The sequence below is a fragment of the Herbaspirillum autotrophicum genome (genome assembly GCF_001189915.1).
Taxonomy (GTDB): domain Bacteria; phylum Pseudomonadota; class Gammaproteobacteria; order Burkholderiales; family Burkholderiaceae_D; genus Herbaspirillum; species Herbaspirillum autotrophicum.
Map to the genome: position 1 here is coordinate 173015 of NZ_LFLS01000004.1, position 56827 is coordinate 229841.

Annotated in this window: 56 protein-coding genes and 1 pseudogene (2 of these 57 cut by a window edge); 12 read left to right on the forward strand and 45 right to left on the reverse strand. The window is 57.5% G+C overall.

Annotation, left to right across the window (positions count from 1 at the left end):
• The 14 genes from AKL27_RS04650 to lptM all read right to left on the reverse strand — a co-directional run.
• Positions 1 to 909: the 5' portion of an acetyl-CoA C-acetyltransferase gene (locus AKL27_RS04650; protein WP_050461615.1), read on the reverse strand. 267 nt of this gene lie to the left of the window's left edge; the window shows 909 of its 1176 coding nt (coding positions 1-909); it begins with the start codon at positions 907 to 909; its stop codon lies off the left edge, out of view.
• A gap of 219 nt (positions 910 to 1128) precedes the next feature.
• Positions 1129 to 2565, reverse strand: coding sequence for a catalase (locus AKL27_RS04655; RefSeq protein WP_050461616.1), 1437 nt, complete (start codon positions 2563 to 2565; stop codon positions 1129 to 1131).
• A gap of 293 nt (positions 2566 to 2858) precedes the next feature.
• The gene (locus AKL27_RS04660) at positions 2859 to 4022 is read right to left on the reverse strand and encodes a phospholipase D-like domain-containing protein (protein ID WP_050461617.1); all 1164 of its coding nucleotides are present in this window, start codon (positions 4020 to 4022) and stop codon (positions 2859 to 2861) included.
• 26 nt (positions 4023 to 4048) lie between these two features.
• Complete coding sequence (locus tag AKL27_RS04665; protein ID WP_050461618.1) at positions 4049 to 4843, reverse strand: endonuclease/exonuclease/phosphatase family protein; 795 nt, start codon at positions 4841 to 4843, stop codon at positions 4049 to 4051.
• Positions 4844 to 4871: 28 nt separating this feature from the next.
• Entirely contained in the window at positions 4872 to 5372 is a 501-nt protein-coding gene (nudB, locus tag AKL27_RS04670) for a dihydroneopterin triphosphate diphosphatase (RefSeq protein ID WP_050461727.1), read from the reverse strand.
• Between the two features lie 68 nt (positions 5373 to 5440).
• Positions 5441 to 7246 (reverse strand): aspartate--tRNA ligase, encoded by a 1806-nt coding sequence (gene aspS / locus AKL27_RS04675; RefSeq protein ID WP_050461619.1) that lies wholly within the window; start codon positions 7244 to 7246, stop codon positions 5441 to 5443.
• 96 nt (positions 7247 to 7342) lie between these two features.
• Positions 7343 to 7975 carry a DUF502 domain-containing protein gene (locus tag AKL27_RS04680; protein WP_050461620.1) on the reverse strand — a complete coding sequence of 211 codons (633 nt, stop codon included), beginning with the start codon at positions 7973 to 7975 and terminating at the stop codon, positions 7343 to 7345.
• A gap of 38 nt (positions 7976 to 8013) precedes the next feature.
• Positions 8014 to 8349 (reverse strand): FmdB family zinc ribbon protein, encoded by a 336-nt coding sequence (locus tag AKL27_RS04685; RefSeq protein ID WP_050461621.1) that lies wholly within the window; start codon positions 8347 to 8349, stop codon positions 8014 to 8016.
• A gap of 303 nt (positions 8350 to 8652) precedes the next feature.
• Positions 8653 to 10029, reverse strand: a complete 1377-nt coding sequence (otsA, locus tag AKL27_RS04690) for an alpha,alpha-trehalose-phosphate synthase (UDP-forming) (RefSeq protein WP_050461622.1) — start codon at positions 10027 to 10029, stop codon at positions 8653 to 8655.
• Between the two features lie 63 nt (positions 10030 to 10092).
• The gene (locus AKL27_RS04695) at positions 10093 to 11934 is read right to left on the reverse strand and encodes a glycoside hydrolase family 15 protein (protein WP_050461623.1); all 1842 of its coding nucleotides are present in this window, start codon (positions 11932 to 11934) and stop codon (positions 10093 to 10095) included.
• Positions 11935 to 11998: 64 nt separating this feature from the next.
• Positions 11999 to 12751, reverse strand: coding sequence for a trehalose-phosphatase (otsB, locus tag AKL27_RS04700; protein WP_050461624.1), 753 nt, complete (start codon positions 12749 to 12751; stop codon positions 11999 to 12001).
• Positions 12752 to 13013: 262 nt separating this feature from the next.
• Positions 13014 to 14480, reverse strand: a complete 1467-nt coding sequence (locus tag AKL27_RS04705) for a sodium:solute symporter family protein (protein WP_050461625.1) — start codon at positions 14478 to 14480, stop codon at positions 13014 to 13016.
• Between the two features lie 274 nt (positions 14481 to 14754).
• Entirely contained in the window at positions 14755 to 16038 is a 1284-nt protein-coding gene (lysA, locus tag AKL27_RS04710; protein ID WP_050461626.1) for a diaminopimelate decarboxylase, read from the reverse strand.
• An 11-nt stretch (positions 16039 to 16049) separates the two neighbouring features.
• Entirely contained in the window at positions 16050 to 16277 is a 228-nt protein-coding gene (gene lptM / locus AKL27_RS28780) for an LPS translocon maturation chaperone LptM (protein WP_198155888.1), read from the reverse strand.
• Between the two features lie 41 nt (positions 16278 to 16318).
• Between lptM and cyaY the strand changes: the two genes are divergently transcribed.
• A complete protein-coding gene (cyaY, locus tag AKL27_RS04715; RefSeq protein ID WP_050461627.1) occupies positions 16319 to 16657 on the forward strand; it encodes an iron donor protein CyaY in 339 nt (112 codons plus the stop codon).
• A gap of 65 nt (positions 16658 to 16722) precedes the next feature.
• Here cyaY and AKL27_RS27560 read toward each other — a convergent pair whose 3' ends face one another.
• Positions 16723 to 16947 (reverse strand): hypothetical protein, encoded by a 225-nt coding sequence (locus AKL27_RS27560; protein ID WP_157056799.1) that lies wholly within the window; start codon positions 16945 to 16947, stop codon positions 16723 to 16725.
• 53 nt (positions 16948 to 17000) lie between these two features.
• On the opposite strand from AKL27_RS27560, the gene AKL27_RS04725 reads away from it, so the two are divergent.
• The 3 genes from AKL27_RS04725 (at position 17001) to AKL27_RS04735 (ending at position 21090) form a co-directional block, all read left to right on the forward strand.
• The gene (locus AKL27_RS04725; protein ID WP_050461629.1) at positions 17001 to 17501 is read left to right on the forward strand and encodes a sigma-70 family RNA polymerase sigma factor; all 501 of its coding nucleotides are present in this window, start codon (positions 17001 to 17003) and stop codon (positions 17499 to 17501) included.
• A 5-nt stretch (positions 17502 to 17506) separates the two neighbouring features.
• Positions 17507 to 18475: a FecR domain-containing protein gene (locus AKL27_RS04730; RefSeq protein ID WP_050461630.1), complete on the forward strand. Its 969-nt coding sequence runs from the start codon at positions 17507 to 17509 to the stop codon at positions 18473 to 18475.
• 215 nt (positions 18476 to 18690) lie between these two features.
• Entirely contained in the window at positions 18691 to 21090 is a 2400-nt protein-coding gene (locus AKL27_RS04735; protein ID WP_050461728.1) for a TonB-dependent siderophore receptor, read from the forward strand.
• Between the two features lie 87 nt (positions 21091 to 21177).
• Here AKL27_RS04735 and AKL27_RS04740 read toward each other — a convergent pair whose 3' ends face one another.
• The 3 genes and pseudogenes from AKL27_RS04740 to AKL27_RS04750 all read right to left on the reverse strand — a co-directional run bounded on the left by AKL27_RS04740 (position 21178) and on the right by AKL27_RS04750 (position 22612).
• The gene (locus AKL27_RS04740; RefSeq protein ID WP_050461631.1) at positions 21178 to 21585 is read right to left on the reverse strand and encodes a DUF1801 domain-containing protein; all 408 of its coding nucleotides are present in this window, start codon (positions 21583 to 21585) and stop codon (positions 21178 to 21180) included.
• A 46-nt stretch (positions 21586 to 21631) separates the two neighbouring features.
• A pseudogene (locus AKL27_RS04745) lies at positions 21632 to 21892 on the reverse strand (glutathione S-transferase family protein); the annotation flags it as partial.
• A gap of 120 nt (positions 21893 to 22012) precedes the next feature.
• Complete coding sequence (locus AKL27_RS04750; RefSeq protein WP_050461632.1) at positions 22013 to 22612, reverse strand: LysE family translocator; 600 nt, start codon at positions 22610 to 22612, stop codon at positions 22013 to 22015.
• Positions 22613 to 22873: 261 nt separating this feature from the next.
• On the opposite strand from AKL27_RS04750, the gene AKL27_RS04755 reads away from it, so the two are divergent.
• Positions 22874 to 23356, forward strand: coding sequence for a VOC family protein (locus AKL27_RS04755; RefSeq protein ID WP_050461633.1), 483 nt, complete (start codon positions 22874 to 22876; stop codon positions 23354 to 23356).
• Between the two features lie 315 nt (positions 23357 to 23671).
• Here the strand turns inward: AKL27_RS04755 and AKL27_RS28600 are convergent, their stop codons facing one another.
• The 5 genes from AKL27_RS28600 to glpK form a co-directional block, all read right to left on the reverse strand.
• Positions 23672 to 23848, reverse strand: a complete 177-nt coding sequence (locus tag AKL27_RS28600; protein WP_269749188.1) for a phospholipase D-like domain-containing protein — start codon at positions 23846 to 23848, stop codon at positions 23672 to 23674.
• Positions 23849 to 23886: 38 nt separating this feature from the next.
• Positions 23887 to 24249, reverse strand: coding sequence for a phospholipase D-like domain-containing protein (locus tag AKL27_RS28605; protein WP_050461634.1), 363 nt, complete (start codon positions 24247 to 24249; stop codon positions 23887 to 23889).
• A 99-nt stretch (positions 24250 to 24348) separates the two neighbouring features.
• Positions 24349 to 25581: an HD-GYP domain-containing protein gene (locus AKL27_RS04765; protein WP_050461635.1), complete on the reverse strand. Its 1233-nt coding sequence runs from the start codon at positions 25579 to 25581 to the stop codon at positions 24349 to 24351.
• 194 nt (positions 25582 to 25775) lie between these two features.
• Positions 25776 to 26288 carry an AAA family ATPase gene (locus AKL27_RS04770; RefSeq protein ID WP_050461636.1) on the reverse strand — a complete coding sequence of 171 codons (513 nt, stop codon included), beginning with the start codon at positions 26286 to 26288 and terminating at the stop codon, positions 25776 to 25778.
• 263 nt (positions 26289 to 26551) lie between these two features.
• Entirely contained in the window at positions 26552 to 28051 is a 1500-nt protein-coding gene (gene glpK / locus AKL27_RS04775; protein ID WP_050461637.1) for a glycerol kinase GlpK, read from the reverse strand.
• A gap of 193 nt (positions 28052 to 28244) precedes the next feature.
• Here glpK and gspG point away from each other — a divergent pair, with 193 nt between their 5' ends.
• Positions 28245 to 28715, forward strand: coding sequence for a type II secretion system major pseudopilin GspG (gspG, locus tag AKL27_RS04780; RefSeq protein ID WP_050461638.1), 471 nt, complete (start codon positions 28245 to 28247; stop codon positions 28713 to 28715).
• Between the two features lie 38 nt (positions 28716 to 28753).
• Here gspG and AKL27_RS04785 read toward each other — a convergent pair whose 3' ends face one another.
• The 11 genes from AKL27_RS04785 to AKL27_RS04835 all read right to left on the reverse strand — a co-directional run bounded on the left by AKL27_RS04785 (position 28754) and on the right by AKL27_RS04835 (position 42167).
• Positions 28754 to 28945, reverse strand: coding sequence for a hypothetical protein (locus tag AKL27_RS04785; protein WP_050461639.1), 192 nt, complete (start codon positions 28943 to 28945; stop codon positions 28754 to 28756).
• Between the two features lie 28 nt (positions 28946 to 28973).
• Positions 28974 to 30320: an ATP-dependent protease ATPase subunit HslU gene (gene hslU / locus AKL27_RS04790; protein ID WP_050461640.1), complete on the reverse strand. Its 1347-nt coding sequence runs from the start codon at positions 30318 to 30320 to the stop codon at positions 28974 to 28976.
• A gap of 27 nt (positions 30321 to 30347) precedes the next feature.
• Positions 30348 to 30884 (reverse strand): ATP-dependent protease subunit HslV, encoded by a 537-nt coding sequence (hslV, locus tag AKL27_RS04795; RefSeq protein ID WP_050461641.1) that lies wholly within the window; start codon positions 30882 to 30884, stop codon positions 30348 to 30350.
• A 278-nt stretch (positions 30885 to 31162) separates the two neighbouring features.
• On the reverse strand, positions 31163 to 34819 hold the full coding sequence (gene putA, locus AKL27_RS04800) for a trifunctional transcriptional regulator/proline dehydrogenase/L-glutamate gamma-semialdehyde dehydrogenase (protein ID WP_050461642.1): 3657 nt from the start codon (positions 34817 to 34819) through the stop codon (positions 31163 to 31165).
• A 232-nt stretch (positions 34820 to 35051) separates the two neighbouring features.
• Positions 35052 to 35777: an ABC transporter ATP-binding protein gene (locus tag AKL27_RS04805; protein WP_050461643.1), complete on the reverse strand. Its 726-nt coding sequence runs from the start codon at positions 35775 to 35777 to the stop codon at positions 35052 to 35054.
• 31 nt (positions 35778 to 35808) lie between these two features.
• Positions 35809 to 36579 (reverse strand): ABC transporter ATP-binding protein, encoded by a 771-nt coding sequence (locus AKL27_RS04810; protein ID WP_050461644.1) that lies wholly within the window; start codon positions 36577 to 36579, stop codon positions 35809 to 35811.
• An 18-nt stretch (positions 36580 to 36597) separates the two neighbouring features.
• A complete protein-coding gene (locus AKL27_RS04815; RefSeq protein WP_050461645.1) occupies positions 36598 to 37815 on the reverse strand; it encodes an ABC transporter permease subunit in 1218 nt (405 codons plus the stop codon).
• Between the two features lie 30 nt (positions 37816 to 37845).
• The gene (locus AKL27_RS04820; protein ID WP_050461646.1) at positions 37846 to 38775 is read right to left on the reverse strand and encodes a branched-chain amino acid ABC transporter permease; all 930 of its coding nucleotides are present in this window, start codon (positions 38773 to 38775) and stop codon (positions 37846 to 37848) included.
• An 89-nt stretch (positions 38776 to 38864) separates the two neighbouring features.
• A complete protein-coding gene (locus AKL27_RS04825; RefSeq protein WP_050461647.1) occupies positions 38865 to 39788 on the reverse strand; it encodes a delta(1)-pyrroline-2-carboxylate reductase family protein in 924 nt (307 codons plus the stop codon).
• Between the two features lie 4 nt (positions 39789 to 39792).
• Positions 39793 to 40803, reverse strand: a complete 1011-nt coding sequence (lhpH, locus tag AKL27_RS04830) for a trans-3-hydroxy-L-proline dehydratase (protein WP_050461648.1) — start codon at positions 40801 to 40803, stop codon at positions 39793 to 39795.
• A 236-nt stretch (positions 40804 to 41039) separates the two neighbouring features.
• A complete protein-coding gene (locus AKL27_RS04835; RefSeq protein ID WP_050461649.1) occupies positions 41040 to 42167 on the reverse strand; it encodes a branched-chain amino acid ABC transporter substrate-binding protein in 1128 nt (375 codons plus the stop codon).
• Positions 42168 to 42456: 289 nt separating this feature from the next.
• On the opposite strand from AKL27_RS04835, the gene AKL27_RS04840 reads away from it, so the two are divergent.
• A complete protein-coding gene (locus AKL27_RS04840; RefSeq protein WP_050461650.1) occupies positions 42457 to 42921 on the forward strand; it encodes an Lrp/AsnC ligand binding domain-containing protein in 465 nt (154 codons plus the stop codon).
• An 18-nt stretch (positions 42922 to 42939) separates the two neighbouring features.
• Here AKL27_RS04840 and AKL27_RS04845 read toward each other — a convergent pair whose 3' ends face one another.
• From AKL27_RS04845 to gpmA, 8 genes are all read right to left on the reverse strand, one after another.
• Positions 42940 to 44049: a branched-chain amino acid ABC transporter substrate-binding protein gene (locus tag AKL27_RS04845; protein ID WP_232310901.1), complete on the reverse strand. Its 1110-nt coding sequence runs from the start codon at positions 44047 to 44049 to the stop codon at positions 42940 to 42942.
• A 227-nt stretch (positions 44050 to 44276) separates the two neighbouring features.
• On the reverse strand, positions 44277 to 46271 hold the full coding sequence (locus tag AKL27_RS04850) for a TonB-dependent receptor (RefSeq protein WP_050461651.1): 1995 nt from the start codon (positions 46269 to 46271) through the stop codon (positions 44277 to 44279).
• Positions 46272 to 46444: 173 nt separating this feature from the next.
• Positions 46445 to 46825: a hypothetical protein gene (locus AKL27_RS04860; protein ID WP_050461653.1), complete on the reverse strand. Its 381-nt coding sequence runs from the start codon at positions 46823 to 46825 to the stop codon at positions 46445 to 46447.
• A 79-nt stretch (positions 46826 to 46904) separates the two neighbouring features.
• Complete coding sequence (dksA, locus tag AKL27_RS28745; protein WP_198155891.1) at positions 46905 to 47393, reverse strand: RNA polymerase-binding protein DksA; 489 nt, start codon at positions 47391 to 47393, stop codon at positions 46905 to 46907.
• 546 nt (positions 47394 to 47939) lie between these two features.
• Positions 47940 to 48698 (reverse strand): HesA/MoeB/ThiF family protein, encoded by a 759-nt coding sequence (locus AKL27_RS04870; protein WP_050461655.1) that lies wholly within the window; start codon positions 48696 to 48698, stop codon positions 47940 to 47942.
• Between the two features lie 81 nt (positions 48699 to 48779).
• Positions 48780 to 50273, reverse strand: coding sequence for a S41 family peptidase (locus AKL27_RS04875; protein ID WP_050461656.1), 1494 nt, complete (start codon positions 50271 to 50273; stop codon positions 48780 to 48782).
• A 3-nt stretch (positions 50274 to 50276) separates the two neighbouring features.
• Positions 50277 to 51650, reverse strand: a complete 1374-nt coding sequence (locus tag AKL27_RS04880) for a murein hydrolase activator EnvC family protein (RefSeq protein WP_083438879.1) — start codon at positions 51648 to 51650, stop codon at positions 50277 to 50279.
• A 56-nt stretch (positions 51651 to 51706) separates the two neighbouring features.
• On the reverse strand, positions 51707 to 52453 hold the full coding sequence (gpmA, locus tag AKL27_RS04885; protein WP_050461658.1) for a 2,3-diphosphoglycerate-dependent phosphoglycerate mutase: 747 nt from the start codon (positions 52451 to 52453) through the stop codon (positions 51707 to 51709).
• Between the two features lie 108 nt (positions 52454 to 52561).
• Here gpmA and AKL27_RS04890 point away from each other — a divergent pair, with 108 nt between their 5' ends.
• The 5 genes from AKL27_RS04890 to AKL27_RS04910 all read left to right on the forward strand — a co-directional run bounded on the left by AKL27_RS04890 (position 52562) and on the right by AKL27_RS04910 (position 55410).
• Positions 52562 to 52978, forward strand: a complete 417-nt coding sequence (locus AKL27_RS04890; protein WP_050461659.1) for a rhodanese-like domain-containing protein — start codon at positions 52562 to 52564, stop codon at positions 52976 to 52978.
• Positions 52975 to 53235: a glutaredoxin 3 gene (grxC, locus tag AKL27_RS04895; RefSeq protein ID WP_050461660.1), complete on the forward strand. Its 261-nt coding sequence runs from the start codon at positions 52975 to 52977 to the stop codon at positions 53233 to 53235. Before AKL27_RS04890 ends, grxC begins: the two co-directional genes overlap by 4 nt.
• 62 nt (positions 53236 to 53297) lie before the next feature.
• Positions 53298 to 53789 (forward strand): protein-export chaperone SecB, encoded by a 492-nt coding sequence (gene secB, locus AKL27_RS04900; RefSeq protein WP_050461661.1) that lies wholly within the window; start codon positions 53298 to 53300, stop codon positions 53787 to 53789.
• 128 nt (positions 53790 to 53917) lie between these two features.
• Positions 53918 to 54370, forward strand: coding sequence for an SH3 domain-containing protein (locus tag AKL27_RS04905; RefSeq protein WP_050461662.1), 453 nt, complete (start codon positions 53918 to 53920; stop codon positions 54368 to 54370).
• Between the two features lie 41 nt (positions 54371 to 54411).
• On the forward strand, positions 54412 to 55410 hold the full coding sequence (locus AKL27_RS04910; protein ID WP_050461663.1) for an NAD(P)H-dependent glycerol-3-phosphate dehydrogenase: 999 nt from the start codon (positions 54412 to 54414) through the stop codon (positions 55408 to 55410).
• A 1-nt stretch (position 55411) separates the two neighbouring features.
• On the opposite strand, the gene AKL27_RS04915 is transcribed toward AKL27_RS04910, so the two are convergent.
• The 3 genes from AKL27_RS04915 to msrP all read right to left on the reverse strand — a co-directional run.
• Positions 55412 to 55633, reverse strand: a complete 222-nt coding sequence (locus tag AKL27_RS04915) for a hypothetical protein (protein WP_050461664.1) — start codon at positions 55631 to 55633, stop codon at positions 55412 to 55414.
• Positions 55634 to 55861: 228 nt separating this feature from the next.
• On the reverse strand, positions 55862 to 56476 hold the full coding sequence (locus AKL27_RS04920; RefSeq protein WP_050461730.1) for a protein-methionine-sulfoxide reductase heme-binding subunit MsrQ: 615 nt from the start codon (positions 56474 to 56476) through the stop codon (positions 55862 to 55864).
• Positions 56477 to 56496: 20 nt separating this feature from the next.
• Positions 56497 to 56827, reverse strand: the 3' end of a protein-coding gene (msrP, locus tag AKL27_RS04925; protein WP_050461665.1) for a protein-methionine-sulfoxide reductase catalytic subunit MsrP. Its footprint extends 650 nt past the window's final position; the window shows 331 of its 981 coding nt (coding positions 651-981); its start codon lies off the right edge, out of view; the stop codon is at positions 56497 to 56499.

Sequence of the window (56827 nt, forward strand, 5' to 3'; positions counted from 1 at the left end):
GGCCTTTTGCAGGCACAGCTGGGACGCCGGCACCGGACCCATGCCCATGATGCTCGGATCGAGACCGGCCGACGAATACGACTTGATCTTGGCCAGTACCGGCAGACCGAGTTCCTTGGCCAGACGCGCCGACGTCACGATCACCGCAGCAGCGCCGTCGTTGATGCCGGACGCATTGCCCGCCGTCACGGTGCCGTCTTTGGCGAACGCCGGACGCAAGCCGGCCATTCCTTCGAGCGTGGCGCCATGCTTGATGAATTCATCGCTGTCGACCACGGTCGTGCCCTTCTTGGTCACGATTTCATACGGCAGGATTTCATCCTTGAACTTGCCGGCCTTTTGCGCGGCTTCTGCCTTGTTTTGCGAAGCGACCGCGAATTCGTCCTGCTCGGCGCGTGAAATTTCGTATTTCTTGGCGACGTTCTCAGCCGTGATGCCCATGTGGTACTGGTTGTAGACATCCCACAGGCCGTCGACGATCATGGTGTCCGTCAGTTTGGCATCGCCCATGCGGAAGCCGTCGCGCGAATGGTTCAATACGTGTGGCGAGGCGCTCATGTTTTCCTGGCCGCCGGCGATCACGATCTGGGCGTCGCCACACTTGATGGCTTGTGCGGCCAGATGGATTGCCTTGAGACCGCTGCCACAGACCTTGCCGACCACGAAGGCTGGCACCATGTCCGGCAAACCGGAACGGATCACGGCCTGACGCGCGGGATTCTGGCCGACGCCGGCAGTCAGCACCTGGCCCAGAATGACTTCACTGATCTGTTCCGGCTTGATGCCGGTTTTGGCCAGCAGGCCCTTGATGACATGTGCGCCGAGGTCCGATGCTGCGATTTTCGACAATGCGCCGCCAAACTTACCGACCGCTGTTCTTTGTGCTGCGACAATAACGACATCATCCATTACATGCTCCTCTGTAATCTGTAATCCGCGAATCGGGACTGCAATCTTATCACTTCATTTCGCTTTTGCCTGCACGTAGAAATGCTAGCGCAGAGCGCAAAACGAGAGTTGCGGCAGGTCAATTTTCTTCGAGGAAATCGCCTTCTGAAGCGACCGGCAAAAAGCCCCGCTCACATGCATGAGCGGGGCTTTTCGTGTTGCGCGATGTTGCCGGATTGCCTACTTCAGTGCGGCAATCGCCTTCGCCACACCGGCGCCATACGCCGGATCAGCCTTGCTGCAGTTGTCGATATGACGCTGCTTGATGGCATCGGCGGCACCGGAGATGGCGCGCGCCGTATTTTCAAACAAGACCTGCTGCTGCGCCGGCGTCATCAGACGGAACAGCGCTGCCGGTTGCGAGTAATAATCTTCGTCAACGCGGTGATTCCAGTGGTCGGCAGCACCTTCAATCGACAGCGGCGGCTCGCGGAAATCCGGCTGCTCTTGCCATTGACCATAACTGTTCGGCTCGTAACCCAGGGTTCCGCCATGGTTGCCATCAACCCGCATGGCACCGTCACGATGCGAGGTATTGACCGGGCAGCGGGCAGCATTGACCGGAATCTGGAACGAATTCACGCCGAGACGATAGCGGTGCGCATCGCCATACGAGAACAAGCGGCCTTGCAGCATCTTGTCCGGCGAGAAACTGATACCCGGCACCACGTTGGCTGGCGAAAAGGCCGCCTGCTCAACTTCGGCGAAGTAGTTTTCCGGATTGCGGTTGAGTTCCAGCACGCCGACTTCGATTTCCGGATAGTCGCCATGCGGCCAGACCTTCGTCAGATCGAATGGATTGAGGTGGTAAGTGCCGGCTTCTTTTTCCGGCATGATCTGCACGAACAGCTTCCAGCGCGGGAAGTCCTTTTTCTCGATGCTGTCGAACAGGTCGCGCTGCGAGCTTTCGCGATCACGGCCCACCAGTTCTTCGGCTTCGGCATCGGTCAGATTCTGGATGCCCTGTTGGGTCTTGAAGGCGAACTTGACCCAGAAGCGCTCGTTGTCGGCATTCAGGAAACTGAACGTGTGGCTGCCGAAACCGTGCATGTGGCGATACGAACGCGGCAGACCGCGATCACTCATGACCACCGTGACTTGATGCAGGGCTTCCGGCAACAGGGTCCAGTAATCCCAGTTATTGTTGGCGCTGCGCAGATTGGTTTTCGGATCGCGTTTGACGGCGCGATTCAGATCAGGAAATTTGTGCGGGTCACGCATGAAGAACACCGGTGTATTGTTGCCCACCAGATCCCAGTTGCCCTGCTCGGTATAGAACTTGATGGCGAAACCGCGAATATCGCGCTCGGCATCGGCTGCGCCGCGCTCGCCGGCAACGGTCGAGAAGCGCAGGAACAAATCGGTTTTCTTGCCGATTTCAGAAAATATCCTGGCCTTGGTGTAACGGGTGATATCGTGAGTGACGGTGAAAGTGCCATACGCCGCCGAGCCCTTGGCGTGCATGCGCCGTTCAGGAATCACTTCGCGGTCGAAGTGGGCCAGTTTTTCCAGGAACCAGACATCTTGCAACAAGGCGGGACCGCGCGGACCGGCCGTCTGGATGTTTTGATTATCGGCAACCGGAGCGCCGGCAGAGGTAGTTAATTTGTTGCTCATGTCAAATCCCTTTAAGAACCTAGGTTAGTCATCCCGCTTCCAGCAGAGGCGGCACTGCATGAACTTTAAACAAAACTATCAATATTGGACAATTGATTATCTTTATCAATCAGATAGCTTTTGCAGCGCTACCTTTTTCTTTTCCCATCCTGAGCGACGCTTATTTGACGACAAGTACCTCCGCTTGTCCAGATGCAGATCGGCAATGAGGGGGAAGTTACAGCGAATAATGACGATATTTCCATGCTATCAGCTGGCAATGACATCGCAACGACACCTTACATCAGGCAACATCAGGCATCTTTACCCAGCGTAATAATGTGGATCACGCCCCGATATAACAGGAAGGCCGTGCCGTACCAGAGCTTTTTATACCAGGGTGAACTGGCGAACTCTTGCAGATTGACCGGTGTGCCATCGGCAATGCCGGCTTCGATTTCGGTACGCAGGTAACTGGCAAAGGCGGCATCGCTGATGACCACATTGGCTTCCTGATTGACGAACAGGCTCAGGCCATCATAGTTGCTGGAACCGACGGTCGCCCATTCATCATCCACGACTGCTACCTTGGCATGCAACTGGGTCTTGTCGTATTCGACGATGCGGACCCCGGCCTCCAGCAGCTTGGGATAGAAGGAATGGGCAACTGCGTCCTGCATCATGAATTGCCCGACCCCGAGCAACAAGGTCACGCGCACGCCACGCGCCGCCGCCGCTTCCAGCGCGCGCCGCAACTTGCGGCCGGGGGCGAAATAGGGATTGGTCAGATAAGCACTCTCCCGCGCCCGCCCGAGCGCTTGCAGATAAGCGCGCTGAATCGTGCGCCGGTTGCGCCAGTTGTCGCGCACCACCAGACCGGCCAATGCAGCGCCGTAGACCTGAAAATGCCGAGAGGCACGCATTTTCTTGAAGTTTTCCCAGCGTGCGCGCAATTTCATTTGCCCGATGCGCACCCATTGATCCTGCATTTCTTCGTGAATCACTGGCACCAGCGGACCGCTGATGGCAACTGCAAAATCCCAGCGCGGCGCTGGCAAGGGCGTACGACGGGAATCGTCGGAATACAGATCGTCAATGATGTTCAAACCGCCCACGAACGCAACATAGCGATCAATCACGCACAGCTTGCGGTGACTGCGCGCCACGCCGCGCTTGAACCAGGGATTGAAAGAACGGTGATGGACGCCGGCCGCATGCAAGGTGGTTCTGAGCAGGCGGCTATGCTTGATACCGGTGCCGAGCCAGTCGGAAATGACACTGACCACGACCCCTCTGGCCGCTGCGCGCTGCAGCGCATCGCGCACCAGCACGCCGGTTTCGTCGAGACTGAAAATATAGGTTTCGAGATAGATTTCGACGCGCGCCGCATCAATGGCGGCAATCAATGCAGGGAAAAAAGCGGCGCCGTTATGCAACAGCACAATATTGTTGTCGGCACAGAAATTTACCGAACGCATGAAAACTCTGTCATGAGGGTAAATTCCTATTTCAGGCGCAAGGTACTGATGATCGGTGCGTGGTCGGAGAGCTTGCTCCACAACCCGCCATGCAACACCTGGGCTGATTCCACCTCAAAGCCGCGCAGGTAAATCCGGTCCAGTCGCAACACCGGCATGGCTGCCGGAAAAGTGCGCGCCGGCTGGATTCGGGCCGACATGCCACCGAGACGGCGCAGATAACTGAGCACGCCGCGCGAGGTCACCTGTTGTTCGAAGACTTCGGTCACACCCAGACGGATACGCAGAAATTCACTGAGCTGATCGCCCCAGTCATTGAAGTCGCCGGCAATGATGACCGGCGAACCGGGCGGCGCCGAGGCCCGCACCGCCTCAATCAATGCCGCAGTCTGACGCCGGCGGCCACCGGCGAACAGGCCCAGATGCACCACGTAGCAATGCACGTCGGCGCCATCGATCTGAATCACGCAATGCAAAATGCCGCGCGATTCGTAGGCATGATCAGAGACATCCTGATTGCGCGACGAGGCAATGGCAAACCGCGACAGCAGCGCATTGCCGTGGTGCCCGTGATCGTACACGGCGTTCATGCCATACGCGGAATGATGCGAATCGCCGGCCAGGAATTCGTGCTGCCCCTGTTCCGGCCAGTGCGCGGCATGCCGCAAGGCATTCAGATCGTGCCGCCCCTGCACTTCCTGCAGGAACATGACGTCGGCATTCAACTGCACCAGTGCTTGCTTGAGAGCATGAATGCGCGGCCGGCCGCCAAAGGAGGTCACTCCCTTGTGTATGTTGTAGGTGGCGATGCGTAGCTTCATGCGGTGTGCGGCTCTCCGAAAATGGGTACTACCCTGATAGTGAACGGTAATGCGGCAATTGCAAGATCGCTTCGGCGTTGGATGGCGAGAAACACTGATCGGCCGCCTCGCGATATGGCAACCAGCGATACCGGACATGTTCACGCGGCGCCAGCACGATCGGTATCTCGCGTGGCACCAGCAAGCCGAATACATGCTCCGTATTGCGGGTTACCCCCGGTGCATAGCGATGCCGCCACACCGGGTAGATTTCATAGACATTCGACAATTGCCAGTCGTGCAGATGATGACATGGAACCGTGCCCGGCGCTGTCGGCGGAACACTGATTTCATCACTGACAATGATGCCGGTTTCTTCCTGCACTTCACGTTGCGCGGTTTGCCAGAACGGTTCATCCAGGCTGTCGCGGGAACCGGTCACCGACTGCCAGTAACCAGCCTTGTCGGCGCGTTCGATCAGCAAGACGTCAAGCGCCGCCGTATGAATGACCACCAGAACCGATTCGGGAATCTTGTAAGACTGAGACATTGCGGTAATTGAGTCGTAAAAAAAGGGCGCGAAATTCGCGCCCTTCATTATGCCTTCTATTTCAACAATCAGGCTTTGACTGCCGGTTCGGCATTGCGCAAGCGGATGTGCAGTTCGCGCAGTTGCTTTTCGTCGACCACCGATGGTGCTTGTGTCAGCAGACACTGGGCACGCTGGGTTTTCGGGAAAGCGATGACGTCACGGATCGATTCGGCACCGGCCATCATGGTCACCAGACGGTCGAGACCGAACGCGATACCGCCATGCGGAGGCGCACCGTATTGCAATGCGTCCAGCAAGAAGCCGAATTTCAGTTGCGCTTCTTCGTCACCGATCTTCAACGCACGGAATACCTTGCTTTGAATGTCGGCGCGGTGGATACGGATCGAACCGCCGCCCAGTTCCCAACCATTGAGGACCAGATCGTAGGCTTTGGCGATGGCGTGGCCGGGGTTGGTCGAAATGAAATCTTCGTGACCGTCCTTCGGCGAGGTGAACGGATGATGCAAGGCCACCCAACGCTGGTTTTCTTCGTCGTATTCGAACATCGGGAAGTCCACCACCCACAGCGGACGCCAGGCGTCGTCGAACAGACCGCCCTTCTTGCCGAAATCGCTGTGACCGATCTTCACGCGCAGCGCGCCGATGGCGTCGTTGACGACCTTGGCCTTGTCGGCGCCGAAGAAAATCAGATCGCCATCCTGGGCGCCGGTCTTCTCGATGATTTGCGCCAGTGCCGCGTCATGCAGATTCTTGACGATCGGCGATTGCAAGCCGTCACGGCCTTTGTCTTTTTCATTGACCTTGATGTACGCCAGACCCTTGGCGCCATAGATCGCCACGAACTGGGTGTAGGCGTCGATTTCCGAACGCGGCATGCCGGCACCGCCCGGTACGCGCAGACCGACCACACGGCCGCCTTCGCTGTTGGCAGCGGCGGAGAACACCTTGAAGTCGACATCTTTCATGACGTCGGTCAGTTCGGTGAATTCCAGCTTGACGCGCATGTCCGGCTTGTCCGAACCATACATGCCCATGGCAGTGGCGAAGTCCATCACCGGGAACGGGTTCGGCAGATCGATATCGAGCGCGTTCTTGAACACCAGACGAATCATGCCTTCGAACAGATCGCGGATTTCCTGTTCGTTGAGGAACGAGGTTTCGCAATCGATCTGGGTAAATTCAGGCTGACGGTCAGCGCGCAAGTCTTCGTCGCGGAAGCACTTGGTGATCTGATAGTAACGGTCGAAGTTGGCCACCATCAGCAATTGCTTGAACAATTGCGGCGATTGCGGCAACGCGAAGAACTCGCCGGCATTGACGCGCGATGGCACCAGATAATCGCGGGCGCCTTCCGGGGTCGACTTGGTCAGCATCGGTGTTTCGATATCGATGAAGCCCTGGGCATCGAGGAACTTGCGCACTTCCATCGCCACCTTGTAACGCAGGCGCAGGTTGTTTTGCATTTGCGGACGACGCAGGTCCAGCACGCGATGGGTCAGGCGTGTGGTTTCCGACAGGTTGTCGTCATCCAGCTGGAACGGTGGCGTCACCGACGGGTTCAACACTTCCAGCTGATGCGCCAGCACTTCAATCTTGCCGGAGCCGAGGTTGGCGTTGCTGGTACCTTCAGGACGCAGACGCACGATACCGGTGATGCGCAGACAGAATTCGTTGCGCACGGCTTCGGCGTTCTTGAAAACATCGGCACGATCCGGATCGCAGACCACTTGCACCAGACCTTCACGGTCGCGCAAGTCGATAAAGATCACGCCGCCGTGGTCGCGACGACGATGCACCCAGCCGCACAGGCTGACGGTTTGACCGAGAAGCGCCTCAGTGGTGAGGCCGCAGTAATGAGTTCGCATGGACATATTCAGGTTCCGGTTACAGTTTTGTGTGATTCAGTTGTTTGGTATTGGCGGGATGAAGGCGGGGCAGAACAGCGCACCATGGCACTGAACGCCCCGTCAATTATGCGTGGCCGCCGGGGTGATGATTTTCTTGTCGGCTGCCATTTCAGGCGCTACCACACCCATCGAGACAATATATTTGAGTGCCTCGTCAACGCTCATATCGAGCTCGATGGTATCGGCACGCGGCACCATCAGGAAAAATCCCGAGGTCGGATTCGGCGTCGTCGGTACATACAGGCTGATGTAATCGCCTTGCAGATGATTCCGGACTTCGCCGCCGGGCACGCCGGTCAGGAAAGCGATGGTCCACGAACCCTGACGCGGATACTGCACCAGCACCGCCTTGCGAAACGCATTGCCGGAGGAGGAAAACAGCGTGTCGGATACTTGCTTGACGCTGGAGTAGATGGATTTGACGACCGGAATCCGGGTCAGCAAACCTTCCCACAGCGACACTACCTGACGGCCGATGAAGTTGCGTGTCGCCAGTCCGGTCAGAAAAATGATCAGCAGCGTCAGGATCGTACCCAGACCCGGAATATGGAAGCCGACCAGCGCTTCCGGCCGCCAGCTTTCAGGCAGCAGCAGCAGCGACTGATCCATGGTGCCGATGATCAGATTGAGTACCCATACCGTGATTGCCAACGGGACAAGAATCAATAAGCCGGTGATGAAGTATTTGCGCATGATCTTTTTCTGGTGAACGACGAGCTCCGGACCGGGGGTCAGGAACCGCTCGGCGTAGTGGGCGTTGCCGGTGCAGCAGGGGTCGCGGCAGATGCAGCAGCCGGCGCCGGCGCGGCAGTACCGGCAGCAGGTGCCGGGTCACTGGCAACCGGTGGCGCGCTGGTCGCAGGCGCGGCGGCAGCGCCGTTGGCACCACCACGGAAATCGGTCACATACCAGCCGGTGCCCTTGAGCTGGAAGCCGGCGGCCGTCAATTGTTTCTTGAATGTGTCTTTGCTGCAAGATGGACAAACGGTCAATGCGTCGTCAGACATCTTTTGCAGCACATCCTTGGCAAAACCACACGCTTCGCAGCGATACGCGTAAATCGGCATGAAACACTCCGCAAAAATCGTCCAAAACCCTGAATTATAAAGGTTTTTCAGGCGCGTTTACGATTCGGCTGCAAGCCCGACCCGGGAACGATGCCGGTAACGATAGCACAAGGCAGCAGAACTACCTTGATTGCGCGCAGGCGCAGAGCGTGGCTCCTGTGGAATGCCCGGCCGGACGCGGCAGCGCGCCGCAACCGACTGCCACGCAGGGCCTCCGGTGCAGGAACGACGCCGCTCCCAACATTTCACCCAGGAAACCATTCTGTATTGTGCGGCGTTGTATTTTATGCAAAAGCAGACAGGTCAGCGCGTATGCTCCAGTTTCTGCAAAAAGCTCTTGCACCACCAGTGCACGTCAAATTCCTTCACCTTGGCCAGCAAGGCGACATGGCGCTCCTGGCGTTCGGCCAGCGACATTTGCAACGCCTGCTGGATCGTCTGCGCGGTGCCGCTGATGTCGTAGGGATTGACCAGCAAGGCTTCCCGCAATTGCTCGGCAGCACCGGCGAAGCGCGACAAGACCAGTACCCCGGGATCTTCTTCATCCTGCGCAGCGACGAATTCCTTGGCCACCAGATTCATGCCGTCGCGCAACGGCGTCACCAGCGCCACGGCGCAGGCGCGGTACAAGCCCGGCAAGCGCTTGCGCGCAATCGTGCGGTGAATGTAACGGATCGGCATCCAGTCGAAATCACCATAGTCGCCATTGATGGCGCCGCACAGGCTTTCCAGTTCATGTTGAATGTCGGCATAGGCATCGACATCTTCGCGGCTCGGCGAAGCTACCTGCAACAAGGTCGCGCTGTGTCGATTTTCGGGATAGCGCTGCAACAATTCGCGGAAGGCCTTGATCCGCTGCGGCAGTCCCTTCGAGTAATCGAGGCGGTCGACCCCGATCAGCAAGCGCCGTCGCGAATATTCCTTGCGCGTGCTTTCGAAGGTTTCAAGCGCTTCGCGCGCCCGCCCCAGACGCTGGAAATCATCGACATCGATACCAATCGGAAATGCTTCGGCCTGCACGGTACTGTTGAAGGCCCGGAACTGATTGGCGCCGACGGTTTCCGCGGTGGCTTCGGCTTTGACGTAATGGGCGAAATGCAACAGGTCGGCTTCGGTCTGGAAACCGACCAGGTCATAGGCAAACAAGGCACGCATCAACCATTCATGCGACGGGATCGCAGCCAGAATCTGTTGCGGCGGCAACGGGATATGCAGAAAGAAACCGATACGGTTTTCGCAACCGATGGCGCGCAATTCCGCGGCCAGCGGAATCAGGTGATAGTCGTGAATCCAGATCAGGTCATCGGGCTTGAGCAATGCTTTCAGCTTGCGCGCAAACAATTGATTGACGCGCCGGTATCCGCTCAGATGTCCCGATTCGAAATGCGCCAGATCCAGCCGATAGTGGAATATCGGCCACAACACGCCATTGGCATAGCCGCGATAGTAGGCGTCATGATCTTCCTGACACAAATCCAGTTCCGCCAGCGTCACGCTGCCGGCCTGATGCACATGCAATTCACCTTCGCCGGCAGCGCCGTTTTCGACCACCTTGCCACTCCAGCCGAACCACAGACCGCCGGTTCGTTTCAGGGTTTCCCCCAACGCTACTGCAAGACCGCCGGCGGCGGACTTGCGCGGATCAGCCAGACGGTTCGATACCACAACCAGGCGCGACATAAGCAAACTCCTTTGTTATTTTTGTGATCAATATCAACATGCAAAACAGTGCCGGCAATACGATCAGATAACGCTCTCCCATGAGGCCGACAGCCGCATGGCGCAATTGATGATGCCGACCATCGAATAGGTTTGCGGGAAATTGCCCCACATCTTGCCGGTCACCGGATGCGTATCTTCCGACAACAAACCGAGATGATTGCGGGCATCCAGCATGGCCTGGAAAATTTCACGCGCCTGTTCCTTGCGACCGATGCGTGCCAGTGCATCGATGCGCCAGAAGGTACAGATGTTGAACGCGGTTTCGGGCCGGCCGAAATCATCCGGGGCTTCGTAGCGCCGCATGTACGGACCGTCGCACAAATGTTTTTCGAGTGCATCCACGGTGGCGATGAAGCGCGGATCGGTGGGTGCAATCAAACCCACTTCGACCATCAGCAAGACGCTGGCATCGAGGTCGCGGCCGCCGAAACTTTCGGCATAGGTTTGGCGCTCTTCATTCCAGGCTTCGGTCAGGATGCGCTCGCCGATCAGGGTGGCGCGTTCGCTCCAGTAAGTGGCGCGCTCCGGCAATGCCAGCCGCACCGCAATCTTGGCCAGACGATCGCAGGCAGCCCAGCTCATCAGGGCTGAGGAGGTATGGATCCGCGAGCGGGTGCGCAATTCCCACATGCCGGCATCAGGTTGATCGTAGACGCTGAAAGCGCGTTCACCGACCGCTTCCAGATGCTGGAAGTGTTCGATGCCGGCACGGTGCAGCAAGCGGTTATCGTGAAACGCTTGCGCCGCACCGAGCACGATATTGCCGTAGACGTCATGCTGGAAATGTTCGTAAGCCTGATTGCCGACCCGCACCGGACCGTAATTCAGATAGCCCGGCAAGTGATCCAGTATTTGTTCGGGCAGCGCCTCTTCGAGACCGATGCCATACAGCGGTTGCACATGACCGCCGGCAGAACGCACCACGACATTGGTGAGCCAGCGCAGATAGTCTTCCATGGTACCGAGTTCAGACAAGCTGTTGAGTGCGCGCACCACGAAGAAGGCATCGCGCAACCAGCAATAGCGATAGTCCCAGTTGCGCGAACTGCCGGGCGCTTCCGGCACGCTGGTGGTCATGGCAGCGATGATAGCGCCGGTATCTTCATAAACCGACAGCTTGAGCGTGATGGCGGCACGAATCACTGCCGGCTGCCATTCCAGCGGCGTGGCCAGACGCCGGGTCCAGTTGCGCCAGTAGCTCAAGGTTTCCTGTTCGAATTCGCGGGCGGTATCGCTGATGCCGCCGCTCAGCGTTTCATCCGGTCCCAGAATGAAATCGAATGGCCGGCTGACCACGAACGGCATTTCATCCAGCAGATAGCTGATCGGCGCATCGCTGTTAAGGCGCAAGGTTTGCGCTGAGCCGACATAGCGCACATGATTGCTGCCGCGCGTCACCACCGGCATTTCGCGGCCCCAGTCGAAACGCGGCTGCAACACGATCCGCATGCGCGGCGAACCGGCCAGCGGAAGTACCCGCCGCACGATCGTCAATGGCCGGAAGAAACGACCGCGACTGGGAAAGCGCGGCGCGAAATCGGTGATCTCGATGCTCTGCCCCAGCGTGTCGTGCAAGCGCGTATGCAATACCGCCGTATTCGGTTCGTACCACTGCTCGCTGTGCGAAAAATTGTCGAGTTCAAAACTCCAGATGCTGCCGCTTTCACTCGGATCGAGCAGCGCATTGAACACCGGATCGCCGTCAAAGCGCGGCAGACAACACCAGACCATGCGGCCACGTTTATCGATCAGGGCACTGAAGGCACAATTGCCGATCACGCCCAGATCAAGTGTTGAGGTCGATGGCACGACGCTGTCGTGGTCAGTGCCGATGCTGTGGGTATCGATGCGTGGTTGCGTCATTGTTTCCCTCGCTGAAGTTTTTTTGTTGTGGCGCGCGGCCGGTCTGTGGTTCCTGTCTGCCTGCTCAGGAAATGCTTGTGGATTTGGTGGGGAGTGCCTGAAACAGGAATTCGCGCAATGCGGACGGATCTGCAAGCCTTGCATTGGCACGCGTATCGCCGGCGCCAATCTTGATGCCGATGCCATCCAGTTCCGCCAGTTGCACCTGCGCGAATCCGGCCTCGTCGGTCAGATCATCGCCGGCAAATACCGGACGCCGGCCGGCGAACGGTGCTTCCCGCATGAAGGCGGCAATCGCTTCGCCTTTATTGGTGACGGCGGCCTTGGCCTCGATCACCATTTTTCCATGCAGTAGCGCAAAGCCTGATTCCTGCTCCAGCGCTTCCGCCATGATCTGGACGCAGGCGGCTTCGAGCTGCGGCGCATTGCGGTAATGCAATGCCAGCGCACCATGTTTGAGTTCCAGCAGCAGTCCCGGATGTTGTTTGGCAAACGGTTCGATGTACGGCAGCAAGCGCTTGCTGTCAGGCACCGGCAGTTGTATCAGCGTGCCATCGGCACGGCGCCGTTCGACCCCATGCACGCCGGCCGCCGGCAAACGCAACGGCGCCAAAAACTGATCCAGTTGCTGCAGCGGCCGGCCGCTGACAATCGCCAGCGCACCGCCGGTGGCGGTGTAGAGCAATTCGAGGATGACGATCAGTTGCGGCGGTACCAGCACGCTTTCAGGGCGCGGCGCAAGATCGACCAGGGTGCCATCGAAATCCAGAAACAAGGCATCGCTGCCGCAATCACAATCGATATTAATCAGAGACATGAATCGACATTTTTCGAGTACATAAGCATGTCTGGTTGATTTGAGACTGTTTAGTTCCAATTGCCGAAACGACAACAGACCCCATTGCCGATGCTTGCCGTCGGCGGGCAAGCAATGGCAATGAGGCAAAGACAGAAAGAGAAAAGTACGCGGGGAAATGCGAGGCAGCGGTGATCACCGCTGCCGGAGAATTCAGAACGGCAAGCTGTTGCTGTACATCATGCCGTTCTTGTCGCAGTGACGAATGCGAGCGGCCTGACCATCAGGCGTTGCCGGCACCGTCCATGACGCCATCGACCGCGGTCGGATGTTGCACGATCGGGGCCACAAATTGTGGCAGCAATGAGCCCACCACCATCCCGCCCAGACTCATGATCACACCGACCAGTTGCGGCGGCCACAATCCTTCCGGTGCCAGCAATTCAAATCCGATCCACGAGCTCAGGCCGAGGATGATTGCCGCCAGCGCACCCTGCCGCGTGGCGCGCTTCCAGTAGACGCCGAACGCCAGCGGTACAAATGCCGCGACCAGCGTGACCTTATAGGCGTTTTCCACCATTTGATAAATGCTGGATTCAGTATGCAGCGCCAATGCCGTCACGATGCAGGTAAAGATGAACACCACGATGCGCATCGAGAACAGGAATTCCTTGTCGGTTTTCCAGGGCCGGATTTCTTTCAGGATGTTTTCGGTAAAGGTCACCGACGGCGCCAGCAAGGTCGCGCTGGCGCAACTCTTGATGGCCGACAGCAAGGCCCCGAAGAACATCACTTGGGCAAACACCGGCATCTTGTCCATGATCAGCGTCGGCAAGATCAGTTGCGGATCTTTGTCGATCAGGTCAGCCACCATCTTGGGATCGATCAGCGTCGCGGAATACGCCAGGAAAATCGGAATGAAGACAAAGCAAAAGTAGATGCAGCCGCCGAGGATGGACGCGCGTACCGCCACCTTTTCACTCTTGGAGGACATCACGCGCTGAAACACGTCTTGCTGCGGAATCGAACCGAGCATCATGGTGATCCAGGCGGCAAAGAACCATAGCATTTCCTTGGCCGTCGGTGACGGCCAGAAGGCAAACTTGCCGGATTGCGAGGCATGTGAAATCACCACGCCGGCGCCGCCCACCATGTCCGACACTTCCCAGCCGATGTAGAGCATGCCGACCACCACGATGATCATTTGCAGGAAGTCGGTGATCGCCACCGCCCACATGCCGCCCATCAGCGTATAGACCAGCACGCTGGCGGCACCGATGATCATGCCGGCCTGCATCGAGATGTAGCCGCCGGAAACCACGTTGAACACCAGCCCGAGCGCTTTCATTTGCGCCGCCACCCAGCCCAGATAAGAAATCACGATACACAACGTGACCAGCATTTCCACCGCACGGCCGAAGCGTTTCTTGTAATAGTCGCCGATGGTCAGCAGATTCATGCGGTACAGCGGCTTGGCAAAGAACACGCCGACCAGAATCAGACACAGCGAAGAACCAAACGGATCGGCGACGATACCGCCCAACCCTTCCTTGAGGAAAGTTGACGAAACGCCAAGCACTGCTTCGGAACCGAACCAGGTCGCAAATACCGTGGCCGTCACCACCGCCATGGGCAACGAACGGCCGGCAACTGCGTAGTCACGGGAATTCTTGACGTATTTGGTGGCATACAAACCGATAGCGACAGAAACTACCCAGTAGAGAATGACGAACCAGATCAGGGCATTCATGCATGTTCCTTGCGTACAGAGGCGAAAAAGGAAATCGGACGGATTTGGAAAATGCGCAATTATAGCGGCAGAAAGTGTCGCCATTCGCGGCCGGTTCCAGATTTGCCGGTGATCCGTAATCACATGCAAGTTTCACGCCGGGAACCGTGGCGACAGGTAGCGGCGCGCGCATTTGAGACTGGTTTCATGCAACATTCGCCCGCGCCAGCAAAAAGGCCATTTCCGTTGCAGGGAAATGGCCTTGGGCGTGCGGCTGTGACTCAACGATGTCGCGTCAGGAGACGATGCTCTCCAGTGCAAACAATTCAGCCGGCGTTTCGCGACGACGAATCAGATGCACCCGATCACCGTCGACCAGCACTTCGGCAGCGCGACCGCGGGTGTTGTAGTTGGAGGCCATGGTCATGCCATAGGCACCGGCCGACATCAGCGCCAGCAAAGCGCCCGGTTCGATGGCCAGTGAACGCGAACGCGCCAGCCAGTCGCCCGATTCGCATACCGGACCGACCACGTCATACACTTGCGCGGTGCCGCTCTGTTCGCGCACTGTCTTGACGCCATGCCAGGCTTCATACAGCGCCGGACGCATCAAATCGTTCATGGCCGCATCCACTACGGCGAAGTTCTTGGTTTCGCCATGCTTCAGATATTGCACTTCGGTAATCAGCACGCCGGCATTGCCGACAATCGAGCGGCCCGGTTCGAACATTACCTTGATCGCCTTGCCCGCGTATTTTTCCTTGCGCCAGGCATCAACCCGGGCGAACAGACGGCCCAGATAGTCGCCCACCGGCACCGGCTTTTCATCGTCATAGGTAATCCCGATGCCGCCGCCGATATCGAGATGATGCAAATGAATGTTTTCCGCCGCCAGTTGGTCGATCAGTTCGATCACCTTGTCCAGCGCTTCCAGCAATGGGGCGTCGTCCAGCAATTGCGAACCGATATGGCAATCGATGCCCACCACTTCGATGTGCGGCAAGGACGCGGCGGTGCGATAGCAATCCAGCGCATCTTCGTAAGCCACGCCGAATTTGTTTTCCTTGAGACCGGTAGAAATATACGGATGGGTCTTGGCATCAACGTTGGGATTGACCCGCAACGACACGCGCGCCCGCTTGCCGACTTCGCCAGCGACTTCATTGAGACGATGCAATTCGGGAATCGATTCGACATTGAAGCAAAGAATGTCATGCTCCAGCGCCAGCCGCATTTCGTCGCGACCTTTGCCGACGCCGGAGAAGATCACCCGGCGCGGATCGCCGCCGGCCGCAATCACGCGCAGCAATTCGCCGCCGGACACGATATCGAAGCCGGAACCGAGCTTGCCGAGCAGATTCAATACCGCCAGATTGGAATTCGATTTGACCGAGTAGCAGACCAGCGCGGTGCTGTCATCGCGGCCACTCTGTTTGCAGGCATTGGCATAGGCCGAGAAATTTTCAACCAGTGCGGCCTTGGAATAGACATACAAAGGCGTGCCGTATTGCCGGGCCAGAGAGTCGAGCGAAACGCTCTCGGCATGCAGGCTGCCGTTGCGGTAGGAAAAATGAGACATCGAAAATAATATTATTTGGAGGCAGGAAGCGAAATTGCCGGATCATCGGCCTTGAGCGGGGTCGACGCCGGGGCTGGCGTGGATGCCGGGGCATCAGCCGCAGTCCGCTCCGGTGGCGGCTTGCCCAGATACAGCGGACCTTTTTGGCCACAGCCGGCCAACAGCAGCGCGAGAGCGACAAGGCCCAGGCCGCAAAACGACCGAACCAGGGGACCAGCGGAATGAAAAGTAGACTTCACGATAAAATCACAGTGTTTACATCAATGTCTCGGAGTGTAGCATGACAGAATCAGAATTCCTGGTCCTCGCGGATTCAAGCCTGAACGCCATTGAGCGCGCGTTGGAGCAGGCCTGCGACGACACCGACCTCGACGTTGAGTGCAGTCGCAGCGGCAATGTGCTGGAAATCGAGTGTATCGCCAGCAACTCCAAAATCATCGTCAACAGCCAGGCGCCGATGCAGGAATTGTGGGTGGCGGCCAAATCGGGCGGTTATCACTATAAATACGACGGCGCACGCTGGGTCAGCACCCGCGACGGCTCGGAATTGCTGAGCACCTTGTCGCAAGCGGTCAGCGATCAGGCCGGCGTGGCGGTGACGTTGCCGCAACCGGGCTGAGTCTGCGCTGCCCGCTCCGGCCCTCACAGCAGGACCGGATCTCCAACCGCAAGCCGTTGAAAAGCTCATCGTCTGATGCGCTTTTTTTTCGGGCCGCGCGAAGATCCGGGTGCACTGCGCATGACGAAGGCATACGCGATATTTCCCGGTAAAAATGGAATGATCGCAAGTGCAGAGCTGTATTTATCATTCTCTTCGCCACGACGGCTGATGGCTGACACTGCGCCCACAAAGGCGCGCGCTGCATTGCACGGCAAAATGAAATCGTTTATAGTGATAATCATTCTCATTTAAAAACAATCAAATCCGGGGCCGGCGTTCACTGCCTTTTCCACATTTCCCTATGGCAGACCTGCATCTCCAGCGCGTGGACGAACTCTATTGTGAACATCATGGATGGTTGCAGGGATGGTTGCGCGGCAGACTTGGCAGCGCTGCCGATGCCGGCGATCTGGCCCACGACACCTTCTTGCGCATCCTGTCAGCACGCAATGCCGTAACAATCCTGCGTCCCCGTGAGTATCTGGCAACGATTGCCCGCGGACTGGTGGCGGACAAATTCCGGCGCCAGGCGGTTGAGCAGGCTTACCTCGAAACGCTGGCATTGCGCCCCGAGTCGTATGCAGTCAGCCCGGAAACCCGCGCCATTATTCTGGAAACACTCATCGCCGTGGACCGCATGCTGGATGAGCAAGGCGTGCGTGCGCGGGAGATTTTCCTGCTGGCGCAATTTGAATCACTGACCTACGCGCAGATCAGTGAACGTCTCGGCATCTCGGTGACGACCGTCAAAAAACATCTGGTTCGGGTCCTGACACGCTGCCTCCAACTGACAGCGGAATAATGCGAATGTCGTTGCTATCGTCAGAGCAGACGCCAGATTTGCCGCTGGAAATCTTGCAGGCCGCAGTGCACTGGTACGTGCAGCTCAATGACGACATGGTCAGTGCCAAGGAGCGCCGCGCGTGGGAGGCTTGGCTGCAAGCCGATATCCGGCACCGGCAGGCATGGGCGCAGATGCAGGCATTGAAGCAAAGCCTTGACCAGATCCCAGCCGCAGTGGCTTTACCGACCTTGGGCGGTGCACGCCAGCGCAGACGTCGCGTGGTCGGCGCATTGATGGTGTTGCTGGCGACCGGCGGCGCTGGCGTGGTGTCTTATGAAGTCGCTCCATGGCGCGACTGGATGGCAGGCTACCGCACACGCACCGGCGAACGGCGTCATGTCGCACTGGCCGACGGCGGCACGCTGAATATCAATACCGCATCGGCACTCGATATCGATTACGGTCCGCGGCTGCGGCTGCTGCGCTTGCATGCCGGGGAAATCATGGTGCGCACCGCGCACGACCCGGCCGCACGTCCGTTCGAAGTGCACACCAATCAAGGCAGCATCCGCGCGTTGGGTACCCGTTTCATGGTGCGCGCCATGGGCAAACAAACCCTGGTCGCGGTATTCGAGGGGGCCGTGGCAATTCAGCCGGCAAACCCGGAAGTTCTTCCACTGCATTTACCAGCAGGACAGCAAGCCGTGTTTTCCGGCGAACTGATCGATGCTCTGCAGCCGGTTGATTCCTCGCTGGCAGCATGGGTTGACGGCAAGCTGGTGGTGACCGAGATCCGGCTCGGCGATTTCATCCGCGATTTGACGCGCTACCGGCCCGGCTATCTGTCCTGTGATGCAGCGGTCGCTGACCTGCGTATTTCCGGCGTGTTCCGTCTCGACGACACTGATGCCGTACTTGCCAATCTGGCAGCCTCGATGCCCGTGCGCTTGCGCTACACCACACCCTATTGGGTGCGGATCGAGGCCCAATGAGGTCCCCGGCTACATACTGAAAATATTTTCTTACATCAGGGGTTGCTCTTTTTTCGTCTCATACGGCCTCCACGATGAAGCAGCGTATCCAAGTCGCTGCCCCATCTTGTTCAACGTGCCGTTAAGAGGAATTTGTCATGCAGCCGTATCAGATCTCAACCAGTGTCCTTCGCGATTCCGTCACCACCAGAAAATTGCGACCACTGGTGCATTCCATGCGCGTAGCCCTTACCAGTCTGGCGCTGGCAGGCCCCGCGCTGACCTGCATACAGCAGGCACAAGCGCAAAACACGCCGGTTGCAGAGAAAACCTATGCGATTTCGGCCGGGCCCTTGAGTGCCGCACTCAAGGCCTTTGCCATGGCTGCAGATATCACCCTCTCGTTCAATCCAGATCAGACGCGCGCCCAATACAGCCGGGAATTGCAGGGGACTTATACGGTCGACGCCGGACTGGCGCGTCTGTTGACCGGCAGCGGCCTGGAAGCTGTGCGTCAGACCAATGGCAGCTATACCCTGAGACCGGCAAGCGCTGCGCTTTCCACTCCGCAATCCCAGGCGCTCCCGGTCGTCACCGTCAATGCGGCAAACGAGCGGGCTACCGAAGGCAGCGGTTCGTATACGGCGCAATCCATGGGCACTGCCACCAAATTCAATTTATCGCAACGTGAAACGCCGCAATCGATCAGCGTCGTCACCCGCCAGCAACTGGATGACCGCGGGTTTCAATCGCTGGAAGAAGTGGCGCAAGATGCTACCGGACTGACTACCCGCCAGATCGGTGGTGCCGAGCGCACGCAATTTTTTTCCCGCGGCTTCGAGATCCGGACTTTCCTCGCTGACGGTGTACCGCTGACTTTCGACTACGATACCCAAGGTCTGGCGACAATTGCCATGTATGACCGCATCGAAATCATTCGTGGTGCCGCCGGCATCGTGACCGGCACCGGTAACCCGTCAGGCGCCATCAACATGATTCGCAAACGCCCGACCAGGGACGTACAGGTCTCGCTGACCGGCAGTGGCGGCAGCTGGAACAATTATCGCAGCGAACTCGATGCCGCCGGTCCTTTGAATGCCGCCGGCACATTGCGCGGCCGGCTGGTGGTCGCAGCGCAGGACAGCGATACGTTTCAGAAAGCCTACAGCCATCACCGGCAATTGATTTATGGCACCGTGGAGATGGATCTGGGACGCGACACACTGTTGAGCGTCGGCGGCTACTACAACAAGGAAGATAATCCGGGCGCGAACTGGAACGGCTTGCCGACCCGACGCGATGGCAGCTTCTATCCTTTCGACCGTTCGACCCGCATGTCGCCGGACTGGGCATATTGGAACAAGGAAAACAGCAGCGTGTTTACCGAGCTGGAACACCGTTTTGAAAATGGCTGGAAAGGCGTCTTCACCGTGCGCGGCCTGCAAACAAAAATGGATATGTTGGGCACCTATCTGTATCTGAAACCGACCGGCGAAGACTTTGGTCAGGGGGCGGGGAAATATGCCTACCAGAAGACGCAATACAGTATCGACGGTTATCTCAGCGGCCCGTTTTCCTTGCTCGGCAGAAAACATGAACTGGTGGTCGGCGGCAGCTACCGCGAAGCGAAGGACAATGACGGCCCCGGCGGCTGGCCGTCCAACTACGACGAATATGTCGATCCCAATACCTGGAATTCGAGCACCATTCCCCAACCAGCTATCGATTATCTGTGGTCGCGCCGCGGCACCGAAAAACAATCCGCGATCTATGGCACCGTCAGACTGAATCTGGCCGATCCGCTGACGCTGATGCTGGGTGCGCGTATCGATTCCTATGAGTACAACATGCACCTGAGTTCTGGCAGTTGGCAAGATGACACCCGGTACAAGGTGGATAACAAGTTCACCCCCTACGCCGGCGTACTCTATAACCTTGATGACAATCACACCTTGTACACCAGCTGGACCAGCGTGTTCCAGCCGCAGAGCAACCAGGCCATCAATGGCAGCGTGCTGGCGCCAGTGACCGGCAGCAATCTTGAGGCCGGTGTGAAGGCCGAATATTTTGGCGGCAGGCTCAATGCCAGCGCAGCGGTGTTCCAGATCCGGCAAAACAATCTTCCGCTCTCCCTCGATTCATCGCTGTGCCAAAATGTTGCGGCCTCTTGCTACAGTGCATCAGGAGAGGTGCAGAGCCGGGGTGTGGAATTCGAGATGGCAGGCGCCATTACGCCGGGCTGGCAAGTCATGGCTGGGTATACCTATTATTCGGCGACGTATCTGAGCGATGCGGATGCCGGCAAGGCAGGCAGCAGATTCGACACACAGACGCCACGTCATTTGCTGAAAGTCTCCACCAGCTATCAATTGCCCGGTGCTCTGCAGCAATGGAAAATCGGCGGTGCACTGCGAACGCGCAGCGAAACTACCAAACCGGAATACAACATCCGGCAAGGCGGTTATACCTTGCTCGATCTCATGGCGTCCTATCAGGTCAACAAGAATCTGGATATCCGCTTGAATTTGTACAACGTGTTCGACAAATACTATTACCAGACCATCGGCAGTACGCAGGACAACAATCACTTCGGTGCGCCACGCAACTTCTTGCTGACTGCAAAATATACGTTCTGAGTTGTCCGCAGCGCGCGCCAACCTGGCCGGGCTGAGACGTCACCGGATGCAACCGTGATTGCATCCGGTGAGCGGGTCGGGCGAATGTCAGGTTGCCCCGGTGTTGAGCGTCACGGCGGCGCGAATCAATGCCTGCAACGCCTTTTCATCAATCTTGTCGCCCTCGTGAATATCGATGGCACGCCGGGTATTGCCTTCGAGGCTGGCATTGAACAGTCCTGACGGATCGTCCAGTGCGGCACCCTTGGCGAAGGTCATCTTCACTACCTTCTGGTAAGTTTCGCCGGTGCAGATGATACCGGCGTGCGACCAGACCGGAACCCCGCGCCATTTCACTTCCTCGGTTACCGCCGGATCGGCTTTCCTGATGAGCGCCCGGATCTGCGCGAGCGTCGCGCCGCGCCAGTCATCGAGTGATTTGATTTTGGCATCAATCAGTTGCGAAGGAGAGTCTGCGCCGGTGGTTTCCTGCGGACCGCTCTTGTCACTCTTCATGTTTACTCCCTGTCTGACGACACCGCGTCTTGTGTTTAAGGCGCACATCGGCCGGCAACAACGGCACTGGCCCCGGGTATCTGAGTTGCAGATACTCGATGATGATACTGCTCTCGCTGACATTGCGGTCCCCATCCACCAGCAAGGGAAATTTGTGCAGCGGCCAACGCCGCAGCCACTCCGTCGTATGTTGCGGCGTTTCCGGGCCAATGCAGCGAAATTCGTAAGCCGTGCCGTTTTCATACAAGGCGACCAGCACTTTTTGTGTGTAGGACGAGAAAGGATGACCGTAGAGAATGAGTGCCATCGTTTCAACCACTTGTAGTTTGCAAGTGCTCGAAGCATATTCTTGTCGTTTGCCGGTTGCAAGTCCCCGGCCCGGGCGTACCACGATATCGCAGACAACCCGGTCGACTGCCACCAATGGCTAGCGGAATGCCGCCCAGGCAATGAATGCCGAGAACATGCCCAAAGCGACCGCACTCACCTGCTGGATCTTGCGCGGATTGATGAACCGCAGGTGCCGGTTGTTCAAGGCATGGCCAAGGCCGATCCAGAGCGCGCCAACCGGTACCAGCAGACAGGCAAAAGCAGCCATCGTCAGCGCGTAACTCTGCAACACCTCGAAGGTATGCGGCGGGAAAATCACCAAGGCAAACAACAATCCCTTGGGATTCAGCAACGTTGCCACAAACAATACTTTGGGCGTGATGGTTCGTTGTTGTGGCGTTTGCAATAACTTCGCATCGCGCCAGACCTTGACCGCCGTCCAGGCAAGGTAGCAACTGCCGGCGACTTTGACCAGCGTGGCGATCCATGGGAATTGCAATTGGACTGGCGCCAGCAGCAAACCCCACGACGAAATCGAGATGAGGTATCCGGCCAGCTCGAAAGCCAGCAGCGGCAAGGCCCGGCGCAGTCCCAATCCGAGACCGGCCAGCGCCAGCAAGGTATTGGTCGGCCCCGGCGTCAACAGGATCAGCGCGACGCTGAGCAGGAATACAAAAGAATGTAAGTCAGGAGACATGAGGGTCGGACCATTGGACGTGAGCGGAGGAAGACTACCTCATGTCTGGTGTCAGGTGTGCTGTTGGCATCAAATATGATCTTGAGATTGAACAACTTCATGCAATCCGGAATCCTGACGAAAAGTGATCAGAAAGCATCAGGAATTTCTTTGGCACTATTTGCAGTAAACCACGTCGGAGCTAAATGCGGCAAGCCAACGCAGCACACTGCTGTGGCCGGGTTGCACCTTTGTTATCTGTCTGCATTCAGGAGAACCGACATGATGCGCAAAAACACGATTTGCCTCTGGTACGACGGTGCCGCGCTGGAGGCCGCAACGTTCTACGCCGCAACATTTCCGGATAGTGCCGTGACCGCCGTGCATCGTGCGCCGGGCGACTATCCTGCCGGCAAACAGGGAGATGTCCTGACGGTCGAGTTCACCGTAATGGGTATTCCCTGCCTCGGACTGAACGGCGGCCGGGGACCGGCACACACCGATGCGTTCTCATTCCAGGTGGCAACCGACGATCAGGCCGAAACCGACCGCCTGTGGCAGGCGATCATCGGCAACGGTGGCCAGGAAAGCGCATGTGGCTGGTGCAAGGATAAATGGGGATTGTCGTGGCAGATCACGCCGCGGGTCCTGATGGCTGCAATCACCGATCCCGACCAGGCTGCGGCCAAGCGCGCGTTCGAAGCCATGATGACCATGAGAAAAATCGATATCGCTGCCATCGAGGCAGCCCGGCAATCACCATGACGAACAAGCCGGAAGCATCGGATATTGCCGGCATACCGGAATCATCGCCGACATTGATACCGATGCACGATCAGGGATGAATCCTTTCTTTTGCATGCACGTTTGAACCCGCGCGGTGACCCCGATACTGGCCGGCAATCCCGGGCCGGGCGGATTCGGATAGCCGCATTGATACATCGCAACAAGAGTTGGCTGTTGATTGGCAATACACTCACTGAAATGTTGAGAAGAATTGACTGGCCGCCAGCCGGCCAGATCGCGTGGCGTGCTGTCGGATACTGACCGGATCGGCCGCTTGGCCGGCGCGGCACCGTTTCAGTCCGTTGATGTAAAGCCGGAACCCTGATTCCATCTGGATTGCCAGTGCTTCAAAAAGGAAGCCGCCAGATCAGTATCGTTCCATATCACAAGCACGTTTTCGCTATTGGCTTTGGCAGCACCGGCTGTGTAGTTGAAACTTCCGTTTTGTACGTGTCGGCTGTCGACGACAATGTACTTGTCGTGATGGAGGGCATATGCGGCATTGGTTCTTACGGGATGCCAGCGTTCACCATGAGGTTAAGTGGAGCAATACTGGACTTGCCATGATTTCTCTTGTCGTCGACCATTACCCGGACGTCAATGCCGCGCTTCTGTGCGGAGACGAGCGCCTTTGCAATCGTGAGTGAGGAGAAGGAATAAGCCGCCAGCCGTATTTCTTTTTGCGCGGAATCGATGGCCTTCAGTACCAGTTTTTCACCTCCTGCTTCAGGTGAAAATGCGATTTCGATTCGAGGTTGCTGTGCGGTTGCCTGCGGCCCCGGCTCTTGAGTCCCGGTGGCTGCCGACACCCGCGCACCGATGGTCGCAATGAACAAAAGAACCAACGCTGTTCGTTTGATGTTTGGATGCATGAATATTTTCTCCACTGATGGCAGCTCCGGTCCGATTGCGGAGCAATGCAACGATTAAACGCAGTTGAATCAGTGGCCGCAGCCAACAGCCTTACATGGTCATGGCGAGGTGCGCTGCATCCAGTATTTGTCCAGACCATTGTATTTGAGCCACTCTTCACCGCCGCGCTGCTGAATGCGGTCGGTCGGATCGGGAGCGGACAAATCGATGACTTCGGAATCGACAATGTCGCCGTTGCCATCGTAACGGAAGGCTTTGACAACCGGTTTGGTCAGCGCGCCGGTACTTTGTCTGAGCACCAGGCCCAGCCGCCCGGACTCCATCTTCAGCAACGAACCGATCGGATAGATACCCAGCGTCTTGACGAAGGCCGAGAGGATGCTCTTGTCGAAGAAACCGCTCCAGGATGCCATGGCGGTGAGCGACTCGGCAGGATCCCAGGCTTCCTTGTAAGGCCGGTCCGAAGTCACTGCGTCATAGACATCGCAAATCGCGGCCATGCGTGCCAGCAGAGGGATGCGGGCGCCGACCAGGCCATCCGGATAACCGCTGCCGTCTATCTTTTCATGGTGATGCATGCACACTTCGGTGGCATACGCCGGGATGTGTACATTCTTGACCAGATGCTCGTAACCGAGAACCGGATGACGGCGCGCGATTTCAAGTTCGGCCGGCGTCAGTCGCCCCGGCTTGTGCAGGATTTCTACCGGGATGAAGGCCTTGCCGACATCGTGCAGCAACCCTGCCAGTCCGGCTTCTTTGCAACCGGTCTCGTCCATGCCCAGAGTGCGTCCGAGTGCCACCATCAGGGTGCAGACGGCGACCGAATGCATGTAGGTGTAGTCATCGACGATCTTGAGACGCACGATGCTGGTCATGGCCGTGCTGTTGCGCAATATCGATGCCGTGATCTGATCGACCAGATCAACGCAACGGTCCATGTCAATGACTTTGCCGAGGCGCACATCGTTGAACATGGCCTTGGTGGTGTCTTGTGCGCGCTCGCACAACATGCGCGCCTGTTCGATCTCTTCGAAGAACGGATCGGCAACGGCCGCAGCCATCTCCGGCGCGGCGCTGACCGCAGGCACGGACGGCACCGCTTCAGACGATGCGATCTCTGCCGGCACGACTTCTTCGATGTCCTTGCCGAGTTCGATGTCAATCCAGCAATGCGCGATCCCGCTGGCGCGAGCCTGCTGCAAATCGGCGACATCTTTCAGCAAGAAGCGTTTTTTCCAGAAGGGATGATCGATCCAGGCAGCTTCAAAGCCGCAAAAATACATTCCCAGTTGGAGCTCTTCGACTTGTATTTTCTTCAGGTGACTCATGTTTCAGTATGTTGACTAGGCTACCGGTGAAATTATCACGTTATTTATATGCCCGGCCCACATAGTATTGGAAACATGCAAAACATGATTTATTTTTTTGTTACCAATTTCCATCTGCAATCGCCGGCAACAATTGCGCCTCTTGTCGAAAATGAAACAAGGATGGAATCACTCCTTTCCGCAGCGACCGATCGCTACGCCTCAATCACATTGAATCCCTCGCTGGCAGCAGGCGCAACAAAGTACTGCGTGATCAGATCGAACTCCGCATCGCTGGTCTTGAATTGGTGTGCGTCATCTTGATTGCGGTGTTGCAGGCGGCGTTTGCATTCGGTGTCGCTGGCGTTCAGATAATGCAGGCAATGGGCGACACCGGCGTGCTCAAAGATTTCCCGCATCCATTGGCGGGTACCCAACGTGTTCGCGGGAAAATCAAGCACCACCGAGTTGCCGGCGCGCAGTAATTGTTCGACGTGCTTGCCCATGACAAGGCGCAAGTTGGCCGCGCAGCGGACATAGTCGGCCACGGTGTTGATGGCGCCCGGATAAAGCTGGCTCAGCCATGCATCTTCGCTGATCAGCAGCGTCCGGGGCTGGTCCGCCAACCGGCTGGCCAGGGTCGATTTGCCGGAGGCGATTTTGCCGCAGATCATGTGCAGCGTCGGAGTGCCGGTATCAGTTGAATGCTCTTGTGTATCCGGTTTCATTTCATGTTTCCTTTTTGGCTTGGGGTGATCCCCGGAAGCAGTCGAAAAAAAACCGCCTCAAGGGCGGGTTGTCAGCGACTGTTCTGCGAACGCTATCCCACCATGGTGTGCATGGTGCGAATAATCGCGGCAATGTGTGCGCAGAAAAAATGCATGGCTTTCAGATCGTGATGCCATCGAGTCCGTCAGTCAGCAACTGATTGCAGCCTCTCAGGTCGGGTAACTGTAGCAGAATACCGGCAGCGGCGTGGATCATTGTCACATCAACCGTTATCGGCCCATGCTTTCGCGGCATTCACCGCACGCTGCCAGCCGCGTATCAATTGCGCCACCTGCTCGGGTGTCTGCTGCGCGCTGAAGCGGGCATCCTGTTGCCATTGCTGTTGTATCTCGTCCAGTCCGGACCAGAAACCGCAGCCGAGACCGGCCAGATAAGCGGCGCCCAGTGCCGTGGTTTCGGTAATCCTGGGACGGATCACGTCGACCCCGAGCAGGTCGGCCTGGAACTGCATCAGCAAGTCGTTACCGGTGGCGCCACCATCTACCCGCAGTTCGGCAATATCGATACCGGCATCGGCCTGCATCGCCTTGAGTACATCCATGGTTTGATACGCAATGCTGTCCAGCGCGGCACGCGCCAGATGGGCTGCCTTGGTACCCCGGGTCGCGCCGAACAGGCTGCCGCGCGCATGCGGGTTCCAGTGCGGCGCGCCGAGACCGGCAAAGGCGGGCACCAGATAGACGCCGTCACTGTCGCTGACGCTGCGCGCCAAGGCTTCGACATCGCGCGACTTGCGGATCAGTCCCAGACCATCGCGCAGCCATTGCACCACTGCCCCGCCGATGAAAATACTACCTTCCAGTGCATAGTTCACCTGACCGTCAATCTGCCAGGCGATGGTGGTCAGCAAATGGTTACTGGAAACAATCGGCACGGTACCGGTATTCATCATCATGAAACAACCGGTGCCATAGGTATTCTTGACCATGCCGGGGCGCGTGCACATCTGGCCGAACAAGGCGGCCTGCTGATCGCCGGCGATACCCGCAATCGGGATTTTGGAAGCGAAGACCGTGGTTTTGGTATGGCCATAGATTTCGCTGGAGGATCGCACTTGCGGCAGCATGCTGCGCGCAATGCCGAACAAGGCCAGCAATTGTTCGTCCCAGTCCAGCGTATGGATATTGAACAGCAAGGAACGCGAAGCGTTGCTGACGTCGGTGACATGCAATTCGCCGCGCGTGAAATTCCAGATCAGCCAGCAGTCAACCGTCCCGAATGCCAGATGACCGGCGCGCGCGAGGTCGGCGGCGCCGGCGACGTTATCCAGAATCCATTTGATTTTTGTCGCGGAAAAATACGAATCCACCAGCAAACCGGTTTTTTCGCGAATCATCGCCTCATGGCCGGCGGCTTTGAGTTCGTCGCAATAACCGGCGGTTCGCCGGTCTTGCCAGACGATGGCGTTGTACAACGGGCGGCCGTCGCGACGATCCCAGACAATCGTGGTTTCACGCTGGTTGGTGATGCCGATGGCGGCAATCGATGCGCCGTTCACACCGGCGCGGGTAGTGGCTTCGGCTGCCACCCCGGCCTGGGTTGACCAGATTTCCAGCGGATCATGCTCGACCCAGCCCGGATGCGGATAAATCTGCGCGAATTCTTTCTGTGCCGTGCTGACCACCTGGCCGGCCCGGTTGAACAGGATCGCGCGCGAACTGGTCGTGCCCTGATCCAGCGCCAGGATATATTGTTCTGTCATCAGTCTGTCTCCGGAAATGCAACGTCGTCGTTATTGCCGGCAGCAAGACGGCGATGGCAGAAGCCGACCCGCCCGCTGTGGCCGTGCAACCGCAATCGTCATTTTTGCCATACTGCGGGCAACGCCGCCGCAGCACTCTGCCTTATACTCTCGCATCTTGTCATATTCATCGCCCTACTGGAAAGTACGTTCAATGCGCAGCACTCTTCGGCAACCCGGCCCCCGTTCGGTTTCCACCTTTTCTCAGCAAGGCCGGGCGCGGTTACTCATCGTGATCGTGCTGGCGGTACTGGCACTGCTCGCCGCCTGGGGCGTACCGAAACTGATTGATGCCATCAATCATGCGCACAGCCCGGAAGTCGTGACGACAGAAAAAGATCTCGCCGCCATCGAACAGGCACTGCAACTTTATCAAAAAGACAATAGTCGTTATCCGAGCGCCGAGCAAGGTTTGCTGGCGCTGATCATCAAACCGGTGAAACCGCCGGTACCGAAAAACTGGAAAACCGGTGGTTATATCGACCGTCTCACACGTGATCCGTGGGGCAATCCGTACCAATATCGGGCTACCGAAGATGGCGACGAGTTTGCGGTATTTTCATTTGGCACCGCCGGACCGGATGGCGGCGATGAGAGCGAGACCATCATTCATGGCCGCCACTGAAGCCGCCGCTGCAATGACATCGCTGGGATAAGACGACGTTAGCGGGAACTGCCGTCCAGCGTCTTTTTCAAGGCTTGCTTTTCAGACTGCCGTACCGCCGACGCATTTTTACGATGCGGGCCGGCGGCGCGCTGCCTGGCAGCAACGGCCACCGGGTTGCGGGGTCTGGCTTGCGATGGCTCTACCCGAAAACTCAGCTTTTGCCGGGTGGCGAGTGCTTTGTTGGCCATGTCAGATCCCCCGTTTTCCCGCTGTCGCTTACAACACGTAACGCGACATGTCTTCGTTCACGGCCAGTTCGCTCAGACGTGCGTTGACGTATGCATCATCGATGGCAATCGTCTGCTCGCCTGACTCGCCGGCCGAGAACGAAATTTCTTCCAGCAATTTTTCCATCACCGTGTAGAGGCGACGGGCACCGATGTTTTCGGTTTTTTCATTGACTGAAAATGCAATTTCGGCCAGTTGCTTGATGCCGCTTTGCTGAAATTCGATCTTGACGCCTTCGGTTGCCAGCAGCGCTTCATACTGCTTGGTCAGACAGGCGTCGGTACCGGTCAGGATGCGTTCGAAGTCGGCAATCGACAGCGAATCGAGTTCGACCCGGATCGGGAAACGCCCCTGCAATTCGGGAATCAGATCCGATGGCTTGGCCAGGTGAAATGCGCCTGAGGCAATGAACAGGATGTGATCGGTCTTGATCATGCCGTACTTGGTATTGACGGTGGTGCCTTCGACCAGCGGCAGCAGATCGCGTTGCACGCCGGCACGCGAGACGTCGGCGCCGGATTGCGAGCGGGTGGCGATCTTGTCGATTTCATCGAGGAACACGATACCGTTCTGCTCGACATTATGAATCGCCTTCTGCTTCAACTCATCTTCGTTGACCAGCTTGCCGGCTTCCTCATCGATCAGCAATTTCATCGCTTCGCGAATCTTGATCTTGCGGGTCTTCTTGCGATTATTGCCGAGACCGGAAAACATGCCCTTGATCTGCTCGGTCATTTCTTCCATGCCGGGCGGCGCCATGATTTCCATTTGCGGTGCCGCTTCGGCCAACTCGATTTCGATTTCGCGGTCATCGAGCGCACCCTCGCGCAAACGCTTGCGGAAAGTCTGACGAGTGGTAGTGTCCTTGTCTTCGCCGGCGGAACTGCTGCTGCCGTGTTCCGGCGTGAAACCGAAGTCACGTGCCGGCGGTACCAGGATATCGATCACGCGATCTTCTGCGGCATCTTCGGCGCGCGCGCGTACTTTGCCGACTTCCGCTTCGCGGGTCTGCTTGATGCCGATGTCGATCAGGTCGCGAATGATGGTATCGACATCGCGTCCGACGTAACCGACTTCAGTGAACTTGGTGGCTTCGATCTTGATGAACGGTGCGCCTGCCAGTTTGGCCAGACGCCGCGCGATTTCAGTCTTGCCGACGCCGGTAGGACCAATCATCAAAATGTTCTTGGGCGTGATTTCGTGACGCAGCGGTTCGTCAATCTGCTGACGCCGCCAGCGATTGCGCAAGGCGATGGCAACCGAACGCTTGGCGCGGCCCTGACCTACTACGTGTTTGTCGAGTTCGGAAACGATCTCTTTGGGAGTCATGTTCATGATGATGTTCTTTGCGTGACTGGCGTATTAATCCAGAGTTTCAATGATGTGCGACAAATTGGTGTAAATGCACAATTCGCCGGCGATCACGAGCGACTTCTTGACGATCTCGGCCGGAGTCAGATCAGTATTTTCCTGCAAGGCCTTGGCAGCCGATTGCGCAAACGTGCCGCCCGAACCGATGGCGCCGACGCCGTCGGTCGGTTCCAATACATCGCCGTTGCCGGTGATCACCAGTGTGGTATCGCGGTCGGCGGCCAGCAACATGGCTTCCAGCCGGCGCAACATGCGGTCGGTGCGCCAGTCCTTGGCCAGTTCCACCGAGGCGCGCATCAGATTGCCCTGATGCTTTTCCAGTTTTGCTTCAAACAGATCAAGCAGCGTAAATGCATCTGCGGTGCCGCCGGCGAAGCCGACCAGTACCTTGCCCTGATAGAGCTTGCGCACTTTGCGCGCGGTGCCCTTCATGACGACATTGCCAAGCGTTACCTGTCCGTCACCGCCGAGGGCGACGGTATTGCCGCGTCGCACGGTGAGTATGGTCGTGCCGTGAAATTGTTCCATCCTGTGTCCCGGGTAAAAATTTTGCTGAGTTCTGATGAAATGGGGACTGCCCTGCAGATTGCAAGACGTCGCATTTCTGACGCAGAGAAGCTCCATTTTACGACGCATGGGGAGCGGCGGCTGATTTGCCGTGCCGGGCGGACGCCAAGTGGCCTGGCGGCGTCACTGAAAATCACGCGCAAAGCACCGGCACACGCAAAAACGGCGATGTCATTTCGACATCGCCGTTGCACCCACGAAAGACAGCCAGCCTCAGTTATTTCCGGCAGGAATGAACATCAGACTTCCAGTGTCATCAGGCTGGCATTGCCGCCGGCAGCGGTCGTATTGATACACAAGGCACGTTCCGCCACCAGACGCCACAAGGCAATCGGCGCGTCGTCGGTGGTGACGATCAGCGGCACCAGCGCGCCGTCACGCGCGGCCAGTTGCGCCCGCCATTGCACACAGGCCGGTGCATCCACCAATGCCAGATGCAACGCCAGTGTCCCCGGTTGATCACTGACGATCACCTGTTGTCGCACCATCTCCGGCAAGCCGGCCGGCAGGTATTGTGCGGTGGCAGCATCGACCACTGCCGTATTGCCGGTGGCCAGCACTGCTGCCAGTTGGTTGAGCAAAGCCGGCACGCTGGTGGCGATACACAGCATCTTGCCGCGTGCCGCAAACGACAAGGTATTGCGCTCACCGGTCGGACCCGGCAACGCCAGCGTGGTGTCGAGCAAACTCTCTGCCACGTAGGAATTGCCGAGCGTCGCCAGTTTGGCATGACCATGGGTCGCTGCCCATTCAAGCAATACCGCCAGTGTCGTCGATGGCGCGGCTTCAGCGACAGTGGGCGTCAGCGGTTGCGGTTGACGTTGCAAGCGCTTCAGATACAGCGGACCGCCCGCCTTGGGGCCGGTGCCGGATTTGCCTTCACCCCCGAACGGCTGCACCCCGACCACGGCGCCGACGATATTGCGGTTGACGTAAATATTGCCGACATGAGCACGGCCGGCGACGAAATTGATGGTTTCATCGATACGCGAATGCACGCCCAGTGTCAGACCGTAACCGGTGGCGTTGATGGCGTCGATCAGTTGCGGCAATTCATCGCGCCGGTAACGCAATACGTGCAGCACCGGGCCGAACACTTCACGTTGCAATTGCGCCAGCGAATCGATTTCAATCACGGTCGGCGGCACGAAGGTGCCGTAACCGGTTTGTTCATCGAGCGGCAATTGATATACCTTGCAGCCCTGGCCGCGCATCTGTTCGATATGTGCCAGCAACTGGTCGCGCGCTTCGGCGTCGATCACTGGTCCGATATCGGTCACCAGACGGTCGGGACGACCGATGCGCAATTCTTCCATTGCGCCCTTGAGCATGGTCATGGTCTTGTCGGCGATATCGTGTTGCAGACACAGCACGCGCAAGGCCGAGCAACGTTGACCGGCACTGTCGAAAGCCGACGACAGCACATCCTGCACCACTTGTTCAGGCAAGGCGCTGGAATCCACGATCAGTGCATTCTGACCGCCGGTTTCGGCAATCAGCGGCAAGTCGCCGTGTTCATCTTTGACGCGCTTGGCCAAGGTACGGTTGATCAGTTGCGCCACTTCGGTCGACCCGGTAAAGATCACGCCCTTGACGCGCTCATCCGAGGTCAGACGAGCGCCGACAGTCTCGCCGCGTCCCGGCAGAAATTGCAATGCCGCCAGCGGAATACCGGCAGCGTGCAGCAGTTGCACTGCGCGATGGGCGATCAGCGGTGTCTGTTCAGCAGGCTTGGCCAGCACCACATTACCGGCGGCCAATGCGGCGCTGATTTCACCAACGAAAATCGCCAGCGGGAAATTCCACGGGCTGATGCACACCACCGGCCCCCACGCCAGCACATTGCCGTCACGCTGCGATTGCACCGCGTAATAGCGCAGGAAGTCGACTGCTTCGCGCACTTCGGCAATGGCATTCGGCAACGATTTTCCGGCTTCACGCACTGCCAGCGCCATCAATTCGACCCGATGCTGTTCCAGCAAATCGGCGGCACGTTCCAGCATCTGCGCCCGCTCGGTTGCCGGCAATGCTTGCCATTGCGGCGCATAGTCAGTAGCGGCCGCCAGTGCGGTTTCAACATCGTCGCCATTGGCTTCGGCCACGCGGCCAACCCGGTCGCGGTGGTCGGCCGGATTGAGGATGTCCAGATCGGGCGTGGCAGTAACCCGGCCCTGCAGCAACGGTCCGGCTTGCCATTCATGGCCGGCCAGTTGCGCAAACTCACGCCCCAGATCGCGCAAGCTGTCTTCATTGCTCAGATCGATGCCACCCGAATTCTTGCGCTCTTCACCATACAGATCACGCGGCAGCGGAATCTGCGCATGCGCCGCACCGCCGGTCTGACGCACGGCCTCGACCGGATCGGCGATCAGCGTATCGATGGCAACGGCTTCGTCGACGATCTGATTGACGAACGACGAGTTGGCACCGTTTTCCAGCAAGCGACGCACCAGATACGCCAGCAAGGTCTGATGCGAGCCGACCGGCGCGTAAATGCGGCAAGCCTTGCCCAGCTTGTCGTCGCCAACCACCTGATCGTACAAGGTCTCGCCCATGCCATGCAGACACTGGAATTCGTAATCGGTGATCTGATGTTGTTGCGCCCAGGTGTAAATCGCCGCCAGTGTGTGCGCATTGTGGGTCGCGAATTGCGGATAGATGACAGCGGTCGATGCCAGCAGTTTTTGGGCACACACCAGATAAGACAAATCGGTATGCACCTTGCGGGTGTAGACCGGATAACCGCTCAGGCCATCGACCTGGGCGCGTTTGATTTCGCTGTCCCAGTACGCGCCCTTGACCAGTCGCACCATCAGCTTGCGGCCGCTGCGACGCGCCAGATCCACCAGATAATCGATCACGAACGGGCAGCGCTTCTGATAGGCCTGCACCACGAAACCGATCCCTTCAAAACCGTCCAGATCGGGATCGAACGCCAGGACTTCCATCAGGTTCAGCGACAATTCCAGACGGTCGGCTTCTTCGGCATCGATATTGAGGCCGATGTTGTATGACTTGGCCAGCACCAGCAATTGTTTCAGGCGCGGCAGCAATTCACCCATGACGCGCGCGTGTTGCGCGCGCGAATAACGCGGATGCAGCGCCGACAGTTTGACCGAAATGCCCGGGCCATCCTTGATGCCGCGCCCGTTGGAGGCGCGGCCGATGGCATGAATCGCTTCTTCGTAACAGCGATAGTAATAGTCGGCATCATGTCCGGTCAGCGCCGCTTCGCCCAGCATGTCGTAGGAATAGCGATAGCCGCGTTTTTCATTCTCGCGGCTGTTGCTCAAGGCTTCAGCGATGGTCTGACCGGTGACGAATTGATTGCCCAGCATGCGCATGGCCAAATCCACGCCTTTTCTGATCAGCGGTTCACCACCTTTATTGATCAGACGCGTCAGCGCGGAAGTCAGGCTGTTTTCGCTGTTGGTGCTGACCAGCTTGCCGGTAATCAGCAACCCCCAGGTGGCGGCGTTGACGAACAACGACGGCGATTCGCCCAGATGACGACGCCAGTCACCCTTGCTGATCTTGTCGGCAATCAGACGATCGGCAGTCTGATGATCGGGAATGCGCAACAAGGCTTCGGCCAGACACATCAGTGCCACGCCCTCTTCCGATGACAGCGAAAATTCGTGCATCAGGGCATCGACGCCGGAGGCGCGGGTACGTTTGGTCCGTACCGCTTGCACCAGCGTATGCGCCAGCGTGTGGGTGGCGTCGGTCCATTGGTCGTTGCTTTGAATCTGCGTCAGCAGCCACTGCACGGCCGCCGTTTCATCGCGGCGATAAACCGAGGTGATCGCGGCTTGCAACGGCGTCGGCGCCGGCAACAATGCTTGCTGGAATGCCTCGAATGCAGGCGAGGGAGAGATCTGGCTGGTAGCGGTCATAGTGGCATTCTCGAAGAAACGGTCTAAACACAATTTTTTACTTTGCGCGATTTTATTCGTGAACTGCCAATATTAATTCTGTATTTTCACCATCTATCATGAATTTAATTTCGCATAAGTCACATCGACAAAATTAAATATCAAACATATTTTTCATATCTGCCGCTGTTCCAGCAGGCGCGGCACTTACTGCCGGGCAGCGCCTGCGGATCGCAGCCAGCGTCAACGACGCTTATTCTTCACCCAGATAAGCCGCCTTGACGCGCGGATCATTGAGCATCTCGCTGGCCTTGCCGCTCATGGTGATCAATCCCGATTCCATCACATAACCGCGGTGGGCTGCTTCCAGCGCCAGACGGGCATTCTGTTCCACCAGCAGGATCGTGATGCCTTGCGCCGATACATTGCGGATCACCTCGAAGATCTTTTCCACCATGATCGGCGACAAACCCATCGAGGGCTCATCAAGCAACAGCAGTTTCGGATGACTCATCAGCGCCCGCGCCATGGCCAGCATCTGCTGCTCGCCGCCCGACAGCGTGCCGGCCATCTGGGCCGCACGCTCCTTGAGACGCGGAAACACGCCGAACCATTTTTCGATGTCGGCCGCGATGCCGGCCTTGTCGTTGCGCGTGTAGGCACCCATCATCAGATTTTCCTGGATGCTCATGCGGGTAAACACGCCCCGCCCTTCCGGCACCATCGCCAGCTTTTGCTGCACCAGGTGGAATGAACTCTGTCCTTTGAGGGCTTGCCCCAGATATTCGATATGGCCGGCCACCTTGCAATCGGGCAGCGTGCCGGTGATCGCCTTGAGCGTGGTGGTCTTGCCGGCGCCGTTGGCGCCGATCAGCGTCACCAGTTCGCCTTCGCTGACTTCCAGCGATACGCCCTTGACCGCCTTGATGCCGCCGTAAGCAACGCTCAGCTCTTTGATGTTCAGTAATGTGCTCGTCATCTGTCTCTCGTCTTCTGCTGGTTCAATGGGGTCAGTGCTGACCGGCGCCCAGATAGGCTTCAATCACCGCCGGGTTGGTTTTGACTTCGACCGGCGTGCCTTCGGCAATCGGCTTGCCATAGTCCAGCACCGTCAGACGGTCACACAGACCCATCATCAGTTTGACGTCATGTTCGATCAGCAGGATGGTCTTGCCTTCGGCCCGGATCTTGACCAGCAATTCGCGCAAGCCCAGTTTTTCGGTGGCGTTCATGCCGGCCGCCGGTTCATCGAGTGCCAGCAGTTGCGGATCCGTCGCCAGCGCCCGTGCAATTTCGAGACGGCGCTGATCGCCATACGACAGATGGCGCGCGGTACGCGAGGCGAATTTGCCGATGCCGACGAAGTCCAGCAATTGCTGCGACTTGCTGCGAATGCCTGCTTCTTCATCGCGCGCGGCCTTGTGCCGGAACACTGCGCCAAACACATTCTGCTTGGTGCGCACGTGACAACCGACCATCACGTTTTCCAGCACGGTCATGTCGCCGAACAGGCGAATGTTCTGGAAGGTACGGGCAATCCCGGCCTTGGCCACTTCATGCGGCGCCGACGGCGAATAGGGCTTGCCGGCCAGTTCGAAGGTGCCGGTGTCCGGCTGATACAGACCGGTGATGACATTGAAGAAGGTGGTCTTGCCGGCGCCGTTGGGACCGATCAGACCGTAGATCTGGCCCTGATCGATCTTCAGGCTCACGCCCGAGAGGGCTTGCAGGCCGCCGAAGCGTTTGCTGACATCGGCTATTTTTAAAATTGTTGCGCTCATATCGTCTGTTCCTCTGGCTTATGCTTTGACTACGCCGACTGCCGCATCATCATGCGGGTGGTCTGCTTCAGGACGGTCTTCATGCCGTGGCGAAGGCCACAAGCCAGCCGGACGATTGAGCATGATCACCACCATGGCCAGTCCGTACAGCAACTGACGCAACACTTCGGCATCGATCCAGACCCTGCCGAAGATCATCATCTGCAGCGGTTCCACCACATGGCGCAATATTTCCGGCAAGGCCGCCAGAATCACGCCGCCGAGTACCACGCCCGGGATGTGTCCAATACCGCCGAGCACCACCATTGCCAACACCGCAATCGATTCGGTCAGCGAGAATGACTCCGGCGAGACGAAACCCTGGAAGGAGGCGAACATGGCGCCGGCCACGCCGCCGAACGATGCGCCCATGGCAAACGCCAGCAGTTTGATGTTGCGGGTATTGATGCCCATTGCCTTGGCGGCGATTTCATCTTCTCGAATCGCTACCCAGGCGCGGCCCAGTCGCGAATCCTGCAAGCGGATCGAGAAGAAGATCACCGCGATACACAGCAGCAGGAACAGGAAGTAATAGGCATTGACCGACGGCATCGACATGCCGAGGAACTTGACGATGGAACCCGAACCCGGTTCACCGCCAAGCGACACGCCGAACACGCGGATCGGATCGATCAGGTTGATCCCTTGCGGACCGTTGGTGATGTTGACCGGTGCATTCAGATTGTTCATGAAAATGCGGATGATTTCACCGAAGCCCAGCGTCACGATGGCCAGATAGTCACCGCGCAGTTTCAGCGTCGGCGCACCGAGCAAGGCACCGAACAATGCTGCCACCATCGCCGACAGCGGCACGATCACCCACAACGATAAGTGAATGCCGTTTTGCACGATCTCGGGGCCGCAGATCATGATCAGGAAATTGCCCACCATCGGATAGGTATTGACGAACGATTCGATGACCGCCGCAAACTGCGGTGAGGCCAGCAAACCGGCGGTATAGGCACCGATGGCGTAGAACGCGATGTAGCCCAGATCGAGCAGGCCGGCGAAGCCGACCACGACGTTGAGGCCAAGCGCCAGCATGATGTACAACAGGGCGACGTCCATGATGCGGACCCATGAATTGCCGAACTGGCTGGCAATGAACGGGAACACGATCATGATCGCCAGCAGGACCAGCAGGCTGGCTTTGGCCTGGCGCGGGTTGCGCTTCTTGTCGAAGGTGATGAATGCCATGGTTATCTCTCTTATGCGTTATCTGGTGGCTTATGCGCGGTCAGCGACGCGTTCACCCATGATGCCGGAGGGGCGCAAGGTCAGCACGATGATCAGCACGATGAAAGCGAAGATGTCCTGATAATTGCTGCCCAGGAAATCGCCGGTCAGGTCACCGATATAACCGGCGCCGAGGCTTTCGATCAGACCCAGCAAGATACCGCCCAGCATGGCGCCGTAAATATTGCCGATACCACCGAGCACCGCCGCCGAGAATGCCTTCAGACCCGGCACGAAGCCCATCGCGAATTGCGCGGTCGAGTAGTTGGCGGCCCACATCACACCGGCAATCGCTGCCAGTGCCGCACCGATGGCGAAGGTCACCACCACCACGCGATTGGCATCCACGCCCATCAATCCGGCAATGCGCGGATTCTCGGCAGTGGCGCGCATGGCGCGACCCATTTTGGTTTTTTCCACCATCAGTACCAGTGCAATCATCGCTGCCAGTGCCAGCAACAACAGCATGATCTGCGTTGGTGAAATCAGCGCGCCGGCGATATGAATCGGATCGGACGGCATGATTTGCGGAAATGGCACCGGGCTGCGGCCCCAGATCATCATCGCCAGTGTCTGCAACAGGATCGATACACCGATTGCCGTGATCAACGGTGCCAGACGCGGTGCATTGCGCAACGGACGATAAGCTACCCGTTCAATGATCAGGCTGATGATCACGCACACCGGAATGGCGCCGACAATCGCGATGATCAGTTTGACGATACCCGGCAATTCCGGCGCCAGATGCTGCACCAGTTTCAAGATGCTCAAGCCCGCCATGGCACCGATCATCAACACATCGCCATGGGCAAAGTTGATCAGATTCAAGACCCCGTACACCATCGTGTAGCCCAGGGCGATCAACGCGTACATGCTGCCGAGTACCAGACCGTTGATGATTTGCTGGATGAAAATGTCCATAGTGTTCTGCTTTCCCTCTATGTCGGCTGACGCCGGCTATTGTGAAGTTGCTTGTGATTACAGCGGGTTGAGGTGCGGATAATACAAAATCAAAGTTGCAGCAAATCGCGTGCCACGCGTGCGGCAGCAAGATCCCATGAAGCCTGACCGACCGTCTTGAATACCGGCAAGGTCATCAGCGGTTCGCAGGTACCAGCCAGCAGGTCACCGATGGCGCGTACCTTGCTCCAGTCGACCTCGGCCTGAATCAGATCGCCGGCTTCATGCCTGGCGCCTGCCAGATCATCGACCACGATGGTGCGGGTATGCAGCAATTCGGACGGGAATTCCACCATGTCCGGCTTGAAGGCGCCGACACCGATGGCCAGCGTGGTCGGTGCAATGCGTGCCGGAATCACGGCCGTGCGTGACGTCGTCAGCGCGATCAGCACATCCGTTTGTGGTGCATCATTTTGCAGCGCCTGCACCGCCAGCGGGCTGGCCACGACATTCGGATGACGTTGCGACAGTTCACTGCAAAAAGCCTGAGTCTTGGCCGCATCGCGTGCGGCAATCCAGAACTGCGTAACGCCAAAGAATTCCACCAGGGCATCAGCGTGAGCCGCGGCCTGTACGCCGGTGCCGATCAGCAATGCCGATTTCGGCCGTACCGGCGCCAGCGTCTGGATACCCAGCAAGGTCATGGCAGCGGTACGACGGGCAGTGGTAGTGGGACCATCGAGAATGGCCAGACGACGACCGGTGGCGGTGTCGAACACCACCACTTCACCCTGAATCACGGGCAAGCCGTGACGGGCGTTGCCGGCATGTACGGTGATCAGTTTGGTCACGCTCAGATCAGCGCTGATGGCCGGCATGCTCAGCAATACACTGGCAGCATCGATCGGCACCACCTGACGTTCCGGGGAACGGATGGCGCCGCTTGAAAATTCGCGCGCGGCTTGCGCCAGCGCCGGGACCAATTTGGCGTAGGGCAAGGCCTGCGCAGTTTGAACAGCGTCAAGTATTTGCATGGGGTTATCTCAGGAAGAAGCCGACAGGGAATGGATCAGATGCTTCCAGCACCCATTGATTGGTACTCATGATATGCGCGCTGCCGGTCACTTCCGTGAACACCGCATTGAGCTCGCCGACTTCGGTGGTGCCGGTAACCTTGACACTGAAATTGCTGCCGACGATGCTGCCGTTGACGTAGTTCTGATTCAGGGCCAGTCGGTCGCGCAAGAATAATTGTGCCGCCCGGCCGGAGGTGCCGGTGCCGGTCGGTGAGCGATCCACTTCGCGGTCGGCAAAAATGCAGACGTTGGATTGATCGGCACCGGGGAAATTGGGTGCGCTGTCGATCACGGTGCCATACAAGGTATTCAAACCCGGTTCCAGCGGATGTTCGATCTTGACCTTGGCTTTGACCGCGGCCTTGGTTTCCGCGCCCAGCTGAATCAGCTGCCGCACCTGTTCCGGCTTGACCGTCAGGCCGGCCTGATCGGCATTGATGTAGTAATAGAAGGCGCCGCCGAACACGATGTCGCCGGTAATCTTGCCGAAGCTCGGCGTGTCGACTTCAACGTCGCGCTGATAAATAAAAGCCGGCACGTTCTTGAAGGTAACGTTGCCGGCTTGTTGGCCGTCCCACTCGACACTGGCTTCGATGAAGCCCGCCGGCGCATCGAAGGCGATGCGGGTAACCGGCGCGGTGCGCTCGACGTAACCCATCTCGACCAATACCTTGCCCAGTGCAATGATGCCGTGCCCGCACATGTCGCTGTAACCTTCGTTATGAATGAAGATCACGCCGAAGTCAGCGTTTGGTGTCACCGGCGGAAACAGATAGGCGCCGTACATGTCGGCATGACCGCGCGGCTCGTTCATCAGGAACTGGCGCAGGTCGTCACGATTTTCCTTCAACCAGGAACGTTTTTCCAGAATGGTCTGACCGGGCACCTGCGGCAGACCGGAGACCAGAATGCGCAGTGGTTCACCACCGGTATGCGCATCAATAGTCTGAACGGTACGGGTATAGCTGAGCATGAAACTTCCTTCAATAAATCTGAAAACAACATCACACCGGATGCGGCAACGCCTGCCGCTGCACCGGCTTCACTTACTGTCTGGTACTTGACGAAAATCAGGAGACGGACAACCTCTGCCCGAATGCTTCACTCCGGTCGCTGCGGGCAGCGACCGGGGCGGTTACACATTCCTGATGGCGGTCAAACCGGCCATTCCTTGCATGCTGACAGGAGCGGCCGGATGATGCAAGAGCATCAATAGCTGGTCAGAGGGACCGGCAAACCGTCTTTGAAGCGGAACACCGTCACTGGTGATTGCTTCATATCGTGCACTGCATCAAATTCATACTGACCGGCGACACCTTTGTATTTGATTTTTGCCAGTGCCGGGCTGTATTGCTTGGGTTCGACCGAATTGGCCGCCTTCATTGCCTGCGCGATCAGCATCATGCCGTCATAGAATGACACCGCATAGACTTCAGGCGGACGGTTGAATTTCTTCTGGTAGTCATCGGCGAAGACTTTGCCTTCCTTGGCCTTCTCCAGCATGGTGCCGCCTTGCGTACAGTAGACGCTGTCACCGATGGCGTCGCCACCGAGACGACCCATTTCCGGCGAGCAGATACCGTCACCGCCCAGCAGTACGGCATTGATGCCGAGTTGTTTCATCTGGCGCTTGATCGGACCGCCTTGTGGCGCGTAGCCGCCGATGAACACGGCGTCAGGCTTCTTGCCCTTGATCGAGGTCAGGATGGCAGTGAAATCGGTTGCCTTGTCGTTGGTGAAGTCTTTGCTGACGACATTGATGCCATTGGCCTTGGCCACTTTGCTGAACTCATCCGCCAGACCCTGGCCGTATGCGGTACGGTCATCGATCACCGACACGTTCTTGATCTTCAGTTCCTTGGCAGCGTACAGCGCCATCTTGCCGCCGAGCTGGCTGTCGCTGGCCGCGACGCGGTACAGGTAAGTGAAACCTTGCTGCGTGATCTTCGGATTGGAAGCCACGGTTGCGGTCACGATGCCGGCTTCGTTATAGACCCGCGAGGCCGGGATGGTCACGCCCGAGTTGTAAGGACCGACGATGGCCTTGACGCCCTGGTCCACCAGTTTTTGCGCTGCACCAACACCGGAACGCGGATCCGCCTGGTCATCTTCAGCAATGATTTCAAACTTGATTTTCTTGCCGCCAATCACCAGACCCTGTGTGTTCAGACGCTCTACCGCCAGTTGCAGACCGCCCTGGTTATCCTTGCCTGCCGAAGCCTGCGGTCCGGTAAGCGGACTGCTGAAACCGATCTTGACGGTTTGTACTTCTTGCGCAAATGCAATTGCCGGGATAACAGCAATTGAAGCTGCAATGATACGCATGCGGTTATACATGTTGATTCCTCTCTCGTTTGAAGTCAGGTTGGGTAAAACGTCAGGTCAGATCAGCCGGGAACGGTGATTGAACGCATTGTCAGCGGATAACAGATACAGCAGATAACGGCATAGGACTTAGTCTCTCGAATATATTCGATGAAAGTTCGCATATTGCTGCAAACTGTACAACGCTTTTTATGGTGCTCGAATTCTATTTTCTCTTTCGTGATATTAGTCCCGATAATTAACCATATAATCAGAATTAAATTTTCCATAAACCATTTTTTCAAAACAAAATTCAGTCTCTATGGCTACGCTTGATAAAATCAGCAAAAAAATTCTTGGCGAACTGCAAATTGATGGCCGCATCAGCAATGTCGACCTTGCAGCCCGCGTCAATCTGTCACCGGCAGCCTGCCTGGAGCGCGTCCGCAAACTGCAGGAAGCCGGCTACATCCTCGGCTACGTGGCCCAACTCAATCCTGAACTGCTCGATGTTTCACTGATGGTGTTCATCGAAGTCGTACTCGACCGCACCACGCCCGATGTCTTTGAAGCCTTCAAGAAAAGCGTGCAAAGCATCCCGGAAATCATGGAATGCCACATGGTCGCCGGCGGCTTCGACTATCTGGTGAAATCGCGCGTCAAAGACATGAATGCCTATCGCGAATTCCTCGGCAAATCGCTGCTGCAACTCAAGGGCGTGCGCGAAACACATACCTATGCCGTGATGGAAGAAGTCAAAAACACGATCCGGCTGCCGATCAAATAATCACTGCGCCCGCTGTCATCAGAAACTCGACAGCGGCGTCAGGCCATCGGCTTTCAGGCGCAAAATAGTCACTGTCGATTCCTTGAGATCATGCTTGCCATCGAATTCGTAGAGTGCCGCCACACCTTTGTAACGCAGCTTCGCCAGCACCGGTGCAAACGCCGCCGGATTGCTGGAATTGGCTGATTTCATTGCTTGCACCAGCAGCATCATGCCGTCATAAAATGTGGCGGCATAGACATCCGGCGCGCGACCGAATTTGCGCTGATATGTGGAAGAAAAAACCGCACCATCCGAGACCCGTGTCAGCCACACCCCACCCTGTGCGCAATACACCGCATCATCACGCATATCGTCAACCACTCCGGCCATTTCCAGCGTGCACAGCGCGTCGCCGCCGAGCAGCGGCTTGCGCATTCCCGTCTGCCGCATCTGTTGCAGCAGCAAACGGCCCTGCGCTGCATAACCGCCAAAAAAAATCGCCTCGGCCCGGGTGTTGTTCAGAGTGCTCAGCAAGGCACTGAAATCCGTCATGCGTTCCTGAACATTTTCTTTGAAGACGATCTGCATTCCGCCTTTTCTTGCGGTGCGCTGAAACTCGTCAATCAGGCCGCGCCCGTAGGAAGAACCATTGTCGATAATGGCGACGTTCCTGAGCTTCAGGGTCCGCTCGGCATAACGCGCTATCTTGCTGCCGATGTCGCTGTCACTGGCGGCGATGCGAAACATGAAACCGTTACCGGCTTGCGTTACCTTGGGATTGGAGGCAACCGTCAGGGCGACGATGCCGGCTTCTTCATAGATGCCCGCTACCGTCAGCGCGACATCCGAATTGAAAGGCCCCAGCACGGCCTTGACACCGAGTTCGCTGAGTTCGCGCGCGACCACCTGGCCTCGCTGCGACTCCCCCTTGTCATCCTTGATCACGGCTTCAAAACGTACCGGCTTGCCGCCGATTTCAACGCGCTGCTGGTTCAGGCGTTCGATCGCCATCTGCATGCCATTGAGGGCATCCTTGCCGGCGACCACCAGGGCCCCCGACAACGGTCCGCTGAAACCGATCTTGACCGTGTGCGCCTCTTGCGCCGATGCGCACCAGGGCATGAACACCAACAGCAGGGTCAGCAATATGCGACCATCATTTCGTATTTCTGTTTTCGGCCGATTCGATAACATGTGCATTAACCTTTGTTTTTTGCACAGAATATCTCAATCAAGCAAGCGTTGGTATCCAGAAATATTGAGAAATACCGGGTAAATCAAGCAATTGCGTTGTAACTGATCGCGGGACGCTTGACCTGCCGGCACCGCTCCTGCTCTGTGCCCTGACCATCACGCCCCGCAACCCCTCAGACTCAGAACTGAGTACGCACCCCCAGAATCAGATTACGCCCGGGTTGTGGCACGGTATCCTTGAGCACCGAAGTCGACAGACGAATGTCCTGATTCAAGGCGTTCTTCAACAAGGCAAACCAGGTCACCTTGACGGCGTTATAGCGCTGGGTATAGGACACATTGGCATCCACCTGGGTATAGGATGGTGTCGGCGTGGTTTCAAACGATGCCAGACGGTCCTGGGTCTGGGCCCGCAGCACCTTGACGCCGCTGGCCCATGCCGCCTGACGGTAACCGAGATCAACGCCGTAACGCGTCGCCGGTTGCAGTGGCAGGTTGCCTTGATTGTCCAGCTTGCCGCGTGAGGTATCGGCAAAACCGCGCACTGAAAATCCTTCGCCGCCAAGGTTATAGCTGACCTCGGCTTCAGCGCCGTGAATCGTGGCATCGCCCTGTGCCCAGAAACGCTGAGTGAATTCGCCGTCCGGATCGGCAGCACCGCTTTCATCGACCTGACCATTGGTACGGCCAAAGATGAAATTCTTGACCTTGTTCTGGAACAGATTGGCTTTCCAGCGCACCAGACCCTCGGTCTTTTGCAGCGTCAGTTCGATATTGTGCGAAGTCTCTTTTTGCAAATTGCCGTCGCCAATATCGAAGGTAGAGGTCGATTCATGAGCGCCGTTGGAATACAGTTCTTCCACGGTCGGTGCGCGTTGTGCAATCGAATACGTCGCCCCCATTCCGTAACCCGGCATGAAGGTCCACAAACCACCGGCCGACCACGAGAACAGATTGAAATCGCGGTCCAGCAATCCTTGCGGACGACGCTTGACCGATTCCATGCGCACGCCGGCGCTCGCCAGTACCGGGCCGAAATTGCGCTCTTCCACCAGGAAGCCGGCCAGCGATGTGGATTTGGTCGCCGGGGTCAGCGCTGCCGAGCCGTCGGTCGCCGACAATGCCGAGTAATTGCTTTGATCGGTTTGCACACCGAAACTGCCGCGCCATCCGGCCACTGGCTGATGCGCAAGTTCCCACCGGGTCTGCACCGCACGATTGGAAAATATTGTATTCGGCGTGCCGTCCTGCTGCTTTTCGATATGGCTATAGTCGGTATAGCCAAGCTTGAATTTGAATGATTCGAAACCGGCAAACGGTGCCTTCACCAGACTGTCGATGTCGTAGCGCGTCTGGTGCAGATCGATGAATGATTTTTCAGCGGTAGGGATACCGTAATGATCATCCAGCGTGGATACCGATGCGCCGAGGTGACCCCAGTCGGCAATATACGAACCACCGGCGCCGATACTGGTTTCGTGGGTAAAGGAGTTCGGCAAACGTCCGTTCGCCGAGGCCGGGTCATTGAGTTTCGCCGAGCCGGGAATCTTGTAATTGTCGGTATCGCGGTAATTGCCATCCAGATGCAAGCCGATGCTGCCGGCAGCGCCGTCGACCATGAAGGAAGTATTTTTCTCTCCATCGACGGTGCCATAACGCGCCTCGACCTGACCGGTCGGCTTCGGCAACAACATGGTCGGGATGCGGTCGTTGACCACATTGACCAAACCGCCGATGGCGCCGGAACCATACAACAATGCCGCCGGTCCGCGCAGAATTTCAATCTGACGCGCGGTCGCCGCTTCGGTTGCCACTGCGTGATCATTCGACACCGTCGAGACATCGGAGACTGCCATGCCATTTTGCAAGATCATCACCCGTGGTCCTTCCAGACCGCGAATGATGGGACGCGAAGCCCCGGCGCCGAAGCTCGATGCCGACACCCCCAATTCCTGCGACAGCGTATCGCCGAGCGAGTTACCGAGCTTGTTGCGCAATTCATCTCCGGCCAGCACTTTGGCCGGGGTCAGAATCTGGGTGTTTTCATCGGCGGCAAACGGGCTGGCGGTGACCACGATTTCCTGCAACGGCGATGAGGTTGTCTGCGCGACGGCAGACATGGAAGCAAGCGCAGACAAGACGGCGCTCGCCAGCAAAGTAGGTTGGACGTACATGGAATTCCTTGACTGAAAATGGACGTGACGATGCACACGCGGCGTCACGCCGGACAAAACGTCAGCGCCGGCGAAGCAGGCGCACGCGGCGCGGCAACATGGCGGCGCAACGGCACAACGAATCAATCGCTGGCGATGACAGACAAAAGCAAAACGGAATCAGGAGAGGAGGTTCAGCGCGGCGGTGCGCGTGACGAGAAGTGACAGACGAATGGTGCATCCCACGAAGCAAATGCCTGCCACAGGGCCAGGATGTGCTTGCCGGGAATGACGGGCAGCGACGGCAACATTACCTGCACGCCATCAGCCAGTGTGGCGGCATCGTATTCAACGCAAGAGTGATGATGCGAGCTGTTGGATGCGCTGGCCTTGTCGTCGTCGGCATCACTGTCGTTGTAATCGAACAGCGCAGCATATTGACGGGCTTCAGCCGCCGGTACCGGGAAGCCGGCGTGGACGATACTATGCAGCAAACCCAGTGACTGGGCGAACAGCATCATCGCCACCAGCAATGTGGTGAGCGCAAGACTTCTGGAAGAGACGAAGCGTCGCATTGATGAGATAGATAGAAACAACACTGACGACAACGGACTGGCCGTGGTCGTCAGAGGGTACTGCCGGGATCAGCCGAAATCAGTCGCCGTAAAGCTTTTGCTTCAATTCGCGGCGTTGCTGTGCTTCGAGTGAAAGTGTTGCTGTCGGACGTGCCAACAGACGTGGAATGCCAATCGGCTCACCAGTCTCTTCGCACCAGCCATACTCGCCGGCATCGATCGACACGATGGATTGCTGAACCTTCTTCAGCAACTTGCGCTCACGATCACGCGTACGCAGTTCCAGTGCATGCTCTTCTTCGATGGTGGCGCGATCGGCAGGATCGGGAACCAGCACGGTTTCACGCAAATGTTCGGTGGTCTCACCTGCATTTTTCAGCAGATCTCTTTCCAGCTGTTGCAAACGGGCCTTGAAAAAAGCAAGTTGCGCTTCGTTCATGTAGTCCTTCTCGCCCATCTTGAGGATTTGCTCCTCAGTCAGCAAGGTTTGCGTATCAGGGGTAGTTTTGGGAGTTTTAGTTGCCACTTCGCTTACTTTCAATACTACTGGTTTCTCAATTTTATCCATGGCTCCGGTGCTTTCCGGTTTTTTGCCGGGGCGCGAGCCGGATCTGGTCGCTTTTGAATCCACTTCCCTTGCCGCCGACGTTACCTGCTTCACGGCTGCCTGTACTGCTTTTTGTTGCACATTACCGGCATTCTTCCCTGTTCCGGACGGGACGGACGCGGGTGCCATCGTTTTGACGGTCAGGGATTTTACTACAACGGCATTCGCCGTAGCCGAAGTTGATTTTTTAGTACTCTTGCCGCTGCTCTTTACAGTCGCTTCCGGGGGCTGCTCCGACGCCGTTCCATCACCCTCTCGCGGGCCGGTGCTGCCTGCGGCAGCAGCCTTGCGAACGGGCTTTCTGGTGGTGGCATTCATAAGCTCCCCCCTTCCGGTGCGAACCGCGACATGAATTCTCGCGCCGGTCCGGCTTCGCTGCCCGCTTCAAAGACCTGGCAGGACAACCCGGCAAGCGCGCTGCATACCAAAATACACGCCAACAGTTTATACCAGAACGCAATACATAAATAGCACCTGCGGCGGCTGGCCAAAGTGACGCAATGGCGACTATACCGGGTGCCGGACGCCGCACACCGGGCAATTGCGGTCGCGCGCCAGTGTAATGCTGGTCCATTCCATGCTGCGCGCGTCCAGAATCAGCAAACGCCCGGCCAGTGAGGTGCCGACTGCCGCCACCAGCTTCAGGGCCTCGGCCGCCTGCATGGTGCCGATGATGCCTACCAGCGGCGCAAACACGCCCATCGTCGAACATTGGACTTCTTCAAAATGACGATCGGGCGGAAACAGGCACGCATAACATGGCGATGTGTCACTGCGCGAATCGAACACACTGATCTGGCCGTCGAACCTGATCGCGGCGCCGGACACCAACGGCACCCGGTGCTTGACGCAGGCGCGGTTGATAGCGTGCCGGGTGGCAAAATTGTCGCTGCAGTCGAGTACCACGGTGGCATCTGCGATCAGCGCATTGAGCCGCGCATCTTCCAGCCGCTCGGCCAGCGCAATGACTTCCACTTCCGGATTCAACTGCGCCAGGGCGGTCTTGCCCGACGCTACCTTGAGTTGTCCGACCCGCTCGGTCGTATGCAATATCTGCCGCTGCAGATTGGTCAGGTCGACCGTATCGTCATCGACCAGCGTGATCTTGCCGAGCCCGGCCGAAGCCAGGTACAAGGCGGCGGGCGACCCCAGACCACCGGCACCGATGACCAGTGCATGCGCAGCCAGCAGGCGGCTCTGCCCTTCGATATCGATTTCATCGAGCAAAATATGGCGGGAATAACGGAGCAATTGTTGGTCGTTCATGGCGCGGCGCAGTGAGAACACGGTGAGTGGTCGGGTTCCAAGTAAAAAGGGCCGCATCGCTGCGGCCCTTTTCATTGCTTATTACTTTTCAATTTTCTCGGGCGGTGTCTTGATTTCCTTTTTATCATCCTTGACCGCTTTGCTGTCCTTGGCGGACTCTTCGCGGATTTCAGGTTTGACCTTGGAGACCTGCACCGGCAATCCCTTCAGATGGTTCAGCGCCTGCGTCAGCTGGAAGTCTTCCTTGCTGCCGAATTCCAGTGGCTTGCGTTTCTTCTCGGCCGCAATCAGACGCTCTTCTTCCTTCTCGTCGACGGTCGCCGCCTTGGTTTCATTGGCGGTTTTGTCCTTGTCGTTGCTCAGATGCTTGGTCAGATCGGCTTCCCGCAGACGCAAACCATTCAAGCCATCGCCATCCGCGTATTCATCCACCATGATGTCGGGGATGATGCCCTTGGCCTGGATCGAGCGGCCATTCGGCGTGTAGTAACGCGCAGTGGTCAGTTTGACCGCAGTTTGCTTGTCCGGTGGCAATGCAATCACCGACTGTACCGAGCCCTTGCCGAAGGTTTGGGTTCCCATGATGGTGGCGCGCTTGTAATCCTGCAGTGCGCCGGCCACGATTTCAGATGCCGATGCCGAACCGGTATTGACCAGCACGACCATCGGGACCTTCTTGACGGCATCCGGCAGACGCGACAACGGATCGTTCATCGGATTGGCGGCGTAATACTCACGCTTGGCATAGAAGCTGGCCTTGGAGCTTGGCAACTGGCCATTGGTCGATACCACCACCGAATCCTTCGGCAGGAATGCAGCGGAAACGCCGATAGCGCCCGGCAACACGCCACCCGGATCGTTACGCAAATCGAGAATCAGACCCTTGAGGTTCGGTTCCTGTGCGTAGATGGCCAGAATCTTCTTGGCCATGTCGTCCACGGTCGGTTCCTGGAACTGGGTCACGCGCAGCCATGCATAGCCTGGCTCGACCACTTTCGACTTCACGCTCTGTACCCGGATTTCCTGACGCACGATAGTCAGGATGATTGGCTTGTCTTCGTCCTTGCGGGCAATGGTCAGCGTGATCTTGGTATTCGGCTCGCCGCGCATCTTCTTGACGGCCTCGTCCAGCGTCAGTCCTTTGACCGGGGTGCTGTCGAGACGGGTGATCAGGTCTCCGGCCTTGATGCCGGCACGGTAGGCAGGCGAATCTTCAATCGGCGAAATGACTTTGACATAGCCATCTTCCATGCCGACCTCGATACCGAGGCCGACAAATTTGCCCATGGTGCCTTCACGCAACTCCTTGTAGGCCTTCTTGTCGAGATAGGCAGAATGCGGATCAAGCGAGGCCACCATGCCGGAAATGGCTTCGGTGAGCAGCTTTTTGTCTTCGACCGGCTCGACATAATCGGACTTGATCAGGCCGAATACATCTGCCAGTTGTCGCAATTCTTCCAACGGCAGCGGGGCCGTCGCATTTTTTTGAGCGATGGCATCGAATTGCATCGATGCCGCCACTCCCGCAATCATGCCCAGACTGATAAGACCGATATTCTTAAGTTTGCTGCCCATGTTTCACCTAGTAGTTACCCAGCCAAGTGGGTCGAAAGCCCGGCCCTGATGCCGAATTTCAAAGTATAAACCCGATTGCTCATTGCCGCCGCTATTACCTGCGCTGGCAATGACATCACCGGTTTTGACGAGATCGCCGGCGCGCTTGAGCACCGACTGGTTATTGCCGTAAATCGTCATGTACTGGTTGCCGTGATCGACAATCAGCAAATTGCCGAAACCGCGCAGCCAATCCGCATAAACTACCCGCCCGGCCGCTACTGCCTTGACTTCCGCACCTTCAGGGGCGCGGATGAACAAGCCTTTCCAGCTCGGCCCGTCGCCACGCTTGCCGCCGAATTTGGCGATCAGATCACCCCGGATCGGCAACCGCAACTGACCACGCAGACTGGCAAAAGGTTTACCGTAATTTTCCTCTGCGCTCGGCGTGGCGTCGTTTCTGCCCAACGTTTGCGGCGGTTCGTCATCATCGATGGCGTCCGCCGGGCTCGGTTTGGGCGTGGTTTTGGTACCGGGTGCCGCTTTGTTACCCGGCGCGGCCTTGGCCTGCTGCGCCGCGCGACGCTCCCGTTCGGCCTTGGCTTTCGCCAATTGTTCCTGATGACGCTTTTCACGCGCCGCCGCTTCAGCCTTTTTCTGCTCTTCGATAATTTGCGCCAGCTTGTCGACCAGACCGGACAAGCGTTGCTCGTCGCGCTGCAGATTGCCGACTTCCTTGCGCTGGGAATTCAGCTTGGTCGACAGTTGCGCCAGCAACACCGTGCGTTTGGATTTTTCTTTTTCCAGCACGCGCTTTTGTTCGTTTTCTTCCTGCGCGATTTCTTCCAGTTCGAATTTGGCGTTCTGGGTCTCGGCCTTGTTACTCTTGACTGCCTGCAGGTTGACACGCAGGGTTTCAATCAGCCTGGCCTGCGCCTGGGAGATATATCCCATGTACTGCAATTCGCGATTGATGCGATTCGGATTGTCACCCGACAGCAGCAATTTGATCCGGTCTTCATTGCCGGCCACATACTGGTCGCGCAACAGCTTCGACAGTTGCGCCTGCTGTGCATTGACCACCGCGGCCAGTTCCGTCTGTTGCTTCACCAGTTGGCTCAGCCGCGCTTCGGTACTCGCTTGCTCCTGCGCCAGTTCACGCAACGAGCGATTGGCGCGCGATATCGCCAGCTCCGATTCCGCCAGCGAATCGGCAGCATTGCCTTTGGCGGTCTCGGTTTGATTGATGTCACGCTTGAGTACGGCCAGCCGTTGCTGCAGATCGGCCCGCTCTTTTTCTGCGGCCTGCTTCTGACGACTGCGTTCCGTTACCGGCTGGGCAGAGACAGACGGCGCCGCCAATGCTGCTGCCAGCAGCAGCACCGCGCCCAGCGACATCGCTGCGGCGCGTGACTGGCGACGCGGTTTGACCATTAAAGTGCAGAGAAAATGGATTATTTCGATTTCCCTTGATTCGCCACCGCCTTGAGCGCGGCTTCGATGGCGGACTGATCGCCGAGATAGTAGCTCTTGATCGGCTTGAGATCGGCATCCAGTTCATAGACCAGCGGCTGACCGTTGGGAATGTTGAGGCCGACGATGTCGCTGTCGCTGATCCCGTCCAGGTACTTGATCAGGGCACGCAGACTGTTGCCGTGCGCCGAGATGATGATGCGCTTGCCGGCGCGGATGGCTGGTGCAATCGAATCATTCCAGGCTGGCAGCACGCGCGCCACTGTATCCTTGAGGCACTCGGTCAGCGGAATCTGTTCGCGCTTGAGACCGGCATAACGCGGGTCATTGTAGGCCGACAAGGCAGCTTCCGGATCGAGCGGATTGGGTGGCGTGTCGTAGCTGCGGCGCCATACCAGCACTTGCTCATCGCCATACTGGGCGGCGGTTTCCGCCTTGTTCAATCCTTGCAGTGCGCCATAGTGACGCTCGTTCAGACGCCAGTCGTGTTCAATCGGCAGCCACATCTGATCCATTTCATCGAGCGTGGTCCAGAGGGTGCGGATGGCGCGCTTGAGGACCGAAGTGTAAGCCAGGTCGAAGCTGAAACCGGCATCCTTGAGCAGCTTGCCGGCCTGACGCGCTTCGGCCACACCCTTTTCGGTCAGATCAACATCAACCCAGCCGGTAAAGCGGTTTGCCAGATTCCACGTCGATTCGCCGTGGCGCATAAATACGATTTTGTACATAGGAAAGCTCGATTAAGTGAGAAAACAGCAATTCGCCATTTGAAGATTTAAATAGCGTGACGGCTTCTATTTTATAATGCCGGGATTCAGTAAACTCATTGGGATCCCGTGAAATTCATCATTGATAATATTTTTCTGATCGGCCTGGTCATTATTTCGGGCGGCGCACTGCTGCTTCCGTACCTGCAACAACGCGGCAGCAAGCTGACTCTGCTGCAGGCAACACAGCTGATCAATCAAGGAAAGACGCTGATTATCGACGTCCGCGACAGCGAGCAGTTCGCCGCCGGCCATTTGCGTGACGCCAAAAACATTCCATTGAAAGATTTGCCGCAACGCATTTCTGAACTGGACAAGTTCAAAAGCAAGAGCGTAGTGGTGGTTTGCCAGACCGGAACGCAGTCCGGCAAGGCAGAAGCGACACTCAAAAAAGCCGGCTTCACTGAAGTCTACGGTCTGACCGGCGGTATTGCTGCATGGCAAACCCAGGGCTTGCCGACCACGGCGCAAAAGGAAGGCAAATGACAGCCCGCGTAGTCATGTACAGCACCGGCGTCTGTCCTTACTGCATGATGGCGGAACGTCTGCTCAAGAACAAAGGCGTTGAGGAGATTGAAAAAATCCGCATCGACCTTGATCCGCAACAGCGCGACATCATGATGGAAAAGACCGGTCGCCGCACCGTACCGCAAATTTATATCGGCGAAACCCATGTCGGCGGCTTCGACGATCTGAGTGCGCTGGATCGCTCCGGCGGACTTGATCCCCTGTTGCAAGCCTAGAATCTGCAGTGCATTCCTGACGATTTTCATTTTATTCATTCAACCTGAAACGAGAGCATTCCATGTCGGAAGAGAAACAAACTGAACAACAACCCGTATTCCAGATCCAGCGCGTTTACCTGAAGGATCTGTCGCTGGAACAACCTAATTCGCCAGGCATTTTCCTGGAACAGGATGCACCGGCAATTGAAGTATCGGTCGATGTCGGCGCTGAAGCGCTCGCAGAAGGCATCTTCGAATCGACAGTAACGATCACCGTGACTGCCAAGGTGCAGGACAAGGTTGCGTTTCTGGTTGAAGGCAAGCAAGCCGGCATTTTCGAAATCCGCAACATTCCTGCCGAGCAACTGGATCCGCTGCTGGGTATCGGCTGCCCGAACATCATCTACCCTTACCTGCGCGCCAATATCGCCGACGTGATTACCCGTGCCGGTTTCCCGCCGATCCACCTGGCCGAAATCAACTTCGAAGTGTTTTACCAGCAACGCCTGCAGGCGCTGGCAGAGCAGCAAACCGACGGCACACTGGTCAACGGTACCTCGACTGTCAACTGATCCGGCATTCGCATTCCCGCGCAAACGGGGATGTCGATGCCATAATGGATCGTTCCAGCATCCCCATGCTGTGCGCCTCGCCTCGCCTCGCGGTGAGTCGCACAGACCGATACAGCGGAGTCACTTTCATGAAATATTTACGTCTGCTCACGTCCGCCGTGGCCCTCAGCGCCGCGTTGGCAAGCAATGCCGCCCATGCGCTGGACTTCAAGTCGGTCGGTGCGGCGCCAGCAATCCTGTACGACGCGCCTTCGGAAAAAGGACGCCGGGTATTCGTTGCCCCGCGCGGCATGCCGGTGGAAGTCGTGCTGACCTACAGCGACTGGAGCAAGGTGCGTGACGCCGCCGGTACGCTGTCATGGGTGCAGTCCAAGGCACTGGTTGCCAAGCGCACCGTCGTGGTCAGCGTCGCCAACGCCAAGATTCACGCCAGCGCTGACGAAGCCAGTCCTACCGTATTCAGCGCCGACAAGAATGTATTGCTCGACATGGCCGAGCCGGCCACTTCCGGCTGGGTCAAGGTCCGGCACCGTGACGGCCAGAGCGGTTTCGTCAAGGCCTCCGAAGTCTGGGGCGATTGATCGCCCCCGCCATCAGCTCCGTCCTCACTTAGTCTGCTTTCATGAAAATCACCATACTTGGTGCCGGTGCCTGGGGTACGGCGCTGGCCATCGCGCTGACGCAACGCAATGACGTCATGCTGTGGGGTCGCAATGCCGACGCCATGCGTGAACTCGCCGCACAGCGTGAAAACCTGGCGTATTTGCCGGGCTTTCCGTTGCCGCCATCACTGCACCTCACCGCCGATTTCGCGCAGGCAATTGCACATGTCAGCGCGGCGCCTGAACAAAGCCTGCTGGTGATTGCCTCCTCGGTCTCGGGCTTGCGCGCGCTGGCCGAGCAACTGCGCGCTCATGCCATTCCGAATATCGTCTGGCTCTGCAAAGGGCTGGAAGAACAAACCTGTCTGTTGCCGCACCAGATCGTCCAGGAAGTCTTGGGCGACGCCGTACCTGCCGGCGCCTTGTCCGGCCCGTCCTTCGCACAAGAAGTCGCCAAGGGCCTGCCCTGTGCGCTGAGCTTCGCCAGTCATGACAATGATTTGCGGGAACGGGTAGTGGCGGCGGTGCATGGCGGCAATATCCGCATTTATTCCAGCGATGATCTGATTGGTGTCGAAATCGGCGGCGCGGTCAAAAATATTCTCGCCATCGCCACCGGCGCCGCCGATGGTTTACAGCTCGGCCTCAATGCGCGGGCGGCCCTGATCACACGCGGTCTGGCCGAAATCAGCCGGCTCGGCATCGCCTTGGGCGGGCGCGCCGAAACATTCATGGGCTTGTCTGGGGTGGGTGATTTGATTCTGACCTGCACCGGCGACCTGTCGCGCAATCGCCGTGTCGGACTGGGTCTGGCGCAAGGCAAGCAACTGGATCTGATCGTGGCCGAACTGGGCCATGTCGCCGAAGGTGTCCGTTGTGCCGAATCCGTACGGGCATTGGCGGCCCGGCACGGGGTCGACATGCCGATCACGGATGCCGTGGCCGGCGCACTGTTCGACGGAATTTCGGTACCGGAAATGGTGAAGCTGCTGCTGTCGCGCGATCCGCGCGAAGAGTGAATCAGCGGGCGATGATATCGCTTTCCATTTTTGGACGTTTGAAACGCTTGGGCGACTCGCCTTCGACGATGTCATCGATTTGCTTTGGCAGCTTGTCGTACCCCGAGCAGTCGTCTTCACGCTCTTTGAATTTCTTGCCCACGCGCGGATAACGCGACTCGGCCAATGCATATTGCTGGGGAAAATCCGCCTTCGGTTTCAACTTGCGCTCTATTGCCTGCATGATGTATTCCTAACTCGTACTTGACGATCACTATTCGTGGCACTGCAACTGTCCCGTAGCGTGACAGTTGTCAGCAGCGCGTCAGCCGCGCCCTAGCCAAGTAACGCCTGAACAATGATTTGGAATACGTCCAAAACAGGATTTTTATCAAAAATTTGCGAGCCCCCGCCTGACAGCTCTTTTTTGGTGCGCGGCACCAATCTCACAAAAGCGCCTGTTTACAAGGCTTTACAGCGGTTTTTTGGCTTTGGTTTTGTGCCAGATACGGAACAAAAGCAACATTGAAACAATTGTTGCAAAAAGTATCGGTTGTGCCAAAAGGTTCTTTCCCGCCTTCATCCACCAGAAATGCAGCACCCCGAGCGGCACGATCAGGTACATCAGCCGATGCAGCCATTGCCAGCGTTTGCCGCCTAGACGACGCACCATGCCATTGGTACTGGTCAGCGCCAGTGGGATCAGCAATACAAATGCGCTGAAGCCGACGGTGATAAATGGCCGCTTGAGCACATCCTTCCACATTTCGGCCAGATCGAAAAAATGATCAAACCAGAAGAAGGTCATGAAATGCAGTGCCACATAAAAGAAGGCGAACAAGCCCAGCATACGACGCAACTTGAGCAGCCAGTTCCAGCCGGTAATGCGTCGCAGCGGTGTTATTGCCAGTGTGAAACACAGGAAATACAAGGTCCAGTCACCGGTATTGCGAGTAATGAATTCAATCGGATTGGCGCCCAGACGGTCGGTCAGCGTGAACAGGACCAGCCGCGCAAAAGGCAGCAAGGCCAGAATAAACAGGACTGTCTTGAGAATATTGACTTGCCTGCTATCAAGATTTTTCATGAATTGCCCGGCATCCGCGATCAAAAGAATTTCTTCAGGTCCATGCCGGCATACAGCGGCGCCACTTCGTTATAGCCGTTGAACATCAGTGTCTTGCGCTTTTTGGTAAAGAAACCGTCTTCGCCGATACGCCGTTCACTGGCCTGCGACCAGCGCGGATGGTCAACATTGGGATTAACGTTGGAATAAAAACCGTATTCCTGTGGTGCAGAAATATTCCATGCGGTTTTCGGCTGCTCCTTGAGGAAGCGGATCTTGACGATCGATTTGGCCGATTTGAAACCATATTTCCATGGAACAATAATACGTACCGGTGCGCCATTCTGGTTCGGCAATACCTCGCCATACATG

What these genes read in the sequence shown, in the direction of transcription:
- AKL27_RS04725 (WP_050461629.1), top strand. Translation starts at nt 17,001, where the DNA reads ATGGCAGACCTGCATCTCCAGCGCGTGGACGAACTCTATTGTGAACAT.
- AKL27_RS04870 (WP_050461655.1), bottom strand. Translation starts at nt 48,698, where the DNA reads ATGAACGACCAACAATTGCTCCGTTATTCCCGCCATATTTTGCTCGAT.
- AKL27_RS04810 (WP_050461644.1), bottom strand. Translation starts at nt 36,579, where the DNA reads ATGAGCGCAACAATTTTAAAAATAGCCGATGTCAGCAAACGCTTCGGC.
- AKL27_RS04695 (WP_050461623.1), bottom strand. Translation starts at nt 11,934, where the DNA reads ATGACGCAACCACGCATCGATACCCACAGCATCGGCACTGACCACGAC.
- dksA (WP_198155891.1), bottom strand. Translation starts at nt 47,393, where the DNA reads ATGGATAAAATTGAGAAACCAGTAGTATTGAAAGTAAGCGAAGTGGCA.
- AKL27_RS04880 (WP_083438879.1), bottom strand. Translation starts at nt 51,650, where the DNA reads ATGTCGCTGGGCGCGGTGCTGCTGCTGGCAGCAGCATTGGCGGCGCCG.
- AKL27_RS04875 (WP_050461656.1), bottom strand. Translation starts at nt 50,273, where the DNA reads ATGGGCAGCAAACTTAAGAATATCGGTCTTATCAGTCTGGGCATGATT.
- AKL27_RS04730 (WP_050461630.1), top strand. Translation starts at nt 17,507, where the DNA reads ATGTCGTTGCTATCGTCAGAGCAGACGCCAGATTTGCCGCTGGAAATC.
- AKL27_RS04815 (WP_050461645.1), bottom strand. Translation starts at nt 37,815, where the DNA reads ATGGCATTCATCACCTTCGACAAGAAGCGCAACCCGCGCCAGGCCAAA.
- AKL27_RS04920 (WP_050461730.1), bottom strand. Translation starts at nt 56,476, where the DNA reads ATGAAAAATCTTGATAGCAGGCAAGTCAATATTCTCAAGACAGTCCTG.
- AKL27_RS04755 (WP_050461633.1), top strand. Translation starts at nt 22,874, where the DNA reads ATGATGCGCAAAAACACGATTTGCCTCTGGTACGACGGTGCCGCGCTG.
- AKL27_RS04735 (WP_050461728.1), top strand. Translation starts at nt 18,691, where the DNA reads ATGCGCGTAGCCCTTACCAGTCTGGCGCTGGCAGGCCCCGCGCTGACC.
- grxC (WP_050461660.1), top strand. Translation starts at nt 52,975, where the DNA reads ATGACAGCCCGCGTAGTCATGTACAGCACCGGCGTCTGTCCTTACTGC.
- AKL27_RS04840 (WP_050461650.1), top strand. Translation starts at nt 42,457, where the DNA reads ATGGCTACGCTTGATAAAATCAGCAAAAAAATTCTTGGCGAACTGCAA.
- AKL27_RS04655 (WP_050461616.1), bottom strand. Translation starts at nt 2,565, where the DNA reads ATGAGCAACAAATTAACTACCTCTGCCGGCGCTCCGGTTGCCGATAAT.
- AKL27_RS04750 (WP_050461632.1), bottom strand. Translation starts at nt 22,612, where the DNA reads ATGTCTCCTGACTTACATTCTTTTGTATTCCTGCTCAGCGTCGCGCTG.
- AKL27_RS04740 (WP_050461631.1), bottom strand. Translation starts at nt 21,585, where the DNA reads ATGAAGAGTGACAAGAGCGGTCCGCAGGAAACCACCGGCGCAGACTCT.
- AKL27_RS04905 (WP_050461662.1), top strand. Translation starts at nt 53,918, where the DNA reads ATGAAATATTTACGTCTGCTCACGTCCGCCGTGGCCCTCAGCGCCGCG.
- AKL27_RS04820 (WP_050461646.1), bottom strand. Translation starts at nt 38,775, where the DNA reads ATGGACATTTTCATCCAGCAAATCATCAACGGTCTGGTACTCGGCAGC.
- putA (WP_050461642.1), bottom strand. Translation starts at nt 34,819, where the DNA reads ATGACCGCTACCAGCCAGATCTCTCCCTCGCCTGCATTCGAGGCATTC.
- aspS (WP_050461619.1), bottom strand. Translation starts at nt 7,246, where the DNA reads ATGTCCATGCGAACTCATTACTGCGGCCTCACCACTGAGGCGCTTCTC.
- AKL27_RS04785 (WP_050461639.1), bottom strand. Translation starts at nt 28,945, where the DNA reads ATGGCCAACAAAGCACTCGCCACCCGGCAAAAGCTGAGTTTTCGGGTA.
- secB (WP_050461661.1), top strand. Translation starts at nt 53,298, where the DNA reads ATGTCGGAAGAGAAACAAACTGAACAACAACCCGTATTCCAGATCCAG.
- gspG (WP_050461638.1), top strand. Translation starts at nt 28,245, where the DNA reads ATGCGCAGCACTCTTCGGCAACCCGGCCCCCGTTCGGTTTCCACCTTT.
- AKL27_RS04665 (WP_050461618.1), bottom strand. Translation starts at nt 4,843, where the DNA reads ATGAAGCTACGCATCGCCACCTACAACATACACAAGGGAGTGACCTCC.
- AKL27_RS04770 (WP_050461636.1), bottom strand. Translation starts at nt 26,288, where the DNA reads ATGAAACCGGATACACAAGAGCATTCAACTGATACCGGCACTCCGACG.
- lysA (WP_050461626.1), bottom strand. Translation starts at nt 16,038, where the DNA reads ATGTCTCATTTTTCCTACCGCAACGGCAGCCTGCATGCCGAGAGCGTT.
- hslU (WP_050461640.1), bottom strand. Translation starts at nt 30,320, where the DNA reads ATGAACATGACTCCCAAAGAGATCGTTTCCGAACTCGACAAACACGTA.
- AKL27_RS27560 (WP_157056799.1), bottom strand. Translation starts at nt 16,947, where the DNA reads ATGAGAATGATTATCACTATAAACGATTTCATTTTGCCGTGCAATGCA.
- gpmA (WP_050461658.1), bottom strand. Translation starts at nt 52,453, where the DNA reads ATGTACAAAATCGTATTTATGCGCCACGGCGAATCGACGTGGAATCTG.
- AKL27_RS04660 (WP_050461617.1), bottom strand. Translation starts at nt 4,022, where the DNA reads ATGCGTTCGGTAAATTTCTGTGCCGACAACAATATTGTGCTGTTGCAT.
- AKL27_RS04685 (WP_050461621.1), bottom strand. Translation starts at nt 8,349, where the DNA reads ATGCCGATTTACGCGTATCGCTGCGAAGCGTGTGGTTTTGCCAAGGAT.
- hslV (WP_050461641.1), bottom strand. Translation starts at nt 30,884, where the DNA reads ATGGAACAATTTCACGGCACGACCATACTCACCGTGCGACGCGGCAAT.
- AKL27_RS04805 (WP_050461643.1), bottom strand. Translation starts at nt 35,777, where the DNA reads ATGACGAGCACATTACTGAACATCAAAGAGCTGAGCGTTGCTTACGGC.
- AKL27_RS04860 (WP_050461653.1), bottom strand. Translation starts at nt 46,825, where the DNA reads ATGCGACGCTTCGTCTCTTCCAGAAGTCTTGCGCTCACCACATTGCTG.
- nudB (WP_050461727.1), bottom strand. Translation starts at nt 5,372, where the DNA reads ATGTCTCAGTCTTACAAGATTCCCGAATCGGTTCTGGTGGTCATTCAT.
- AKL27_RS28605 (WP_050461634.1), bottom strand. Translation starts at nt 24,249, where the DNA reads ATGCATCCAAACATCAAACGAACAGCGTTGGTTCTTTTGTTCATTGCG.
- AKL27_RS04850 (WP_050461651.1), bottom strand. Translation starts at nt 46,271, where the DNA reads ATGTACGTCCAACCTACTTTGCTGGCGAGCGCCGTCTTGTCTGCGCTT.
- AKL27_RS04835 (WP_050461649.1), bottom strand. Translation starts at nt 42,167, where the DNA reads ATGTATAACCGCATGCGTATCATTGCAGCTTCAATTGCTGTTATCCCG.
- otsB (WP_050461624.1), bottom strand. Translation starts at nt 12,751, where the DNA reads ATGTCTCTGATTAATATCGATTGTGATTGCGGCAGCGATGCCTTGTTT.
- AKL27_RS04825 (WP_050461647.1), bottom strand. Translation starts at nt 39,788, where the DNA reads ATGCAAATACTTGACGCTGTTCAAACTGCGCAGGCCTTGCCCTACGCC.
- AKL27_RS04915 (WP_050461664.1), bottom strand. Translation starts at nt 55,633, where the DNA reads ATGCAGGCAATAGAGCGCAAGTTGAAACCGAAGGCGGATTTTCCCCAG.
- AKL27_RS04765 (WP_050461635.1), bottom strand. Translation starts at nt 25,581, where the DNA reads ATGAGTCACCTGAAGAAAATACAAGTCGAAGAGCTCCAACTGGGAATG.
- lhpH (WP_050461648.1), bottom strand. Translation starts at nt 40,803, where the DNA reads ATGCTCAGCTATACCCGTACCGTTCAGACTATTGATGCGCATACCGGT.
- AKL27_RS04680 (WP_050461620.1), bottom strand. Translation starts at nt 7,975, where the DNA reads ATGCGCAAATACTTCATCACCGGCTTATTGATTCTTGTCCCGTTGGCA.
- glpK (WP_050461637.1), bottom strand. Translation starts at nt 28,051, where the DNA reads ATGACAGAACAATATATCCTGGCGCTGGATCAGGGCACGACCAGTTCG.
- cyaY (WP_050461627.1), top strand. Translation starts at nt 16,319, where the DNA reads ATGACAGAATCAGAATTCCTGGTCCTCGCGGATTCAAGCCTGAACGCC.
- AKL27_RS04705 (WP_050461625.1), bottom strand. Translation starts at nt 14,480, where the DNA reads ATGAATGCCCTGATCTGGTTCGTCATTCTCTACTGGGTAGTTTCTGTC.
- otsA (WP_050461622.1), bottom strand. Translation starts at nt 10,029, where the DNA reads ATGTCGCGCCTGGTTGTGGTATCGAACCGTCTGGCTGATCCGCGCAAG.
- AKL27_RS04910 (WP_050461663.1), top strand. Translation starts at nt 54,412, where the DNA reads ATGAAAATCACCATACTTGGTGCCGGTGCCTGGGGTACGGCGCTGGCC.